General features: G+C 71.9%; 52 protein-coding genes and 1 pseudogene. 13 read left to right on the forward strand and 40 right to left on the reverse strand.

Features of this window, described 5'->3' with window-relative positions:
• The 17 genes and pseudogenes from WG212_RS19510 to WG212_RS19590 form a co-directional block, all read right to left on the reverse strand.
• A pseudogene (locus WG212_RS19510) lies at window positions 1-270 on the reverse strand (hypothetical protein); the annotation flags it as partial.
• Window position 271: 1 nt separating this feature from the next.
• Window positions 272-820 (reverse strand): RNA polymerase sigma factor, encoded by a 549-nt coding sequence (locus WG212_RS19515; protein WP_337188789.1) that lies wholly within the window; start codon window positions 818-820, stop codon window positions 272-274.
• Window positions 821-846: 26 nt separating this feature from the next.
• Window positions 847-1272, reverse strand: a complete 426-nt coding sequence (locus WG212_RS19520; RefSeq protein WP_337188790.1) for a hypothetical protein — start codon at window positions 1270-1272, stop codon at window positions 847-849.
• A gap of 64 nt (window positions 1273-1336) precedes the next feature.
• Window positions 1337-4261, reverse strand: coding sequence for a bifunctional [glutamine synthetase] adenylyltransferase/[glutamine synthetase]-adenylyl-L-tyrosine phosphorylase (locus WG212_RS19525; RefSeq protein ID WP_337188854.1), 2925 nt, complete (start codon window positions 4259-4261; stop codon window positions 1337-1339).
• 63 nt (window positions 4262-4324) lie between these two features.
• Window positions 4325-5731, reverse strand: coding sequence for a HAMP domain-containing sensor histidine kinase (locus WG212_RS19530; RefSeq protein ID WP_337188791.1), 1407 nt, complete (start codon window positions 5729-5731; stop codon window positions 4325-4327).
• Window positions 5732-5913: 182 nt separating this feature from the next.
• Window positions 5914-6585 carry a response regulator transcription factor gene (locus tag WG212_RS19535; protein ID WP_337188792.1) on the reverse strand — a complete coding sequence of 224 codons (672 nt, stop codon included), beginning with the start codon at window positions 6583-6585 and terminating at the stop codon, window positions 5914-5916.
• Between the two features lie 28 nt (window positions 6586-6613).
• Window positions 6614-8179 (reverse strand): Do family serine endopeptidase, encoded by a 1566-nt coding sequence (locus WG212_RS19540; RefSeq protein ID WP_337188793.1) that lies wholly within the window; start codon window positions 8177-8179, stop codon window positions 6614-6616.
• A gap of 141 nt (window positions 8180-8320) precedes the next feature.
• Window positions 8321-8788 carry a cytochrome c-type biogenesis protein gene (locus WG212_RS19545; protein WP_337188794.1) on the reverse strand — a complete coding sequence of 156 codons (468 nt, stop codon included), beginning with the start codon at window positions 8786-8788 and terminating at the stop codon, window positions 8321-8323.
• A complete protein-coding gene (locus tag WG212_RS19550; RefSeq protein ID WP_337188795.1) occupies window positions 8785-10758 on the reverse strand; it encodes a heme lyase CcmF/NrfE family subunit in 1974 nt (657 codons plus the stop codon). The genes WG212_RS19545 and WG212_RS19550 overlap by 4 nt, the downstream gene beginning before the upstream one ends.
• Entirely contained in the window at window positions 10755-11285 is a 531-nt protein-coding gene (gene ccmE, locus WG212_RS19555; RefSeq protein ID WP_337188796.1) for a cytochrome c maturation protein CcmE, read from the reverse strand. Before ccmE ends, WG212_RS19550 begins: the two co-directional genes overlap by 4 nt.
• Entirely contained in the window at window positions 11282-12400 is a 1119-nt protein-coding gene (gene ccmI / locus WG212_RS19560) for a c-type cytochrome biogenesis protein CcmI (RefSeq protein WP_337188797.1), read from the reverse strand. Before ccmI ends, ccmE begins: the two co-directional genes overlap by 4 nt.
• Before the next feature lie 232 nt (window positions 12401-12632).
• On the reverse strand, window positions 12633-14027 hold the full coding sequence (locus WG212_RS19565; RefSeq protein ID WP_337188798.1) for a hypothetical protein: 1395 nt from the start codon (window positions 14025-14027) through the stop codon (window positions 12633-12635).
• A gap of 79 nt (window positions 14028-14106) precedes the next feature.
• A complete protein-coding gene (locus WG212_RS19570) occupies window positions 14107-15504 on the reverse strand; it encodes a sensor histidine kinase (protein ID WP_337188799.1) in 1398 nt (465 codons plus the stop codon).
• Window positions 15501-16193, reverse strand: a complete 693-nt coding sequence (locus WG212_RS19575) for a response regulator transcription factor (protein WP_337188800.1) — start codon at window positions 16191-16193, stop codon at window positions 15501-15503. Before WG212_RS19575 ends, WG212_RS19570 begins: the two co-directional genes overlap by 4 nt.
• A gap of 29 nt (window positions 16194-16222) precedes the next feature.
• Entirely contained in the window at window positions 16223-16543 is a 321-nt protein-coding gene (locus tag WG212_RS19580; protein WP_337188801.1) for a PepSY domain-containing protein, read from the reverse strand.
• A 363-nt stretch (window positions 16544-16906) separates the two neighbouring features.
• Window positions 16907-17860: a DnaJ C-terminal domain-containing protein gene (locus WG212_RS19585; protein WP_337188802.1), complete on the reverse strand. Its 954-nt coding sequence runs from the start codon at window positions 17858-17860 to the stop codon at window positions 16907-16909.
• A gap of 95 nt (window positions 17861-17955) precedes the next feature.
• Window positions 17956-18420 (reverse strand): YcgN family cysteine cluster protein, encoded by a 465-nt coding sequence (locus tag WG212_RS19590; protein WP_337188803.1) that lies wholly within the window; start codon window positions 18418-18420, stop codon window positions 17956-17958.
• Between the two features lie 261 nt (window positions 18421-18681).
• Here WG212_RS19590 and WG212_RS19595 point away from each other — a divergent pair, with 261 nt between their 5' ends.
• The 4 genes from WG212_RS19595 to WG212_RS19610 all read left to right on the forward strand — a co-directional run bounded on the left by WG212_RS19595 (window position 18682) and on the right by WG212_RS19610 (window position 23751).
• Entirely contained in the window at window positions 18682-20487 is a 1806-nt protein-coding gene (locus tag WG212_RS19595; RefSeq protein ID WP_337188804.1) for an ABC-F family ATP-binding cassette domain-containing protein, read from the forward strand.
• A gap of 555 nt (window positions 20488-21042) precedes the next feature.
• On the forward strand, window positions 21043-22038 hold the full coding sequence (locus WG212_RS19600) for an ABC transporter substrate-binding protein (RefSeq protein ID WP_337188805.1): 996 nt from the start codon (window positions 21043-21045) through the stop codon (window positions 22036-22038).
• A gap of 223 nt (window positions 22039-22261) precedes the next feature.
• Window positions 22262-22999 (forward strand): ABC transporter ATP-binding protein, encoded by a 738-nt coding sequence (locus WG212_RS19605; RefSeq protein WP_337188806.1) that lies wholly within the window; start codon window positions 22262-22264, stop codon window positions 22997-22999.
• On the forward strand, window positions 22996-23751 hold the full coding sequence (locus tag WG212_RS19610; RefSeq protein ID WP_337188807.1) for an ABC transporter permease: 756 nt from the start codon (window positions 22996-22998) through the stop codon (window positions 23749-23751). Before WG212_RS19605 ends, WG212_RS19610 begins: the two co-directional genes overlap by 4 nt.
• Before the next feature lie 3 nt (window positions 23752-23754).
• Here the strand turns inward: WG212_RS19610 and WG212_RS19615 are convergent, their stop codons facing one another.
• The 9 genes from WG212_RS19615 to WG212_RS19655 all read right to left on the reverse strand — a co-directional run bounded on the left by WG212_RS19615 (window position 23755) and on the right by WG212_RS19655 (window position 35292).
• Window positions 23755-24816, reverse strand: coding sequence for a hypothetical protein (locus WG212_RS19615; protein WP_337188808.1), 1062 nt, complete (start codon window positions 24814-24816; stop codon window positions 23755-23757).
• A gap of 63 nt (window positions 24817-24879) precedes the next feature.
• Window positions 24880-25968 (reverse strand): hypothetical protein, encoded by a 1089-nt coding sequence (locus WG212_RS19620; RefSeq protein WP_337188809.1) that lies wholly within the window; start codon window positions 25966-25968, stop codon window positions 24880-24882.
• Window positions 25969-26018: 50 nt separating this feature from the next.
• The gene (locus WG212_RS19625; protein ID WP_337188810.1) at window positions 26019-27380 is read right to left on the reverse strand and encodes a hypothetical protein; all 1362 of its coding nucleotides are present in this window, start codon (window positions 27378-27380) and stop codon (window positions 26019-26021) included.
• 242 nt (window positions 27381-27622) lie between these two features.
• The gene (locus WG212_RS19630) at window positions 27623-28720 is read right to left on the reverse strand and encodes a 3-deoxy-7-phosphoheptulonate synthase (RefSeq protein ID WP_337188811.1); all 1098 of its coding nucleotides are present in this window, start codon (window positions 28718-28720) and stop codon (window positions 27623-27625) included.
• A gap of 228 nt (window positions 28721-28948) precedes the next feature.
• A complete protein-coding gene (locus WG212_RS19635) occupies window positions 28949-29668 on the reverse strand; it encodes a pseudouridine synthase (RefSeq protein WP_337188855.1) in 720 nt (239 codons plus the stop codon).
• A gap of 14 nt (window positions 29669-29682) precedes the next feature.
• On the reverse strand, window positions 29683-30624 hold the full coding sequence (locus WG212_RS19640; protein WP_337188812.1) for a class I SAM-dependent methyltransferase: 942 nt from the start codon (window positions 30622-30624) through the stop codon (window positions 29683-29685).
• Window positions 30625-30783: 159 nt separating this feature from the next.
• A complete protein-coding gene (locus tag WG212_RS19645) occupies window positions 30784-32388 on the reverse strand; it encodes a peptide chain release factor 3 (RefSeq protein WP_337188813.1) in 1605 nt (534 codons plus the stop codon).
• Window positions 32389-32665: 277 nt separating this feature from the next.
• Window positions 32666-33559 (reverse strand): Hsp33 family molecular chaperone, encoded by an 894-nt coding sequence (locus WG212_RS19650; RefSeq protein ID WP_337188814.1) that lies wholly within the window; start codon window positions 33557-33559, stop codon window positions 32666-32668.
• Window positions 33560-33630: 71 nt separating this feature from the next.
• A complete protein-coding gene (locus tag WG212_RS19655) occupies window positions 33631-35292 on the reverse strand; it encodes a serine hydrolase domain-containing protein (RefSeq protein WP_337188815.1) in 1662 nt (553 codons plus the stop codon).
• Window positions 35293-35430: 138 nt separating this feature from the next.
• Here WG212_RS19655 and WG212_RS19660 point away from each other — a divergent pair, with 138 nt between their 5' ends.
• From WG212_RS19660 to WG212_RS19670, 3 genes are all read left to right on the forward strand, one after another.
• Complete coding sequence (locus tag WG212_RS19660) at window positions 35431-36360, forward strand: hypothetical protein (RefSeq protein WP_337188816.1); 930 nt, start codon at window positions 35431-35433, stop codon at window positions 36358-36360.
• Between the two features lie 72 nt (window positions 36361-36432).
• A complete protein-coding gene (locus tag WG212_RS19665; protein WP_337188817.1) occupies window positions 36433-36849 on the forward strand; it encodes a YciI family protein in 417 nt (138 codons plus the stop codon).
• Between the two features lie 57 nt (window positions 36850-36906).
• Complete coding sequence (locus WG212_RS19670) at window positions 36907-37143, forward strand: GNAT family N-acetyltransferase (protein ID WP_337188818.1); 237 nt, start codon at window positions 36907-36909, stop codon at window positions 37141-37143.
• 37 nt (window positions 37144-37180) lie between these two features.
• On the opposite strand, the gene WG212_RS19675 is transcribed toward WG212_RS19670, so the two are convergent.
• A complete protein-coding gene (locus WG212_RS19675) occupies window positions 37181-37630 on the reverse strand; it encodes a MarR family transcriptional regulator (protein ID WP_337188819.1) in 450 nt (149 codons plus the stop codon).
• 112 nt (window positions 37631-37742) lie between these two features.
• Between WG212_RS19675 and WG212_RS19680 the strand changes: the two genes are divergently transcribed.
• Window positions 37743-38180 carry an organic hydroperoxide resistance protein gene (locus WG212_RS19680; RefSeq protein WP_337188820.1) on the forward strand — a complete coding sequence of 146 codons (438 nt, stop codon included), beginning with the start codon at window positions 37743-37745 and terminating at the stop codon, window positions 38178-38180.
• Between the two features lie 275 nt (window positions 38181-38455).
• Here WG212_RS19680 and WG212_RS19685 read toward each other — a convergent pair whose 3' ends face one another.
• From WG212_RS19685 to WG212_RS19695, 3 genes are all read right to left on the reverse strand, one after another.
• Window positions 38456-39349 (reverse strand): phytanoyl-CoA dioxygenase family protein, encoded by an 894-nt coding sequence (locus tag WG212_RS19685; protein ID WP_337188821.1) that lies wholly within the window; start codon window positions 39347-39349, stop codon window positions 38456-38458.
• Between the two features lie 123 nt (window positions 39350-39472).
• Window positions 39473-40474, reverse strand: coding sequence for a pyridoxamine 5'-phosphate oxidase family protein (locus tag WG212_RS19690; RefSeq protein WP_337188822.1), 1002 nt, complete (start codon window positions 40472-40474; stop codon window positions 39473-39475).
• Between the two features lie 37 nt (window positions 40475-40511).
• Window positions 40512-41189, reverse strand: coding sequence for a glutathione S-transferase family protein (locus WG212_RS19695; RefSeq protein ID WP_337188823.1), 678 nt, complete (start codon window positions 41187-41189; stop codon window positions 40512-40514).
• Between the two features lie 254 nt (window positions 41190-41443).
• Here WG212_RS19695 and WG212_RS19700 point away from each other — a divergent pair, with 254 nt between their 5' ends.
• Window positions 41444-42121 carry a nitroreductase gene (locus WG212_RS19700; protein WP_337188824.1) on the forward strand — a complete coding sequence of 226 codons (678 nt, stop codon included), beginning with the start codon at window positions 41444-41446 and terminating at the stop codon, window positions 42119-42121.
• 152 nt (window positions 42122-42273) lie between these two features.
• On the opposite strand, the gene metH is transcribed toward WG212_RS19700, so the two are convergent.
• From metH to WG212_RS19725, 5 genes are all read right to left on the reverse strand, one after another.
• Complete coding sequence (gene metH / locus WG212_RS19705) at window positions 42274-44928, reverse strand: methionine synthase (RefSeq protein WP_337188825.1); 2655 nt, start codon at window positions 44926-44928, stop codon at window positions 42274-42276.
• Between the two features lie 103 nt (window positions 44929-45031).
• Window positions 45032-46093, reverse strand: coding sequence for a homocysteine S-methyltransferase family protein (locus WG212_RS19710; RefSeq protein ID WP_337188826.1), 1062 nt, complete (start codon window positions 46091-46093; stop codon window positions 45032-45034).
• Entirely contained in the window at window positions 46090-46392 is a 303-nt protein-coding gene (locus WG212_RS19715; RefSeq protein WP_293383649.1) for an antibiotic biosynthesis monooxygenase, read from the reverse strand. Before WG212_RS19715 ends, WG212_RS19710 begins: the two co-directional genes overlap by 4 nt.
• Window positions 46389-47339 carry a methylenetetrahydrofolate reductase [NAD(P)H] gene (gene metF / locus WG212_RS19720; RefSeq protein ID WP_337188827.1) on the reverse strand — a complete coding sequence of 317 codons (951 nt, stop codon included), beginning with the start codon at window positions 47337-47339 and terminating at the stop codon, window positions 46389-46391. Before metF ends, WG212_RS19715 begins: the two co-directional genes overlap by 4 nt.
• Window positions 47336-48307, reverse strand: coding sequence for a metalloregulator ArsR/SmtB family transcription factor (locus WG212_RS19725; protein ID WP_337188856.1), 972 nt, complete (start codon window positions 48305-48307; stop codon window positions 47336-47338). The genes metF and WG212_RS19725 overlap by 4 nt, the downstream gene beginning before the upstream one ends.
• Before the next feature lie 90 nt (window positions 48308-48397).
• Between WG212_RS19725 and WG212_RS19730 the strand changes: the two genes are divergently transcribed.
• Window positions 48398-48922 carry a hypothetical protein gene (locus WG212_RS19730; RefSeq protein WP_337188828.1) on the forward strand — a complete coding sequence of 175 codons (525 nt, stop codon included), beginning with the start codon at window positions 48398-48400 and terminating at the stop codon, window positions 48920-48922.
• Window positions 48923-48925: 3 nt separating this feature from the next.
• On the opposite strand, the gene ettA is transcribed toward WG212_RS19730, so the two are convergent.
• Together ettA and WG212_RS19740 are read right to left on the reverse strand one after the other, a co-directional pair.
• Window positions 48926-50590, reverse strand: coding sequence for an energy-dependent translational throttle protein EttA (gene ettA / locus WG212_RS19735; protein ID WP_337188829.1), 1665 nt, complete (start codon window positions 50588-50590; stop codon window positions 48926-48928).
• A 218-nt stretch (window positions 50591-50808) separates the two neighbouring features.
• Window positions 50809-51165: a hypothetical protein gene (locus WG212_RS19740; RefSeq protein WP_337188830.1), complete on the reverse strand. Its 357-nt coding sequence runs from the start codon at window positions 51163-51165 to the stop codon at window positions 50809-50811.
• A gap of 107 nt (window positions 51166-51272) precedes the next feature.
• On the opposite strand from WG212_RS19740, the gene WG212_RS19745 reads away from it, so the two are divergent.
• Window positions 51273-51866, forward strand: coding sequence for a TetR/AcrR family transcriptional regulator (locus WG212_RS19745; RefSeq protein WP_337188831.1), 594 nt, complete (start codon window positions 51273-51275; stop codon window positions 51864-51866).
• Between the two features lie 59 nt (window positions 51867-51925).
• Window positions 51926-52108 carry a CsbD family protein gene (locus tag WG212_RS19750; protein WP_293383624.1) on the forward strand — a complete coding sequence of 61 codons (183 nt, stop codon included), beginning with the start codon at window positions 51926-51928 and terminating at the stop codon, window positions 52106-52108.
• 30 nt (window positions 52109-52138) lie between these two features.
• On the opposite strand, the gene WG212_RS19755 is transcribed toward WG212_RS19750, so the two are convergent.
• Complete coding sequence (locus tag WG212_RS19755) at window positions 52139-53455, reverse strand: MFS transporter (protein ID WP_337188832.1); 1317 nt, start codon at window positions 53453-53455, stop codon at window positions 52139-52141.
• Window positions 53456-53752: 297 nt separating this feature from the next.
• Here WG212_RS19755 and WG212_RS19760 point away from each other — a divergent pair, with 297 nt between their 5' ends.
• Entirely contained in the window at window positions 53753-54322 is a 570-nt protein-coding gene (locus tag WG212_RS19760; protein ID WP_337188833.1) for a DUF882 domain-containing protein, read from the forward strand.
• A 40-nt stretch (window positions 54323-54362) separates the two neighbouring features.
• On the opposite strand, the gene WG212_RS19765 is transcribed toward WG212_RS19760, so the two are convergent.
• Window positions 54363-54653: a hypothetical protein gene (locus WG212_RS19765; protein WP_337188834.1), complete on the reverse strand. Its 291-nt coding sequence runs from the start codon at window positions 54651-54653 to the stop codon at window positions 54363-54365.
• Window positions 54654-54703: 50 nt separating this feature from the next.
• Entirely contained in the window at window positions 54704-56206 is a 1503-nt protein-coding gene (locus tag WG212_RS19770) for a L,D-transpeptidase family protein (protein ID WP_337188835.1), read from the reverse strand.
• Window positions 56207-56353: the final 147 nt, after the last annotated feature.

A 56353-nucleotide genomic window follows, 5' to 3' on the forward strand; every position in this document is an offset into this window, starting at 1 on the left:
CCCCGCGCCGGCCGGCCGGGCCCCGCGCCGCCAGAGCCTGGGCCGCCGCGGCGCCGCGGCGCGGATGCGGCCCACCAGCGCCGCGGACGCGCGCGGCGCCGGCGCCGCATCCAGCCATGCGTCCAGGACGGACGCCTGGGCGAGGACGGCCGCCGCCCGCGCCGGCTCGACGGCCATGAACGCAGCCGCAGCGTCGCGCTCGGGCAGGGGCCAGCGCGCAACGTCCCCGCCGTAGGCGTCGGCCAGCTCCGCGAACCGCTCAGGCGTCATCTCATCCCTCCCTCAGATCGGCCAGCGCCGCGCGCAACGCGCGACGCCCCCGCGACAGCAGGCTCTCGAGCGCCTCGACGCTGACGCCCATCACGGCCGCGGCCTCGAGGTTCCCCAGTTCCTGATAGTGGCAGAGCACCAGCGCCTCGCGCTGGCGGTCGGGCAACGCCTGCAGCGCCGCATCCACCCGCCGCCCCACGTCCTGCGCCTCCAGCCCCCGCTCCGGGCCCGGCCCCTCGTCGGCCCGCTCGGGCGGCTCGGCCACCGCCAGCTCGCGGCGGCGGCGCAGGCGATCGTAGCAGAGGTTCAGCGCCACCCGGTGCAGCCAGGTGTCGAACCGCGCCGCTCCGGGGCGCCACCGCGGCGCCTGCTTCCAGATGCGGACGAAAGCCTCCTGGGCGACATCCTCGGCCTCGGCCGCGTCGGCCAGCATCCGGCCGGCCAGCGAGAGCAGGCGCGGGAGCTTTCGCCCCACGAGCGCGCGCGCGGCCGCGGCGTCGCCGCGCGCCACCCGCGCCAGGAGCTCCTCGTCGGACTCCCCCAAACCCACCCTCGCCTTCAGCTCCGGGTCGGGCGCTATTTCGGGGCCGGACCACGCATCCTCTGCTGCATCATGCGCAGCTCGTCCTTCGAGAGCCAGCCGTCCTTGTTGGCGTCGGCCGCCTGGAAGCGGCGTTCGGCCCCGGCGTTCATCTCGGCCCGGGTGACGGCGCCGTCCTTGTCGGCGTCCAGCCGCATCAGCATCTGGCCGCCGCCGCGGCCGCCCGGACGCCCCTTGGCGACGGCGTCGATCTCGGCCTGGGTGATCCGGCCGTCCTTGTCGGCGTCCAGCCGCGCGAACAGGCGATCGGTGCGCTGCGCCTGGGCGGCCTTGAATTCGGCCAGCGTCACCTTGCCGTCCCGGTCGGCGTCGGGGTCGGGCCCGCGGCCGGGCTGGGCGGCGACCGAAGTGGCCAGGAGGGCGACAGGGGCGACGACGGCGGCGATGAGAAAGCGGTTCATGAGTCCTCGATGACTTGGGCAGCCCACCCGAAGACTTCCACGCGCGACGGCGGACATTCCGTCGCTAGCTCTTCACCACTTCCGAATAGGCGGTCCGGGCGGCGGCCTGGACCTCGGCGAGCCGCGCCTCCAGCGCCTTCAGCGTCTTGACCCCGCCGGCCCGCGCCAGCAGGGACTGGAACGCCTTCGGCTCCTTGTCCGGGGCGGGATCGTCGCCGAGCGCCACCTTCAGGAGCTGCGTCAGGTCCTGCTGGAGCCGCCAGGCGTCGCAGAGGGCCGAGAGCTGGCCGGCGCTCGCCAGGCCCGCCTCGCCCAGGGCGGTCAGCGCCTCGGCGGTGTTGGTCCGCAAGGGGCCGCCCTCGTCGGCCTGGGCCAGTTGCAGGAACTGGGCGGCGAACTCGATGTCGACCAGGCCGCCGGGCTTGAGCTTCAGGTCCCACGGCCCCTTCGGCGGGCGCTCCTGCTCCAGCAGCTTGCGCATGTCGCGCACGTCCCTGGCCGTCTTCCGGCGGTCGCGCGGACGGCGAAGGGCGGCCTCGATGGCCGCCTGGGCGTCGGCGGCGAAGTCGGGGGTGGTGGCCCAGACCACCCGCGCCCGCGTCAGGGCCAGCAGCTCCCAGGTCTCGGCTTCGCCCTGGTAGTAGTGTTCGAAGGCGGCGAAGCTCACCGCCACCGGCCCCTTGGTGCCCGAGGGCCGGAGCTGCATGTCCACCTCGTAGAGCTGCCCTTCCGCGGTCGGGCTGGACAGCGCCGCGATCAGCCGCTGGGTGAAGCGGCCGTAGAAGGTGGAGGCGTCCCAGCCCTTGGTCGCCGACATCGCGACCGGGTCCGCCGCGCGATAGAGGGTCATCAGGTCCAGGTCCGAGCCGGCGCTCATCTCGCGCGAGCCGCACTTGCCCAGGGCGACCACCGCCACCTCGCCCGGGAAGTCGCCGCCCATGCGCGCGGCCTCGGCCAGGGCCGCCGGCGCCAGGGCCTCGATGCAGAGGTCGGCAAGGTCGGCGAAGGCCCGGCCGGCGGTCTCGGCGGTCGCCGTCCCGCTCATCACCTGCACGCCCACGCGAAAGCTCTGCTCGCGGTGCAGACGCCGAACCACGTCCATCGCCGCCTCGAAACCGTCGGCCCGCGCGACCGCGGCCGCCATGCTCGCGCGCTCGTCGGCGATCTCGATGGGCGCGAAGAAGTGCGGGTCCAGCATGGCGTCGATGGCCGCCGGCCGCCGCGCCAGGGTCGAGGCCAGCCGCGGCGCGAAGGCCAGCACCTGCACCACCAGCTCGAACAGCTTCGGCTGCGCCAGGAACAGCGACTGGAGCTGCACGCCGGTCGAAAGACCGCCGAAGAAGTCGCAGAAGCGGTTGAAGGCCACGTCCGGGGCGCCGGTGGCGTTCGCCGCCTCCAGCAGCCGCGGCGCCAGGCGCGTGAACAGCTCGCGCCCCCGCTCGGTGCGCGTGGCCGCCACATGGCCGTGGTGCCAGGACCGGATGGTCTGCGACACCCGCGGCGGGCTGGAGAAGCCCATCCGCGCCAGGGTGGCCAAGGTTTCAGGATCGTCGTCCACCCCGGTGAAGACCAGGCTGCCGAACCTGGAGGACAGCGACTCCTCGTCGGGAAACAGCTCGCCGTAGCGGGCGTTCACGGCCTTCAGCGTACGGGTGATCTCGGCGTCGAAGCTCCTGAGCGGCGCCTCGCCCGACAGCGCCGCCACCCGGCGCCGATCGGCGTCGGACTCGGGCAGCTTGTGCGTCTGCTCGTCCTCCAGCATCTGGATGCGGTGCTCCACCGCGCGCAGGCGGCGGTAGGCCTCGGTGAGTTCGGCCGCGGCGGCGTCGGCGACATGGCCCGCCGCGCGCAGGGCCTCCAGCGCGTCCAGTGTGCGCGAGCTGCGCAGCTCGGGATGACGGCCGCCCAGGATGAGCTGCTGGGTCTGGACATAGAACTCGATCTCGCGGATCCCGCCGCGCCCCAGCTTCAGGTCGACGCCCTTGGCAGAGACGCGCTCGTCCACCTTGTGGGCGTGGATCTGCCGCTTGATCGAATGGATGTCGGCGATGGCGGCGAAGTCCAGGTTCTTGCGCCAGATGTAGGGGACCAGTTCGCCCAGGAAGTCGGCCGCCGCGATCCGGTCGCCCGCGCAGGCGCGCGCCTTGATGAAGGCCGCGCGCTCCCAGTTCTGGCCGACGGTCTCGTAGTACTCCAGCGCCGCGGGCACGGGCATCGCGGGCGGCGTGGACGACGGGTCGGGCCGCAGGCGCAGGTCCATGCGGAAGACATAGCCGTCGGCGGTGCGCGCCTGCATCAGATCCGAGACCCGCTGGGTCAGGCGCACGGCGAAGGCCAGGGGCTCGACCCCTTCGGCCAGGGCGGGCTCCAGCAGGTCGGGATCGAAGAAGACCGAGACGTCGATGTCGCTGGAATAGTTCAGCTCGAACGCGCCCTGCTTGCCCATCGCGATGCAGAACCAGCCGGGAACGGGGCCACAATCGCCCTCGCCGAGGGCCCTAAGGCGACCGGCCTCGACCTCGCCCCGCGCCGCACAGGTCAGCGAGGCGGCCACCGCCGCGTCGGCGAACCGGGTCAGCGCGCCGGTGACGGCGTCCAGGTCCCAGGCGCCGCCCAGGTCGGCCAGGGCGGTGAGCAGGTGCAGCTCCTGCTTGAGCCGCCGCAGCGGCGCCTGAGCAGCCTCGGGCGCCAGGTCGGCCACCGCATGGGTCCGGGCGAGGATCGTCTCGAGCCGCGCCTCGGGCGCGTCGGCCAGCAGTTCGGCCAGACGCTGAGGATCCCGCCGGGCCAGGCCGGCGAGATAGGGCGAGGCGCCGAACACCGGCGCCAGGGACGGCCAGGCCGCCTCCAGATCGGCGTTCCAGACGGCGGCGGCCACGATCTCGCGCGCCCGCTCGGCCGCCTTGGCGTCGAGGACGGGACCGCAGGGCGAAAGCCGGTCGACGAGACGGCGCGGTTCTGAAGCCTGGGGACTCATGGCGCCCATCATCCGAAGCTCGGGGGGCGCGCGCAATGAACCTCTACCGGCGGCTCCTCGGGGGCGCGAACGGAGTCAGGCGCGCGGGAGGATGAAGGCCACCCGGAGGCCCGGCCCCATCTCGCCCACCTTCCCCGGCCCTTCCGACAGCTCCAGCCGCCCACCGTGCGCCTCGGCGACCGCGGCCACCAGCGACAGGCCCAGGCCCGCGCCCGGCTGGCTGCGGCTGTTCTCCAGGCGGACGAACCGCTGGATGACCCGCTCGCGGTCCTCGTCCGGCACGCCCGGCCCGGTGTCGGTGACCGAATACTCCACCTCGCCCGACGAGCGGCGGCGCACGCGCAGCATGATCGCGCCGCCGGCCGGCGTGTACTTGATGGCGTTGTCCAGGAGATTCGAGAGCGCCTGGGCCAGGAACTCGCGGTTGCCGCGGACGCCCAGCTCCTTGGTGAGTTCGGCCTGGAACTCGATGTCCTTCTCCTCGCAGAGCGGCTCGTAGAGTTCAGAGATGTCCGCCGCCAGGTCGGCCGGATCGAACAGCACCGGGTCGGGCGCGGTCCCGGCGGCCTGGAGCCGCGCGATGGACAGGACCGCGCCGAAGGTCTTCAACACGCCGTCGGTGTCTTCCAGCGCCTGGCCCAGCGCCTGCTCCGGGTCGCCCTTGCCGGCCTCGACGTCGAGATAGGCGGTCTCCAGCCGCGCCCGCAGCCGGGTCAGGGGCGAGCGCAGGTCATGGGCGATGGCGTCGCCCGCATGCTTGTGGCCGGCCATCGACCGTTCCAGGCGATCCAGCATGTCGTTCACGCCCTGGGCCAGTTCGTCGAACTCGTCGCGGGCGCCGCGGACGTGGGCGCGGACTCCCTGCTCGCCGTTGCGCACGCGCTCCACCACGTCGATCAGGCCCACCATGGTGCGCGAGACGTTCCGGCTGACCAGGACGCCCCCGGCCAGGCCCAGCAGGACCACCAGGGCCGCCGACGCCCAGAGCGCCCGCACCACCCGCGCCACATAGGCCTCGTCGTCGCCCGCGTCGGCGCCGACGAACAGCGTCTCGCCGCCGCTCAGGCGCTGCTGGAGCCCGCGCGCGGGATGGCGCACCGTCCGGCCCTCGGCGTCCACGTCGGTGACCTGGAACGTCGCCCAGGCCGGGGCGCCGGCGAAGTCCTCCACCGGGCTCTCCTCGATCGAGCCCGAAATGCGCCGGCCGTCCGGCGTCAGCAGCAGGTAGAGGAAGGGCTTCTCGCTGGAGGCGCGCTCGATCAGCGACTGGTTCACTGCATCCACGCCGGCGCGGTCGTAGACGTCCACCAGCGAGCGCATCTCGCGGCGGATCTCCTGGTCGGTCCGGCGCGTCGCCTCGCCGGCGGTAGCGATGTAGATATAGGCCAGGAAGGCCGAAGCGGCGCTGGCGAACAGCGCCAGGAACAGCAGCGTCAGCCGGAACGGCGTCGTCCGGAAAATGCGCGGGAGCTTTACGGCCATCTAGCCACCCCCGCGGCGCGACAGCGCCGCAGGATTCGAACCCCGGAAAACACAGAAGGGCGTCGTGTGAGCCCCGCGGCCGGGCTTCGATACTTTTCTGTGACTTCTGTGTTTTCGGTGGTTCAAGTCTTCAGCGCCTTCGGCGCGTTCCGCCTCATCGCTGGAGGAAGGGCGTTTCGGCCCTAGGCGTCCAGCCGGTAGCCCGCGCCGCGGACGGTCTGCAGCATGGGCCGGTCGAAACCCTTGTCGATCTTCGAGCGCAGGCGGCTGACATGGACGTCGATGACGTTGGTCTGCGGGTCGAAGTGGTAGTGCCAGACCTTCTCCAGCAGCATGGTCCGCGTCACCGACTGGCCCGCGTGCCGCATCATGAACTCCAGGAGCTGGAACTCGCGCGGCTGGAGGTCGATCTCCTTGCCCTGGCGGTGAACGGTGCGGGCGATGAGGTCCATCTCCAGCTCCCCCACCTTCAAGAGGGTCTGAACCGAGCCGGTCTCGCGGCGGCGCGCCAGGGCCTCGATCCGGGCGATCAGCTCGGCGAAGGCGTAGGGCTTGACGAGGTAGTCGTCGGCGCCGGCCTGGAGGCCGTCCACCCGGTCGCCCACCTCGCCCAGCGCCGACAGGAACAGCACCGGCGTCCGGTCGCCCTCTCGGCGCAGGCTCTCGACAAGCTGCACGCCGTTCATCTTCGGCATCATCCGATCGACGATCATCACGTCGAACTCGGCCCCGCGGGCGGTGGTCAGTCCGGCCTCGCCGTCGGGCGCGCGGACGCAGTCGTGGCCGGCCTCGGTGAGGCCCCGCGCCATCGCTTCGGCCGCTTCGAGGTCGTCTTCGACGATCAGGATCCGCATCTGATTCCCGCCCTGCTGAAGGACGAGACTAGCCCGAAATCCGGATGGGCAGGAAGTTGGTGCGGCCGCTGCGGAACACGCCCACAACGACGCTCGACCGCCCGGCCTTCTTCGCCTCCTCGACCACGGCCGACAGCTCGGCCGGCGTCGCCACCGGACGCCCGTTGGCCAGGGTGATAACGTCGCCGCGCCGCAGGCCCTTGCCGGCGGCATCCGAGTTCTGGTCCACGTTCTGCACCAGCGCGCCGCGGACGTCGGCCGGAAGGTTCAGCCGGTTGCGCGAGGCCTCGTCCAGCGGACCCAGGGACATGCCCAGGACCGGCGCCACCGCCGGCGCGGCCTGCTGACCAGGCCCCGGACGCCCGGGCGCGCCGCCCAGGTTGTCGTTGGAGGCCAGCTCGCGCTCGGACGGGCGTACGCCCGTGCGCACCTCGATGACGCGGCGCTTGCCCTCGCGGATGACGTCCAGGCGCAGGACGTCGCCGGCCCGCACGCGCGCCACCTGGCGCGTCAGGTCGGACGAGCTCTTCACCGCCTGGCCATTCACGCCCACGACCACGTCGCCCACCTGGACGCCCGCCCGCGACGAGGGACCGCCCGCGGTGACGTCGGCGACGATGGCGCCGCGCTGGTCGCCCAGGCCCTGGGCCTCGGCCATCTCGCGGTTGAAGTTCTGGATGGTGGCGCCGATGTAGCCGCGCTCGATCTTGCCGCCCTTCATGAGTTGGCGCGTCACCGAGTCGGCCACCTCGGAGGGGATGGCGAAGCCGATGCCCACCGAGCCGCCCGAGGGCGAGAAGATCGCCGTGTTCACCCCGATCACCCGGCCGTAGACGTCGAACGTCGGGCCGCCCGAGTTGCCCCGGTTGATGGGCGCGTCGATCTGGATGTAGTCGACGAAGGTCTCGCCGATGTCGCGGCCGTAGGCCGACACGATCCCCGCCGTCGCGGTGCCGCCCAGGCCGAAGGGGTTGCCCACGGTGATCACCCAGTCGCCCACGCGGGGCTTGGCGGCGTTCTCGAAGTTCACATAGGGGAACGGCCCCTTGCCGCCCTTGACCTTGAGCACGGCGAGGTCGGTCGCCTCGTCCCGGCCCACCACCTCGGCGTCCAGCTCGGTCTCGTCCTTGAGGACGACCTTGATGCTCTCGGCGTTCTCGATCACGTGGTTGTTGGTGACGACGAAGCCGTCGGCCGAGATGAAGAAGCCCGAGCCGGCCGACTGCTGGCTGGGCAGGCGCGGCTGGCCCCGCTCGGGCGTGGCGCCTTCCTCGTCGCCGCCCGGCGCCTGGGGCGCCCGCGGGATCAGGAACGGCAGGCCGGGGATCTGGCGCAGGGCGCTGGTGTCGGGCCGGCTGGTGACGTTGATCGAGACGACCGCCGGCGAGACGCGGTCGAAGATGTCGGCGAACGACATGGGCGCGCCCGGCGGCGGGGCGAAGATCGGCGCGGTCGAGGCCTTGATGAGGCCGCCCTGCATCGTCTGCTCGGCCTGGGCGGCCGGCAGGCGCAGGCCCGCGCCCGCCACAGCCGCGGCCATCACGCCGGCGCCGGCGACCGCGCCCAGGAGGTAACCCGTCTTCTTCGTCGTCATAAGGCCCATGCTTTCCCTGCGCGCGGATGCTTGCGGCGCGCTCGCACAACCTAGGTCGGATGCAGCGAAGTGCAACGTCCCTCAAGTTACGTTTCTGACAGCCTCAGCGCGCGTTCGGGTCGAATGTAGGGCGGGAAGGTGTCAGCGGTCGTCACCTTGCATCAGACGGTCGAGGCGCTCGGCCTCCTCGGCGTCGAGTTCGGGCTCGGGCGCCCGCGCCCGCAGGCGCTTCAGGAGCAGGGCCGCGCCGGCCAGGACCACCAGGAACGGCCCGATCCATAGGACGAGGTTGCCGGCCGAGAAGCTGGGCGCCAGCAGCACGAACTCGCCGTAGCGGTCGGTCAGGAAGCGCTTGATCTCGCCCTCGCTGCGCCCGGCCTTCACCTGCTCGCGCACGATCATGCGCAGGTCGCGGGCCAGTTCGGCGTCGCTGTCGTCGATCGACTCGTTCTGGCAGACGAGGCAGCGCACCTCGCGGAAGATCTCCCGCGCGCGGGCCTCCTGCGCCGGATCGGGCAGGCGCTCGGCCGGGTCGGACGCCGCGCCGAGGCAGAGCGCGGCCGCCAGAGCCGCGACCAGCGCGGCGCGGGGAGATGTCCAGGGCGTCACGTCGCCGGCTCCCGCCGCCGCCCGACGCCCAGGCGCAGGCGGCGGTCGGACAGCGACACCAGCCCGCCCGTGGCCATCAGGGCCGGGCCGAGGAAGATCAGGCTGGCCCAGGGGTTCCAGTAGGCGCGCACGAGGAAGGTGGGCGACGCCGGATCGCCCCGGCGTTCGCCCAGCACGACGTAGACGTGGCTGAGGCCCTGATAGCAGAGGCCCACCTCGGTCGTGGTCTGGCCGCCGGCGGTGTAGAGGCGCCGCTCGGGCGCCACCCGGCAGATCTCGCGGCCGGCGCGGGTGACGGTGAGCGCGCCCCGGTCGGCGTCGTAGTTCGGCCCCGCCACCGGACGCACGTCGTCCAGCCGGACCTCGTATCCGCCCGCGTTCACCGATCCGCCCAGCGGCAGGGCCTCGGCCGCCTCGGACTTCCAGGTGGTCTCGAACACCGCGCCCAGCACGAAGACTCCCAGGCCGAGGTGCGCCAACGTCATGCCCCAGGCCCCGCGCGGCAGGCCCGTGAACCGCCGCCAGGACTCGGCGGCCGGGGCCCGGAAGGCGCGCGTGCGCTCCAGGATCTCGGCCACGGCGCCGGCGATGAGCCAGGCGCCCATCGCCACGCCCAGCGCGCCCAGCAGATGCCGCGGGCTGACGAGCGCCAGGGTGAGCGCGCCCGCGGCGGCGGCGATCAGCAGCGCCGCCCACAGCCGCTGGACCACGCCACGCGCGTCGCCGCGCTTCCAGGCCAGCAGCGGCCCGGCCGGCAGCAGGATCATCAGCCCCGTCATCAGCGGCGCGAAGGTCAGGTTGAAGTAGGGCGGCCCCACCGAGATGGCCTCGCCGGTCATCGCCTCGCGGATCAGCGGGTAGAGCGTGCCCAGCAGCACCGTGGCCGTCGCCGCCGCCAGCAGGATGTTGTTCAGCACCAGCGCGCTCTCGCGGCTGATGGGGGCGAACAGGCCACCGCGGGGCAGACCGGGCGCGCGCCACGCGAAGAGCGAGAACCCCAGCCCGGCGGTGACGCCCAGGATGATGAGCAGGAGGACGCCGCGCGTGGGGTCGACCGCGAAGGCGTGGACCGAGGTCAGCACGCCCGAGCGCACCAGGAACGCGCCCAGCATCGAGAAGCTGAAGCCCGCGAGCGCGAGGAACACCGTCCAGCCGGCGAGCGCGCCGCGCTTCTCGGTGACGATGGCCGAGTGCAGCAGCGCGGTGGCGATCAGCCACGGCATGAAGCTGGCGTTCTCCACGGGGTCCCAGAACCACCAGCCGCCCCAGCCCAGCTCGTAGTAGGCCCAGAACGAACCCAGGGCGATGCCGACGGTCAGCATGCTCCAGGCCGCCAGCGTCCAGGGCCGCACCCATCGCGACCAGGCCGCGTCCACGCGCCCTTCGACCAGCGCCGCCACGGCCAGGGAGAAGACCACCGAGAGCCCGACGTAGCCGGCGTAGAGGAAGGGCGGATGGACCGCCAGCGCCGGGTCCTGCAGCAGCGGGTTCAGCGACCGGCCCTCGGCCGGCGGCTCGGCCAGGCGCGCCAGCGGGTTCGAGGCGAAGACGGTGTAGGCCAGGAACACCACCCCCAGCGCGCCCTGCGTCGCCACCGTCACCGCGCGCAGGCCGCGGGGCAGGTCGCGGCCCAGGCCCGCCACGGCCGCGCCGAAGCCGGTCAGCGCCAGGCACCACAGCAGCATCGAGCCCTCGTGGCTGCCCCAGGTCCCGGCCACCCGGTAGAGCAGCGGCTTGGCCGAGTGGGAGTTGGCGGCCACGTTCTGGACCGAGAAGTCCGACACCACGAAGGCGTACATCAGGGCCATGAAGGCCACGGCGTTGGCGCCGAACGCCGCCAGGGCCGCCCCCTCGCCCGCGCCGGCCAGGGCAGGCGAACGGCGAAGGCGGCCCGCCGCCGACAGGCCGACCTGGACGACCGACAGCGCCAGCGCCAGGACGAGCGCGAAGGCGCCGGCTTCCGCGATCATACGCCGCCGCCCGCCTTCGCCGCGCCGCCGCCATAGGTGGACTGGCCCGCAGGCGGCCGGCCCGTGGTCTGGCCCGCCTCGGGCCGCCACTCGCCCTGTTCCTTCAGGGCGTCGGCCACCTCCTTGGGCATGTAGGTCTCGTCGTGCTTGGCCAGGACGCGCTTGGCCTCGAAGATCCCGTCGGCGCGGTACGACCCCTCGGCGACGATCCCCTGCCCCTCGCGGAACAGGTCGGGCAGGTCGCCCTGGAACACCACCTTGTCGGCGGCCAGCTTGTCCTCGACGGTGAACTCGACGCGGCCGTCGGGGTGCTTGATCACCGACCCCATCGCCACCAGGCCCCCAAGCTGGATCGCCCGGCCCGGCTCCGGCTTGGCCTCGGCCGCCTGGGAGGGGGTGTAGAACAGCGAGATCGAGCCCCGCATGCCCCAGAGCGTGAGGCCGACGGCCACGGCCACCACCGGGGCGATCACCGAGAGCAGCAGCAGGCGCGTGCGCGCCTTGCGGGACTTGGGCAGGAAACTCATCGCATGGGCTCCACTCTGGCGGCCTGGTCCAGTTGGCTCACGATATCGGCGCGGCCGGCGTAGCGCGCGCGGGCCGCAGCATAGGCCCGGTCGCGGTTCGCGGTCTCGCCCAGGACGGCATAGGCCCGGACCAGCCGGACCCAGCCCTCCGGATCGTCGGGATCCGACTTCAACCGCGCCGCCAGCCCGTCGACCATGCCGCGGATCATTGACATTTCCCGCGGATCGCCTGCCGGGGCCGACGCCCGGCCCTGGATGCGGGCGATCGACTCCTCCACGGCGCCGCGCCGCGGGTCGTCGCCGTCCATGTCGGCCAGAAGCGCGCGAAGGGCCGTCACCGCCTCGTCCGGCCGCCCCGCGTCGGCGGCGGCCTGGGCCAGGAAGAAGCGGGCGCCGGGGTTTCCGGGCTCAAGCGCCAGGAGACGACGGAACGAGGCCTCGGCGTTGGCGTCCACCTTGCCGCCCGCGGCCACGATCTCGGCCTCGCCCAGCATCTGCCAGACCTCGGGCCGCCGGGGCGCCAGCTCGGCGGCGCGGCGCAGCGCGCGGACGGCCGCCAGCGGATTCTGCGCGGCGCCCTCGACCATCCCCAGCAGGCGGAAGCCCTCGGCGTCGTCCGGCCGCTCTCCCGTCACCTGCCGCAGCACCGCCGCCGCCTCGGGCGGCGTCAGACGCATCAGGTCGCCCTCGCGCCAGGCCTTCAGGCGCGCGGCGTAGGGCTGGTCCGCCATGCCGGGCGCACCCAAGGCCAGATAGAGACCCAGCGCCAGAGCCGGCGCGGCGACGACGCCGGCCAGCACCCCCAGCCGGTGGTTCCGGGCCGCCCCGTCCTCGGACGCCCAGGCTTCGGCCGGCGCGTCGGCGGCGGCCAGCAGGCGGCGGGCGGCCTCGGCATGCGCGCCCTTGCGCTCGCCCTCCCCGATCAGGCCGCGCTCCGCCAGCTCGTCGATCTCGGCCAGCTGCCGGCGATAGAGGACGCTCGCGGTGTCGTCGTCGGTTATGGCGCCGCCGATCCGGGGGCCGGCCGTCGAGGTCGCGGCGCGCGCCGCGCGCATCAGGATCAGGCCCGCCGCAGCCGCGGCGAGGACGCCGGCCACAGCCCAGAAAAGGAACATGGCGGGGCTTTAGCCGAAAGGCCGCCGCCGCGCGAGGGCGCGGATCGTCGCCCCGGCTCCTCCAGCTACGACAGGCGCTGAGATCCGTCGCGGGCAAGCACCGGAAAATACGGAGGAATGCCGACGTCGAAGTTGCAGGGCGACGCCTCGCCGCGTTTTTCCGTGGGTACCAAGCCCGGGTGCGACCGCCCCGGGCCCGGCGCGCCGCGGAGACGACAGCCTCGCGGGGACCTCAGGCTTCGCAGGCCTGCGGCAGGTCGGGATTCAGCGCCGCATGCGCCCGGCGGCGAACCAGTTCGCCCGTCTTCTCGCCCCGGATCAGGCCGCTGAACTGCGCGGCGATCTCGAGGAACGCGGCCGCCTGGTCCGTGTCGTCGACGTCCTGCGTGCGGACGCGGTCGAGGACGGCGTCCACATAGCGGTCGAGGAACTCGCCCAGCGCCTCGACCGCCTTGTTGCGCGCGGCGGAGAAGCCCCCGTAGTTCGAGCTCAGATTCAGCCCGTCGACGAAGGTCAGCAGCGTGAGCGCGCGCTCGACCGCGTCCGCCTGCGGCGGCTCGGACAGCTGGGGCGCCTGAAGCCTTGCCTTCTGGCCGCGCGGCGTGTGGAGGGGCAGCGCCTCGCGCGCGCAGTGCTCGGCCTCGCGCATCCGGGCCTCGACCACGCCGGCCAGGACGGCCCGCTGCTTCGCCATCCGCTTGCCCCAGCCGTGGTCGCGGGGCATCTCGACGGTGGTCTCGATCTCCAGGATCTGATGCACGGTCAGGTCCACGACGCGGGCGGCCGTTTCGGCGGCGGCCCGGCCCTGGCCGGACTTCAGCGTCGCGATCGTCGCCAGAGCCGAATCGATCTCGTCCAGCAGGCCCTCGCAGAAGCCCGCCAGTTCGGAATCCCGCAGATAGCGTTCGGTCGGCTTGTCCATGACCGCCGAGATCAGCCGCATCACCATCCAGCGCTGGGCGAGCTGGGCGGCCAGCATGTGGAAGAAGAGCGGCCCGGCGTCGTCGGCCACCGCCACGGCGTCCCGATAGGCGATCCGCGCGCCGGCCGAGGTCTCCTTGCCGGCATGGGTGATCCACTCGGGCAGGCGGGGCAGCGCACGGCGCACCACCGGCGTGATGTCGAGACAGCGCGCGAACAGGTCGGCGCCGCCCGCCCGCGCCGCGTCGCAGACATCGGACGCGGCGGCATAGTCGGGGTTCCGGCGCGCCCGGAGGCCGGCGGCCGCGGCCCGCGCCAGGCGATCCTGGGCGTCGGTGACGTGATGGCACGAGAGTTCGAGCACCTCGGCCGCCTGGAGCCGCTCGATCAGATCGGGCTCCGACGCCTTGAGGCCCCGCCAGGTCGCCGCGAGCGCGCGCGCCGGAAAGGTCAGGGCGCGATCGTCCGGCGGCGGACCGCACATGGCGATCATGGGCTGGAGAATGGCGTTGCGCAGGGTCCGGTCGGCGACCTCGGCCTCCACCAACCGCCGTACGCCGCCCAGAGCGTTCGCGGAAGCGTCATCGGGAGCGCCACCCGGCGTGGCGCCCGAAAGCGCCTGGCTGAGGCTGCCCACCACATGGTCGGACGCCTGCCCGACCAGCGTGCGGACGATCTCGATCTGGCGCTCGGAAAGCGCGGTCATGCAGCCCCTTCGCGCCAAGGAACGTCGTTCGGCCAGCACCTTGGCCTGCGCGAGTTAAGGCTTTACGAAGCCTGGGTTTTCAGTCGCCCGCACGCGGCAGGTCGACGGTGACCGACAGGCCGCCCAAGGTCGAGCCGCCCAGGATCAGCGTCCCCCGGTAGGCGCGCGCCAGTTCATCGATGATCGAGAGCCCGAGACCCGAACCGGGCGCGCTCTCGTCCAGCCGCGCGCCACGGCGGACCACCTCCTCGCGCTGCTGCGGGGTCAGGCCCGGACCGTCGTCCTCCACCGTCAGGCGCAGGCGCTCGGCGCCGTCGGCGGCGGCGCGGACGCGCACGCGACCCGCGCACCACTTGCCTGCGTTCTCCATCGCGTTGCCGGCGATCTCCATGAAATCCTGCCGCTCGCCCTGGAACCACAGGTCGTCCGGGGCGTCCCAGTCGATGTCGACGCCCTTGTCGCGGAAGATGCGCTCCAGCGTGCGCGACAGTTCGTCCAGCACCTCGGCTACCGACGTGCGCTCGCCCGGCCCCTGGCTACGCGCGGCGGCGCGGGCCCGGCGCAGGTGATGATCCACCTGCTGGCGCATGACCTCGGCCTGGCGGGTGACCACTTCGGCCAGGGGCCCCGGCCGCTGGCTGGCTTCGGTCAGCATCACCGAGATCGGCGTCTTCAGCGCGTGCGCCAGATTGCCGACGTGGGTGCGCTGGCGTTCGACGGTCTCCTGGTTGTGGGCCACGAGGGCATTCAGTTCGTCGGTCAGCGGCTCCAGCTCGGTGGGATAGTCGGCCTGCAGCCGCTCGCTCTTGCCCCGGCGCACGTCCGCCACCTCGCGCCGCAGGCGGAACAGCGGCTGGAGACCCACGCGCACCTGGACGATCACCGCCAGGATCAGGCCCACGCTGAGCAGGCCGAACGCCACCGCTGTGGCCGTGACGAAGTTGCGCACCTCGCGGTCGATCGGGCGGCGGTCCTCGGCCGCCATGAAGATCACGGGGCCGTCGCGGCCGTAGAAGGTGGTCCAGCGGGCCATGACACGGACGGTCTCGCCCGGCTGCGGTCCCGCCGCGTCGAAGGCGATGGGCCTGGAGGGGTCGGCGCGCAGGCGCTGGGCCAGATCCGGGGGTTTGGCCAGTTCGGAATCCCACAGCGAGCGCGAGCGCAGGTCCTCGATCGCCTGGACACGGCCGTCCGGTCCCGGCTCGGCGATCTCCCAGTAGCGTCCGGAATAGGGGCGCAGCGCCCGCAGGTCGGTGAGCGCCGGGGCCACCACCTCGCCGTTCTCGATGGTCGAGCCGGCCAGCAGGTTGTCGATCAGGTCCGACAGGCCGGCGTCGAAGCGCCGCAGGGCCGCCTGCTGGAACAGCAGCGCCAGCACCACCGCCGAGATCACCAGCGCCGCGAAGGTCCAGCCCAGCGCCAGCAGCACCAGCCGCCGGACCAGGGAAGGTTTCGCGAAGCGGCCGACCGTCGTCACGCCTTCGCGGCTTCGGCGTCGACCTCGTCGGCCGGGCAGATCAGGCGATAGCCCAGGCCGCGCACCGTCTCGATCCGCTCGGGTCCGATCTTCTTGCGCACCCGGCCGATGAACACCTCGATGGTGTTCGAGTCGCGATCGAAGTCCTGGTCGTACAGGTGCTCGACCAGCTCGGTGCGGCTGATGACCCGGCCCTGGTGCATCATCAGGTAGTGCAACAGGCGGTATTCCAGCGAGGTGAGCCGCAGCGGCTCGCCGTTCACGCTCGCCCGCGCCGCCCGCGGGTCGAGGCGGAGACCGCCGCACGCCAGGTTGGGCGTCGCATGGCCGGCCGAGCGGCGCAGCAGCGCCCGCAGGCGCGCCAGCAGCTCCTCGGTATGGAATGGTTTGGTCAGGTAGTCGTCGGCGCCGGCGTCGAAGCCGGCCACCTTCTCGCTCCAGGCGCCGCGGGCGGTCAGGATCAGGACCGGCGTGGTCATGTTCTCGCGCCGCCAGCGCTCCAGCACCGACACCCCGTCCACCTTGGGCAGGCCCAGGTCCAGGATGATGGCGTCGTAGGGCTCGGTCTCGCCCAGGAACTGGGCCTCCTCGCCGTCGGGGGCATGGTCGACCGCATAGCCGGCGTCGGCCAGCGCCAGCTTGAGCTGGCGCGACAGGTCCGGATCGTCTTCAACAAGCAGGATGCGCAAGGCAGCGTCCCTTCCAATGGTCTAAGAGGCTAGCCCCCCTGGCGGCCCAGGATCTGACCGCTCTCGGCGTCCACAACGAACACCACCACCCTTCCGTTCTCCAGTTGCCACTGGACGTAGTAGGCGGGCCGGCCGCCGGCCTCTCCGGTCGTGGTGTTGAGGTGCCGGCCCGGATGGCGCGCCGCGATCGTCTGAAGCACGCGCGAGAGCGGAACCTGGCCCGCGCCCCGACGGCCCTGGTACGAGTCCTGGCCGAAGCCGAGGACCGGACGGCCGTACGCCTGGGCGTCCGCGAGGGACGGTCCCGCCACGACGGCGGCCAGGACGGCAAGGGCGAAGAGGCGTTTCATGGCGTCTTGACTAAGGGCGGCGGACTGAACCCCGGCTGAACAGGGATATTAGGTCGCGGTCGCCAAGCCTAGCCGTTTGACGCGGCGCATCGGGCCGGCCGCCTCTGGATCAAACCACGAAAAACACGAACCGACACGAAAAGGGGCAGGTCCTGAGAGGCCGCGAAGCGGCGCCTCTCGAATTTCAGGGAACCGCAGAAGGCACGGAACGACATGGAAGGCGAAGCTCCGCTTCTGTGTCCTTCCGTGTCTTCCGTGGCCTGCCATGACGGAGCCTCCGCCGGGCGCGGAGGCTCGGAGAAGGCCCGCCCTTCCGCGTCCGCTCGTGTCCTTCGCGGTTCTCCATCTTGCGCCTTCGGCGCGTCAGCGGCGCCTGGGCGTGTAGGGCCGCTTCGTCTTCTGCTGCTCGGCAAAGGCTTCCAGCTCGGGATCGGCGCCCTCGGGAAGGGTGACCACGAGCCGGGCGAAGAGATCGCCGCGGTGGCCCTTGGCGTCGACCAGGCCCCGGCCCTTCAGCCGCAGCCGGGCGCCCGAGTTGGAGCCCTTGGGCACGGTGACGTTCACCGGGCCGTCCGGCGTCGGCGCCTCGACCTTTCCGCCCAGCACCGCGTCGTAGAAGGTGATCGGCAGGTCCATCACCAGGGCGTCGCCCTCCCGCCGGAAGGTGGGGTGCGGCTTGAGCGCGATCTCGATGAAGGCGTCGCCGGGGCCCGAGCGGCCGGGCTGGCCCTGGCCCTTCAGCCGCAGGGTCTGGCCGTCCTGGGCGCCCTTGGGGATGGTCACGTCGATGGTGCGGCCGTCCGAGAAGGCGATCCGCTGCTTGCCGCCCCGGATGGCGTCGGTCAGGTCGATCTCGATCCGGGCGCGGACGTCCGCGCCGCGCTGGGAAAAGCCGCCGAAGCCGCCGCCCATGCCGCCGGGGCGGCCCTGCCGCCCGCCGCCGAACATCTCGCCCAGTATGTCGCCCAGGTCCGCGCCGTCGAAGGTCTCGGTGCGGAAGCCGCCGCGCGGTCCGCCCTGACCGCCGAAGCCGCCCCCCGGACCGCCCCCGGGACCGCCTCCGCCCCAGCCGGCGAAGCCGGGCGCGGTCTCGCGGCCGTCGGCGTCGATCTCGCCGCGATCGAACTTCTTGCGCTTCTCGGCGTCGCCCACGATGTCGAACGCGGCGCTCACCTTCTTGAACCGCTCCTCGGCGGCCTTGTCGTCGGGGTTGGTGTCCGGGTGGTTCGCCTTGGCGAGCTTGCGGAACGCCTTGCGGATTTCGTCGGCAGACGCGGTGCGGCCAACGCCCAGCTCCTGATAGGGGTCGCGCGCCAAGCTCGTCAGTCTCCTCGAATGCCCTTGCTCACGGTGTGAGTACTAGATTGGGCCGGGGGTTCCAGCCCGCAAGACACACTGTGACAAAATAGCCACTATTCATCGCCCCGCTCCACGACGAGGTCCCAGGCGGCGAAATCCAGGGCGTCCTCGGGATCGGCCAGCGCCGTTTCGCTGATGGTCTGTCCGCGCACCGAGACGCCCGCGCGGTGGACGCTCTCGGGATCGCCCGAGATCAGCGGGTGCCAGTCGGCGAGGTCGCGCCCCTCGTGCAGGCGGCGGTAGGCGCAGCTCCTCGGCATCCACTCCAGCGCCTCGATGTTGTGCGGGGTGAGCTTGATGCAGTCTGGAACGTGACGATGGCGGTCGGCGTAGTCGGAACACCGGCAGAGCGCCGCGTCGAACAGCTTGCAGTGGACGCGGGTCGGGATCACCTCGTCGGTCTCCTCGTCCTCGAAGCGCACCAGACAGCAGAGGCCGCAGCCGTCGCAGAGGCTCTCCCACTCCGCCACGGTCATCTGCGCCAGGGATTTGCGCCGCCAGAAGGGTTCGCCGGGCATCGCGGGGGTTTAGGCCCGCAGGCGTCGCGACAGAAGCGCGAACTGACGATCCACTTCAAGAACGTCATGGCCCGGCTTGTCCGGGCCACCCATCGGGCTGTGAACGGCGGCGTTGACCCGTAGCGTAGCCGCCGCGCCCGGATTCCATCCTCACAGTCCAATGGGTCGCCCGGACAAGCCGGGCGATGACGATCAAGGAGGAAGGAGGATGGGGATAGGGGGTGGTTTCCGCGCCCCGGCCCCGCTATCTCCCGGGCCCTCATGCGCCCACCTGTCCTGGCCCTGAAAGACGTCCGTCTCGCCGACGGCCCGCTCATGCTGTTCGACGGCGTCGACCTGGCGCTGGAGCCGCGGACGCGCGCCTGCCTGGTCGGCCGCAACGGCGCCGGCAAGTCCACCCTGCTGCGCATCCTGGCCGGCGAGATCCAGGCCGACGACGGCGAGCGCACGGTCACGCCCGGCGTGCGCATCGCCTATGTGCCGCAGGAGCCGCCGGTCACGGGCGCCACGGTGCTGGACTACGCGACGTCGGGCGGCGCCGAGCCGCACCGGGCCGAGGCCACGCTGAGCGACTTCGGCCTGGACCCCGCGACGTCCACACATGGCCTGTCCGGCGGCGAGGCCCGGCGCGCGGCGCTGGCCAAGGCCTTCGCCGAGGACCCCGACGTCCTGCTGCTGGACGAGCCCACCAACCACCTCGACATCCTGGCCATCGAGACGCTGGAGGCCGAGATCGCGGCGTTGCGCGCCGCCGCCCTGATCGTCAGCCACGACCGGGCGTTCCTGGAGCGCGTGACCCAGCGCTGCTTCTGGCTGGAGTACCGGCAGGTGCGCCGGCTGGACGAGGGCTTCGCCGCCTTCGACGGCTGGGTCGAGAAGATCGAGGCCCAGGAAGCCGAGGAGGCCCGCCGCCTGGCCCGCGCCATCGAGCGCGAGCAGCACTGGATGGCCCGCGGCGTGACCGCCCGCCGCGCCCGCAACGAGGGCCGCCGGCGCCGGCTGATCTCCATGCGCCAGGACATGTCCGACCGCATGAAGGAGATGCGGGGCGAGCTGAACATGGGGCTGGCCAGTTCGGGCGTGTCGGGCCAGCGCGTGGTCGAGGCCAAGGGGATCTCCAAGGCGTTCGGCGAGCGGACGATCCTGAAGGCCTTCTCCACCCGCATCCTGCGCGGCGACCGCGTCGCCATCGTGGGCCCCAACGGCGCGGGCAAGACCACGCTGATCAAGCTGCTGCTGGGCGAGCTGGCGCCCGACGCCGGCGAGGTGAAGCTGGGGACGAACCTGACGGTCAACTACATCGACCAGTCCCGCACCGCCCTGGCCCCCGACATGACGCTGAAGGACGTGCTGACGCCCGAGGGCGGCGACCAGGTGATGGTGCGCGGCGCGCCCAAGCACGTGAACGCCTACGCCAAGGACTTCCTGTTCCGCGACAGCCAGCTCCGCCAGCCGGTCCGCAGCCTGTCGGGCGGCGAGCGCAATCGCCTGCTGCTGGCCCGCGCGCTCGCCCGGCCGGCCAACGTCATGGTGCTGGACGAGCCGACGAACGACCTCGACATGGACACGCTGGACCTGCTCGAGGACCTGCTGGCCGACTACGACGGCACCCTGATCCTGGTCAGCCACGACCGCGACTTCATCGACCGGCTGGCCACCTCCACCATCGGCCTGGACGGGACGGGCCGCGCGGTCGAGACGCCCGGCGGCTGGCAGGACTTCGTCTCGCAGAATCCCGGCTTCTTCCGCGCCGCGCCGTCGGCCCAGGCCCAGGCCGTGCGGACGGCGGCGGCGCCCGCACGCCCCGCCGCGCCGAAGCCGCCCGCCAAGCTCTCGTACAAGGATCAGCGCCGCCTGGCCGAGCTGGAGGCCCTGATCGCCGACATGCCGGCCAAGGTGTCCGCCCTGGAGGCCGCCCTGGCCGACCCCGGCCTCTACGCGCGCGACCCGGCCGGTTTCGACCGCTACAGCCGCGCCCTGGACGCCGCCCAGGTCCAGCTCGCCGCCGCCGAGGAGGAATGGCTGGAGCTGGAAGCCCGACGCGAGACGCTGGAGGCCGGGCGGTGAGCCCCGGCCAGGTTTCCTGTGGATAACCGAGCCCATTGAACACCAACGATAACATCGGTCGCATACCGGGTTATCTACCGTTTGGTCACAGCTTTTCGACCGCCGGCCCGCGTCGGGCCTTCCGGCCTCGCTTGCGTCACAAAAGGTTCGGGCGCACCGTCCCCTTGCCGACAGGAACTGCGGCGCAGCGGACGGAAAAGCCGGCGACGGCGGACCCCGAAGCCAGCGGGCGGAGCGGCAGGTCGAAGGCCAGGAACCGGGGTGACCCGGAACCCGAACTTGAGGTCTGACGTCGGCGGTCAGGGAAAACCACGGGGCGACCCGCAAGGGACGAACCGGAACCGAACTGACAGTTGGCCTGGAAGGCGCAGATCCCCCAACGGATCTGTATGAGAGGGCGACGCACCGGGCGACCGGAGCGCCGCCCTCTTGCTATTGGACCACCCTCCGAAATTCGTATGGCCCCGATCGCCCCTGCCTCCGCCGGCGCGACATCGCGTTGCGCCGGGCGCGGGGTTCGCCCTACCTTCCGGGCGCCACGTCCGAGGGGATTCCATGAAAGCGTTGCGTTACCTGGCCCTGGCCGCCGTCGCCCTGCTGGCCGCGTGCTCGCCGGGCCAGAAGGCGGAAGAGGCGCCGAAGGCCGACGCTCCGGTCGTGATCCGCTTCGCCACCGACTGGCGCGCCCAGGCCGAACATGGCGGCTTCTACCAGGCCCTGGCCTCGGGCGAGTACGCGAAGCGCGGGCTGGACGTGCGCATGGTCCAGGGCGGACCGGGCGTGAACGTGCCCCAGCTCCTCGCCTCGGGCGCCGTCGACCTGGGGATGGGCTCCAACAGCTTCATCGTCATGAACCTCGCCCAGCAGGACGTGCCCGTGAAGGCGGTCGCGGCGTTCATGCAGAAGGACCCGCAGGTGCTGATCGCCCATCCCGACGCCGGCGTGAACTCGATCGCCGACCTGAAGGGCCGCCCGATCCTGCTGGCCGACGCCTCGGTGACCGCGTTCTGGACCTGGCTCAAGGCCAAGTACGGCTTCACCGACAGCCAGGTGCGGAAGTACACCTTCAACGCCGCGCCCTTCCTGGCCGACAAGCGCGCCGTCCAGCAGGGCTATGTCACCAGCGAACCCTACACCATCGAGAAGGAGGCGGGGCTCAAGCCCAGGGTCTTCCTGCTGGCCGACGAAGGCTATCCCGGCTACGCCACGATGGTCCTGGCGACGGACTCGCTGATCGCGAAGAACCCGGCGGCCGTGCGCGCCTTCGTCGAGGCCAGCGCCCAGGGCTGGCGCGACTACCTGGACAGCGACCCGGCCGCGGCCGACGCCCTGATCCGCAAGGACAATCCCGAGATGACGCCCGACGTCCTGACCCAGGCGCGCGAGAAGCTGAAGTCCTACCGGATCGTGGAGGGCGAGGAGGGGCTTCCCCTGGGCGCCATGACCGACGCCCGCTGGAAGGCCTTCTTCGATGTGGCTTCGTCGCAGGGGGTCTATCCGAAGACGCTCGATCCCAAGCGGGCGTACACGCTGGAGTTCGTGGGGAAGTGAGCGGCGGCGGCGCTTGCCTCCCCCATTGCGGCAGCAATGGCGGGAGGGGGATCGCGCCCAGCAGAGGGCGTGGTGGATGGGGCAAGCCCTGTCTGCTGAGTTCACGACAGCCAGGCCGATCCGCCGCGCCTGAGGTTCGCCCCCTCCACCAGCCGCTCTACGGCCGGTTCACGCCGGCCTCGGCGGCCGGTCCCCCTCCCGCCGCTTCGCGGGGGAGGTAAGGATGACCGTGGCCTCGCTGCTCGACGTCGAGGTCGACTACGATCGCGGGCGCGCGCTGGGTCCGCTGACGCTGTCGATCGGCGCGGGCGAGATCGTGGCGCTGGTCGGGCCCTCGGGTTGCGGCAAGTCGACGGCGCTGCGGCTGCTGGCCGGGCTGGAAGACCCGACCCGCGGCGAGGCCCGGCGCGCCGCCGGCCGCGGTGAGACGGCCGTGGTCTTCCAGGCGCCGACGCTGGCGCCCTGGCGCTCGGCCCGCGCCAACGTCGCCCTGCCGCTGGAACGGGCCGGAACCCCGCCCGCCGAGGCCCGCGCGCGCGCCGACGCCGCCCTCGCCCGCGTGGGCCTGGCAGGCGCCGAGGCCGCCCGGCCGGCCCAGCTCTCGGGCGGCATGGCGATGCGCGTCTCGCTGGCCCGCGCCCTGGTCACGTCGCCCCGCCTGCTGCTGCTGGACGAGCCGTTCGCGGCCCTGGACGAGATCACCCGCCGCCGCCTCGCCGACGACGTGCTGGCGCTCTGGGCCACGTCCAGGCCCGCCATCGCCTTCGTGACCCACAACGTGGAGGAGGCCGTCTACATGGCCTCCCGCGTGGTCGTGCTGTCGCGCGGCCCCGGCCGGATCGCGGCCGAGTTCGCTGTCGACGGCCCTTTGCCCCGACCCGAGGGCTTCCGCGCCGCCGAGGGCTTCCGCGCCACGGCCGAGGCCGTCTCGGCGGCCCTCGCCGAGGGGATCGACGCGTGAGCCGGATCGCGCCCCTGCTGCTGGTCGCGCTCCTGCTGGCGGCCTGGGAGATCGCCTGCCGGGCCTTGCAGGTTCCGGGCTACTTCCTGCCCGCGCCGTCCGCGGTCGCCGTGGCCCTGGCCGAGAACCTGCCCACGCTGGCCGCCGCCGCCGGCCGCACGCTCTCGACCGCCGTCCTGGCCCTGGTGATCGCCAGCGGGGTCGCGGTGGGCCTGGCCGTCGTCACCGCGTTGAGCCCCCTCCTCGACAAGGCGATCCGGCCGCTGGCCTCGGTGGTCCAGGTGACGCCCGTGGTCGCCATCGCGCCGCTGCTGCTGATCTGGGCGGGGCTGGACCATCCGGGGCGCGCGCTCGTCACCCTGGCGGTCCTGGTGGCCTTCTTCCCCATCTTCTCCGGGGCGGTCGCGGGCCTGCGCTCGGCCGACCCCGACCTCGAGCGCCTGTTCCGCCTCTATGGCGCGAGCCGGTGGCAGACCGTGCGCCGGCTGCGCCTGCCGGCCTCGGTCCCGTTCCTGCTGGAGGGGCACAAGGTGGGCGCGGGCCTGGCCCTGATCGGCGCCGTCGTGGCCGAGTTCGCCGCCGGCTCGGGCAAGGTCCAGGGCCTGGCGTGGCAGATGCTGGACGCCGGCAACAAGCTCCAGACCGACCGTATGATCGCCGCCCTGGTGGTCCTGGGCGTCATGGGCGTGGCCCTGCACGCCGCCCTGGAGGCGCTGGAGCGCGCCGGCCTCAGGTGGTGGCGGGGCCGCTGAGGCTCAGGGCGCGGCCGGCGGCGGCGCGGCCTCCTGGGGCGCCGGGCCTTCCTGGACCGCCAGGGCCTCCAGATCGAAGCGCAGGGGGATGCGCACCGCGCCTCCGACGGTCGGCAGGCCTTCATCGGTCCAGACCGCCAGCCGGAACTGCGGCGTGAGCGACATCGCCGCCGCGCCGTAGCCCAGGCCCTCCGGCGCCTCGCTCTCGACCGAACATCCGTCGACCCGGCCTTCCGACACCACTCGGCACGTCATCATCACGCGCGCCCGGAACACCTTGGCGGCCCGGGCCGCGGGCGGGATCACGGCCGCTAGGTCTTCGATGCTGGGGACCGCCCGCCAGCTCGGACGCCCGACGGCCGGAGCCTGCTCCAGGAGTTCGGGCGCGAAGGTGACGCTGACGTGCGCGCGGGCTCCGGCCACCGCGTTCCCCTTGCTGTCGCGGGTGGGGGTCCGGAAGTGCGGCACGAGGGACCGGGCGGCCGACAGCAGGCCGAGACCGGAGGGCGTCTCGCGGACCTTGTCGCAGGCGATCAGCCCCCCATCGGCCTTGATCCGGCAGGCGAGGACGGCCGTGCCGCCCTGTCCGGCCTCCCGCGCCTTCTTCGGATAGGCCTGGACGACCTGGGCCACGGTGGGCGCCGCCGACCACGGCAGGTGCGTGTAGACCCTGTCGCCCCGATCGGGCGGCGGCCCGAACGGCCCCACCATGCCGGACATGTCCCAGTTGATGGGGATTCTCACCATCGATTCGACCGGCTTTCCGTCGCGCAGGGCCGGCCGCATCAGGAACTGCGGGGAAAGGGCGACGGCCGCCGCGCCGAACCCGAAGCCCTGGGGCTCCTCCGACTCGGCCCTGCAATCCCGCAGCACGCCCTGGACCGTGACGGCGCACGCGATGATCGCCCGGCCGCTACGCCCCTTCTGATAGGCGGCGACCGGGAACACCGCCCATAAGGTTTCGGCGGTCGGCTTCCTGAGCCAGTCCGCTTCCCGGTCCTGCCCGGCCGCGGGCCCCGCGAGCGTCAGGATGGCGGCGCATACGCCGAGTTGTCGCATCTTCATCCCGCTCTCCCCCGCGAGCCAAGTCGTTGCCATGAGCGTACGGACATCCCCGAACGGCGACCTTCAAGGCGCCGGAGCGCCTTCCGCCGCAGCCGGCGTGGAGGCCGAGCGCATGTAGTCGTCGAGGTCGAACCGGATCGGGACGCGGACCGCACCGCCGATGATGGGCAGGCCCTCATCGGTCCATATGGCCAGCCTGAAGCGCCTGGAGAGCGCGAGCGCGGCGTCCCCGTAGCCCAGCGCGGCCGGCTCCTCGGACTGGACCCCGCAGGTTTCGAGGTCGCCGGACGCGCCCACCTGGCAGTTGATCACCGCCCGGGCCTTGAAGACCTTCCGGGCCTTCGCGGCCTCCGGCACGACGGCGGACATGTCCTCGATGTTGGGAAGGCTCACCCACTCGGGTCGGCCGATCACGGGGTCCGGCGCATCGATCGAGGCGGCGGCGAAAGTGACGTTGAGATGGGCGTAGCCCCCGACGACGGAGCGGCCGCCGTCCGTCTGGACCGGTGTCTCGAAGAGCGGCGCGAGCCGGCGCGCCGCGACGCCGAAGCCATAGCGCTCTGGAGCCTCCCGCACGATCTCGCACGCGGAAAGGCGCCCGTCCCGCCCGATCCGGCAGCCCAGCGTCGCCGACCCGCCCACCTTGTCCGCCTGCGCCTTGGCAGGATAGGCGGCGCGCACGTCGGCGAAGGTCGGGGCCTTCGTCCAGCGGAGCTGGCGATAGACCACCCTGCCCGGCAGATCGGACGCCGTCGTCGGGCGGATATGGGATCCCGTCGCGCGATCCGGCTTCGGGAAGTTGATCGGGATACGCACCTGCGATTCCACCGGAACGCCGTCCTTCACGGCGGGACGCAGGACGAACTGCCGCGAAAGGATGAGGGCCGCCGAGCCGAAGCCGCCACCCGCCGGCGTCTCGGACTCGACCCGGCAGTCCCGGAGCGTTCCGTGGAGCGTGGCTATGCAGGCCAGGAGGGCGTTGCCGCCGTATCCCTGCTGCAACGCCTTCGAGGGCCATACGGCCAGGAGGTCGTCCGAGGTCGGGCGCCTCACCCAGTCGGCCGCGCGATCCTGGGCTTCCGCCGCCGCGGCAATCGCAGCCGTCGCCATGACGGCCGCCGACAGGATCATCGACAGTTGTCGTATCTTCATCTCGCTCCCCCCACGCGAGCTAAGCAGTTTCGGCAGGGGTGCGGAAGCCTCTAGGCGGCGGGCTCGGACAGCCGCTCGACCGCGTCGTAGGCCAGGACGCTCAGCGAACGCAGGCCGTGCTCGGCGAACACGTCCAGGGCGGCGTCGAGGGACATCAGGGCGGCGGCGCGTTCGCCACGCTCGCGGCCCGTCATGGTGATGCGCGCCTCGTAGAGCCGGGCGAGGTGCAGTTGCGACAACGCCCAGCCTACGGGGTCGCGGCCGGGCGAAAGGTTGGCTAGTTCGATCTTCATGGCCGCCTCGGCCGCGTCCAGCACCGCGAGGTCGCCAGTGATCTCGGCGGCGCGGGCGAGGCAGACGGCGCGGGCGCCGGCGGCATGGCCGCGCAGCGGCAGGGCGGGCGTCTCCTTGAGCACGAGGCCCGCGCGGTCGTAGCAGCTCACGGCGTGCTCGAAGGCGCGCGCGTCGCTGGACGCCTCGCCCAGCGCCTGGAGCGCCTGGGCCAGGGCCACCTGGGCGCGGGCCCAGTCGAGGGGGCTATGCTCGCGGGTCAGGTGGTCCAGCGCCAGGGCCAGCGCGCTGGCGCCGGCGGCCAGGCCGTCGACGTCGCCCGACATCTCGCCGCGCAGGGCCAGCGCTTGGCCATGCACGATCTTCGCCCGGACCCAGGTGAGGGGTTCGTAGGCGGAATCCAGCCGCTCGGCGGCGTCCGAGGCTTCCCGCGCAGCGGCGTCCAGAAGCTCGACGTCCTTGAGCCGGCCGCCCCAGCCGCACAGCAGGTCGGCGCGGATCAGCCGCGCATCGGCCGCCAGGCCACGGGCGACCGTCACCCGCTTGGCGATGGCGTCCAGGGCCTGGATCGGCGCGGCGAAGCGGGCCGCGAAGGCCGACGCTTCGCCGGAATCGGCGGTGTCGAGGATGCGGCGGCCCTCGATGGCCAGTTGCCCCACGTCGGCCAGCGGCGCGGCCAGGCCGCCCCGCGCCTCGCCGCGGGCGTCGCGGAAGGCCACCTCGGCGGCGGCGTTGAGGCCCGGATCGCCGAAGACCTCGGCGCCCAGCAGGGCGCAGAACGCCTGTTCGCAGCGCGCGCGGGCCCAGCCGTCCTTGCGGTGGGCGGCCTCGAACCCGGCGGCGGCGGTCTCGGCCGCGGCGGCGGCCTTGCGCAGGGCCACGGGATCGCCCGTGCGGCGGGCTACCTCGCGCCAGACGATCGCGGCCTCGAGCCGGCGGCGGGCCTTGTCCTTCGCGCCGATCCGGCCGGCGGCCACGTCGGCGGCCTTGGCCTCCTGAGCGAGAAGCTGGCTGTCGAGAAGTTCGAGAAGCGAGGTGTCGCCGCGCGTCAGGCCATCGGAATGCGCCTTGAGGCGCTCGGGGGCGAAGAAACGCCGCAGCTCCCGACCCAGTTCGAACATCGACCCGCTCCGGCCCCACGGCGTCCCACCTTGGAACGCTCCTCACAGGCATTGTGGAACGTGAGCAAACCCGGAGCCGGAGACCTTAACAAGCCCTTAATTCCACCATCATGGTTAACAACCACAGGAATATCACACACCAAAACAAGGATTTGATCTTCGAGCTTATTAACTTTTGCGGATCCGGAAGCCGGCTGAACCGGCGCGATGCGCCGATCCGCCGTCCTGCCGGAGGCCGTGCTTCAGGCCGTGGCGCGGTCCCGCGCGGGCGCCGGCGTCCCGATCGCGCGGCGGCGGGCGCGGACACCCGCGGCCAGGGCGTCCAGCACCTCGACCGAGGTCGCCCAGTCGATGCAGGCGTCGGTGACGGACTGGCCGTAGGTCAAGGCGCGCCCGGCCACGAGGTCCTGCCGCCCCGCCACCAGATGGCTCTCGACCATGACGCCCATGATGCGGTCCTCGCCCGCCCCGAACTGGGCGCAGAGGTCGGCCGCCACCCTCGGCTGGTTGTCGGGGTCCTTGCCCGAGTTGGCGTGGCTCGCGTCCACCATCACGCGCTGGGGAAGGCCGGCGCGGGCCAGTTCGGCCGCCGCCGCCGCGATGCTGGCGGCGTCGTAGTTCGGCCGCCGTCCCCCGCGCAGCACCACATGGGCGTCGGTGTTGCCGGTCGTCGCGGCGACCGCCGCGCGCCCTTCGCGGGTCACGGCCAGGAAGTGATGCGGCTGGGCGGCGGCGAGCACGGCGTCGACGGCGATCTTCACGTCGCCGTTCGTCCCGTTCTTGAAGCCCACGGCGCAGGAGAGCCCCGACGCCATCTCGCGATGGATCTGGCTCTCGGTGGTCCGCGCCCCGATGGCGGCCCAGGCGACGAGATCGGCGATGTACTGCGGCGTCGTCACATCCAGGAACTCGCAGGCCGCCGGCAGGCCCAGCGCGTTGATGTCGATCAGCAGGCGGCGGGCCAGCCTCAGCCCCTCGTCGATCCGGAAGCTGCCGTCGAGACCGGGGTCGTTGATGAGGCCCTTCCACCCCACGGTGGTGCGGGGCTTCTCGAAGTAGACCCGCATCAGGATCTCGAGATCGTCGCGGTGGCGCTCGCGCTGGACGGCGAGACGGCGGGCGTAGTCCATGGCGGCGGCCGGATCGTGGATCGAGCAAGGACCGATCACCACGACGAGCCGGTCGTCGTCGCCCGTCAGGATGCGATGGATGGCGGTCCGCGACCCGCCCACGAGGTCCGAGATCGTCGAGGTCGTCGGCGCCTCGCCGATCATCAGGGACGGGGGACTGAGCGGTGTGAGGCGCTGGATGCGGGTGTCGGTGGTGGGTCGGGAATGCACGCGGGTCTCCTGAGTGTCGGAGGACGGCGGCCATGAAAAAAGCCGCCAGTCCTGGCGGCTTGGGAAGGGGGTTGGTCTGAGCGTATTCAGGCCAAACGATCCTCCGCCGGCGCCAGGAGCGTCGGTTCGCCAAAATACCAAAAGTAGGTGAAGGCGACGGAGGTCATGGCCCACGTTCTAGCCATCGCGGCGGCCGCTGTCACCCCGTCGCAGCTCCCGGGCCCGGCCTCAGGCGAACAGCACGGCCTGCCCGGAAGACGGCAGGACGCGCCACGCGCCGGGCTCCAGGTCGTCCGGCAGGCCCAGGCCGCCGATCCGGTCACGGTGCAGGGCGACGACATGGTTGCCCACCGCGGCGAACATCCGACGCACCTGGTGATAGCGGCCCTCGGTGATGGTCAGGTGCGCGCGGCGCGCGTCCAGCGGCTCCAGGACGGCCGGCGCCAGGGGCGCCGTCTCGCCGTCCAGCATCAGGGTTCCCGAGGCGAAGGCGGCGGCCTCGTGGCCCTCGAGCGGCCGGTCCAGCGTCGCCAGGTAGCGCTTCGGCACGTGGCTGCGCGGCGAGATCACCCGGTGCAGGAACGGGCCGTCGTCGGTGATCAGCAGGAGCCCCGTGGTGTCCTTGTCCAGCCGCCCGATGGTGGAGAGGCCCGGCGTCCGGGCGCGCCAGCGCGCGGGCAGCAGTTCGTAGACGCTGCGGCCGGCCTCGCGGTGCGAGCACACCACGTCCAGCGGCTTGTGCATCATCAGCGTCAGCGGCGCCGGGGGATCGACCGGGCGCCCGGCCACCGTCATCCGCTGCGGCAGGTCGGCGGCGACGGGCACGCGGGCCCCGGCGTCCTTCAGCGTCGCGCCGTCCAGAACCACCTGGCCCCGGGCCACCAGCGCCTGGACCTCGCGCCGCGAGCCGTAACCCAGGTTGGCCAGCAGGCGATCCAGCCGGGCCATCGGCGCCTTGGCGTTCACCTGCGCGCCTCGAGGATCTTGTAGCCGCCGGCGTCGGCCTTGACCTCCACGAGGGCGAACGCCTCCCGCAGCGCCGCCTCGTAGGGCAGATGGCGGTTGGCCACGAGCCAGCAGGCGCCGCCCTTGCGCAGCATCCGCGCGGCGGCGCGGACGAACGCCACGCCCAGGTCCCGATCCTCGTGTCCGCCGTCGTGGAAGGGCGGGTTCATCACCACGACGTCGAGGCCGGCCAGGTCGTCTCCCAGGTCCGCGCCCACGTCCGCGCCCAGGCGGCGAACGTCCGCCTGGAGCACGGTCACGCGCGGATCGTCGAGGTTGCGCCGGGCGCAGGCGACGGCGCGGCGATCGAGGTCCACGCAGGCCAGCGCGGTCACGGCGGGCGAAGCCAGGACGCGGGCCGCCAGCACGCCCACGCCGCAGCCCAGGTCAGCGCCCCGGCCCGCGAGGGACGGCAGGGCGTCCAGCAGCCGGGCGCTGCCCGGATCGATCCGGTCCCAACTGAAGACGCCCGGCTGCGACCACATCCCTGAAGGCGGCGCCAGCGCCGGGACGCGGCGCGGCGCCCCGGCGGCGATGGCTTCGGCGAGGCTGACAGGCGCCTCTGGACGCGCCACGTGGCAGAAGCGGTGGTGGCGGCGGGCGTCCTCGGACACCTCGCAACCGAAGCCTTCGAGGGCCTTCCTCAGGCGCGAACCGCCCTTGTCCTTGGGCGCGAAAGCCGTGAGCGGGGCGCCGGGCTTCAGCGTGCGCAACGCCTGGGCCAAGACATGGTCGCGTTCCAGCGTCCCGCCCGGCGCCAGGATCAGCGCCCGCTCGGCATGGCCGTCCGGCAGGTCGGCCATATCCCGTGCGCCCGGAACGAGCGGCGAGACCTGCACCGCGTCCCTCGGAACCTCGACGAGGCCGGCGGCCGGCAGGCCGTAGAGGAGGGTGGTCATGCGCTCACGCTCCCCCACATCCGCTCATCCCGGCGAAGGCCGGGACCCGGATCCCGGAGCGGTGGGGTCGATCGGAACTGCTCTCGGGCGAAGGAACCCACATCCAAGCCATTCCATCTGGGTCCCGGCCTTCGCCGGGATGAGCGGAGTTGAGAGCGGTCAGGCCCGCTCCTTCGAGCGTTCGAGGCGCACCTTGGGAAAGCGCTCCGAGACGTAGCCGACCTCCCACGCCGACTTGGCCAGGAACACGGGCTGTTCGTCGATGTCGGTGGCCATGGCGCCGCGGTGCTTCCCCTCGAAATCCTCGACGTCGGCGCGGTCGCCGCCGAGCCAGCGGGCCTCGGCGTAGGGGCTGGCCTCGAAGATCACGTCGAGCTGGTACTCCTCGCGCAGCCGGTCGGCCATCACCTCGAACTGGAGCTGGCCCACCGCGCCCACGATGAAGTCGGCCCCGATGTTCGGCCGGAAGAGCTGGGTCACCCCCTCCTCCGCCAGGCTCTCCAGGGCGCGCTTGAGGTGCTTGGCCTTCAGCGGGTCCTTCACGCGCACGCGCTGGAGGATCTCGGGGGCGAAGTTGGGCAGACCGGCGAAGCGCAGGGCCCCGCTCTCCGACAGGCTGTCGCCCACCCGCAGGACGCCGTGGTTGGGGATGCCGATGACGTCGCCGGCATAGGCGTCCTCGGCCAGCTCGCGGTCCGAGGCGAAGAACATCATCGGCGCGTTGACGCTGAGCTGCTTGCCCGTGTTCTGGACCTTGAGCTTCATGCCGCGGCTGAACCGGCCGGAGCACAGCTTGAAGAAGGCGATCCGGTCGCGATGGTTGGGGTCCATGTTCGCCTGGACCTTGAAGACGAAGCCGGTCACCTCACGGTCGCCCGGCGCCACATGCGTCTCCTCGGCGCCCCGGCGGGCCGGCACGGCCTTGGGCGGCGGGGCGTAGGCGCCGAGCCCTTCCAGAAGCTGGTCGACGCCGAAGTGGCGCAGAGCCGAGCCGAAGAACACCGGCGTCATGTGGCCTTCCAGGAACGCCTGGGGATCGAAGGCCTTGAGGCCGCCCAGGGCCAGCTCGGCGTTCTCGGACAGCTCCTCCTGCTCGTCGGGGTCGAGGTAGCTGACCACCGCATTGCCACGGAAGGCGATGGGATCGGGATGGCCCTCGTCCTCGTCCTTTCCGCCGCGCTTGGAGGCGAAGGGCAGGAAGCGGTCGCGGCGCAGGTCCAGCATGCCGCGGAAGCGGTTCCCCGAACCGGCGGGCCAGTAGAGCGGCGAGGGGTCCAGCGCCAGCTTCGAGGCCACCTCGTCCAGCAGTTCGAACGGGTCCTGGGCCTCGCGGTCCATCTTGTTGATGAAGGTGATGATCGGGATGTCGCGCATCCGGCAGACCTCGAACAGCTTCAGCGTCTGCGGCTCGATGCCCTTGGCGGCGTCCAGCACCATGACGGCGGCGTCGGCGGCGGTCAGCGTGCGGTAGGTGTCCTCCGAGAAGTCCTCGTGGCCCGGCGTGTCCAGCAGGTTGAACATCAGCCCGTCGTGGTCGAACGTCATCACCGAGGCCGAGACGCTGATGCCGCGCTCGCGCTCGATCTTCATCCAGTCGGACCGGGTGCGGCGGTTCTCGCCGCGCGCACGCACGGCGCCGGCCGCGCGGATGGCCCCGCCGGCCAGCAGCAGGTTCTCGGTCAGGGTCGTCTTGCCGGCGTCGGGGTGGGAGATGATCGCGAAGGTGCGCCGGCGCGCGGCCTCGGCGGCGGGAGAGGTGCTCATGGCGGGCGCGCCTATCACGCGCGCGGCGCCGGCGGAAGGCGCGCCGCTTCCGTCGGCGCCGCGCGGTCGCGCTTCGCACAGGCGCGGATGAGGCCGCGGACGGGGCCGCGTCGCGAAGATCCACAGGCGACCGCCCCTGCCCTTTGCGCAGGCGGATCGCCTGCGAACGGCGGAGGTGTAGCAGCCTCAGGATTTTGAACCGCGGAGGACGCGGAGGCCCGCGGAGGAGGCAGATAGTCGAGGGGCGCGCGGGCGAAGCCGGGCGGGACGGTGGGGCTCAGGCCGAGGCCAGGGCCTCGGGCGCCAGGGCGTAGACGCGGCTGCAGTACTCGCAGGTGACGCGGATCTTGCCGTCATCCTCCACCATGTCGGCCCGTTCGGCCGCGTCGAACGACTTCAGCACCGTGACGATCCGCTCCTCGCTGCACCGGCAGAAGGCCCGCAGCGGCTTCGAGCCGAAAACACGTACGCCGTCCTCGTGGAACAGGCGGAACAGCAACCGGTCCGACGACAGTTCGGTGTCGAGCAACTCGTCCTCGCCGATGGTCTCAAAGAAGGCCTGGGTCCGGTTCCAGGCCTCGGCGGTGTCGCCACGGGCGGCGTCGCCGGCGATGTGCTGGATCATGAACCCGCCGGCGCGCCAGGCGCCGGGGTCCGAGCCCACGGCCAGACGGACCCGGGTGGGCGTCTGTTCCGACTGGGCGAAGTATTGCTCGGCGCACAGGGCTAGCGTCTCGCCCTCGATGTTGGTGACGCCCTGGTAGCGGTCCATGTCGGGGCCCTGATCCACGGTCATCATGAACACGCCCTCGCCCAGCAGGCTGCGGGCCCCGGGTCGCTGGAAACCGCCCGAGGCGGCGGCCACCTCCTCGGGATCGAACCGGCAGTAGCCGCGCAGGCCGCCCGAGGTGTCGTAGTCGGCGACGACGTAGCGCACGGCGCCGGCGCCCCGGGCCTCGACGATCAGCCGCCCCTCGAACTTGAGGTTGGACCCCACGAGCGCGGCCAGGGCGCAGGCCTCGCCCAGGAGGTTGGCCACCGGATCGGGGTAGTCGTGGCCGCGCAGGATCTCGTCGATGGCGGCGCCCAGGCGCACCACCCGGCCGCGCACGGGCTCGCCGTCGATCTGGAACGCGCCGACGAGGTCGTCGGGAATGGGAGTGTCAGGCATGGGCGCCAATATAGGCGCTGCGGACGCGGTTGCGAGCGTCCCTCGGCAGGATGCGTCGGGACGCGCGGAGGTCAGGGCGGCTCGATGCGGCGGAAGTCGAGGGCGTGGACGCGGCCCGAGGTGAAGCGCAGTCCCGTGACGCGCCGGTCGGGCCCGCGCAGGACCCGGACGAGGCCGCCGTCCACGCGGAAGGCGTCGCGGTGGAGCGGAACGGCCGCATCCGCCGCCGAGGGACGGTCGGCCGGGGCGATGACCAGGCGGCCGCCGCTCACACCGACGTTCAGCACCGCGCCGGCCTCGGACGAGGCGTAGGCCCCGGCGAGGGCCTGGAGATCTTCGGGCGTAGGCCGCGCGGGCTCGATCCGGCGATAGTCCACCGTCCCGCCATCCGGGGCGCTCAGCACGAGGCCTTGGCCGCCGAAGCGATAGAGCACCCCCTCCGCAGTATACTCACCGCCCGCCGGAGCCGGTCGCAGGGCGCGGGCCACCGGGCCGCCGCCGGCCACCTCCAGCCCGCCCGCACGGGCCGCGATCACCAGGACTCCGCCGGACCGCTCGTCCACATAGACGCCCGGCAGGCGCTGGAGGTCCGCCGCCGGCGCGGGAGCCGCAGCGTCCGGCCGGCGGCCGGAGGGCGCCACCGCCTCCACGACCCGGCGCCCCAGGACCGCCGGATTGGCGTCGCCGCGGTTGCAGAGCAGCGCCACCGACAGCCGTTCGGCCGGCAGCCGGGCCAGCCAGGCGCGATAGCCGGCCGTGGCCCCGCCGTGCGAAACCTCGGCCCGGCCGTCCGCCGACAGGTTCATCAGGCCGCGCGCATAGGCGATCTTCCGCCCGCCCGTCAGCGTCGGCGACTGTTGCATCCGGGCATAGACGGTGGGGCCGAGGCGGCCGGTCGCCAGGGCGTCGTTCCAGGTCAGGAGATCGCCCACGGTCGTCAGCAGCCCGCCGTGGCCGTAGGTGTTCTCGAACGGCATGTCCTGGCCGAAGACGTCGCCATTCCCGCCGCCGGGCACGAGGCGATAGGCGATCGCGCGACCCGGAACCACGCGGCGGAAGTTGTCGCGCCAGGAGGTGCGGGTCATGCCGAGGGGTTCGAAGATCCTCAGCCGGGTGTAGTCGGCCAGGGTGTAGCCGCTCAGCCGCTGCACGATCAGGGCGGCGAGATTGTAGCCCGTGTTGGTGTAGGAATAGGCCTCGCCCGGCGTGAAGTTGAGCGCCCGCTGGCGGGCCGCAATCTGAAGCACTTCGGCGTGGGTGTAGACGCGGCTGGTCCGCGGCCAGCCGGCCAGCGCCATCAGCTCGCCCCAGTCGCGCAGGCCGCTGGTGTGGCTCAACAGCATGTCGACGGTGATCGGGCGGCCGTAGTCGGGCATCTCGGGCAGATGCCTGCGGATGTCGTCGGCGAGCGACAGCTTGCCGTCTTCGACCAGCAGCAGGATGGCGGCGGCGGTGAACTGCTTGGAGACCGAGCCCGCCTCGAAGATCGTATCCGGCGTGATCGGCGCGCCGCGCTCCAGGTCGGCCGCGCCATAGGCCCGGAAGACGGGCGACCCGTCGCCGCGCCTCACCCCCACCGCACAGCCGGGGGCCGTCGCCGTGTAGGCCGCGAAGACCGGGTCGATGACCTCGGGCCGGACCTGAATCCGTTCCTGGGCCTGATTCCGTTCCTGGGCCTTCGCCTGAGCCGGGACGGCCATCGCCGCCGCCGCCGCCGCCAAGAAGATCGCCATCCGCCGCATCGCGTCGCTCCCGCCCCCGTCCGAGTCTATGAGGGCGCCCGGCGCGTGGATAGGTGGGGGCGCGCTTCGCCGGTCGACAATCTCCGGAGAGGGCGACTAGTCTTCCACAACCGGGGGGAGACGGGCCAGATGGCGAAGAAGAGATCGGCCGGCGCGGTGCGCGCCGGCGTGTTTGCGGTCGTGGGGCTGGCCGGTGCGGCGGCCATCGGAGCGTGGATCCTGAACGACGCCCGGCAAACGGGGAAGGACGCCGAGGCCGCCGAGGCCGCCCGGCCGGAACTGCCCACGGGCCGGCTCCAGGTGCTGAACGAGAGCTTCGGCGGCTGGACCTACCTGGCGATCGACGAGGTCCGCCGCGACGGCGACCGGATCACCGCGCCCGTCCTCACCGTCGCGCGCACCACCACCGGCGTCGAGGGCGGCGCCTTCCGCGTCGCCAGGCCCACGGTGGACTGCGCCGCCGGGCGCGTGTTCGACGGCCCGACGGGCGTGTTCGACGCGAACGGCAAGCCGGTCTCGGCCGTCGCCGGCTACGCACCGAAGCACGGGCGCGTCGCCGAACCGGCGGACTATCAGGTCCCCGCGCTGTGCCAGGGCCGCAAAGGCCGGATCGTCGCCGACCTCAAGGTCGCCCAGCGGGAAGCCCAGGAGGCGCCCGAAACGCTGGCTGCGGCGGGTCCGGGCGACGCCGATCCCCACGCCGCCGCCTGGCTTTGCGCCGCCGCCGCGCGCGGCGCCTGGCGGCCGCAGGCGCCGGAGGACTGCGCGCGCGCCATCCGCCTCGCTCCGGCCGACCACGCCCTCCGCATCGACCGCGGCTACATGTTCGTGAAGATCGGCCGCAACGCCGACGCCCGCGCCGACTTCGCAAAGGTCCTGGCCGACGAGCCGGAGAATGCGCCGGCCCTCTACGGGATCAGCCTGCTGGCGGCCCTGCGCGGCGACGAGGCCGCCAGCCGGCGGGACCGCGGCGCCGCCCTCGACCTGGACGAGGACGTCCCCAACTGGGTCGCGCGGACGTACAAGATCCAGATGAGCCAGGCGTACCGGGTGCGCTGATCGCGCCGGTTGTCGGGCCGGCGCGCCATCGGCCGTCCTCTGGCCTTGGACGCGACTGTCGGAGGGACCCGCATGCTCTACGCCATCCTGGCCTATCACGAGGAAGAGGTCGTCCGGGCCTGGACCGAGGACGAGGACCACGCCCTGATGGACGACCTCATGTCGGTCCACGACCGGATGGTGGACGAGGGTCGCCTGGGTCCGGCCGCGCGCCTGGGCGCCACCGCCCGCGCCGTCACCCTGCGGGGACCGGGGCGCGGCGTCGTCACCGACGGTCCCTTCGCCGAGACCAAGGAGGCGCTGCTGGGGTTCTACGTCCTGGAGGCGTCGACGCTGGAGGAGGCCGTCGAGGCCGCCCGCGGCCTGCGCGTCGCCAACCCCACGTCCGTCTACGAGATCCGGCCCGTCGTGCTGTATGTGCCGGGCGCCGCCTTCCCGCTCACGGACAACGGCCTGGGCGACGTGCGCCCCCAAGACTCCCCGCGATGATGCGTGACACCCGGCCCGCGATCTGGACCTATGGGCCGGGGCGCCGCCGGGGGAATCATGACGCCGACACCCGTCGAGACGCTCATGCAGATGAGCGTCTACGTCATGGCCACGCCGCCCGCCCATCAGCGCCGGGGCGTCGGCCGCGCGGTGCTGGAGACGGCCATGGCGCACTACCAGTCCGCGGGGGTCACCCACTTCACGCTGGGGGCGACCGAGACGGGCTATCCGCTGTACGAACGCACGGGGTTCCGGACCGTCCAGAAACCGCACGTGTTCGTCATCGGCGCATAGACGCAGTTCCCGGGTCACTAGGGCGGGCGCCCAGGCCTCACCCGCCCGCCCGGCCGAGCACATCCCTGAGCAGGTCCAGCCCCTCGCGGATCCGGGCGTACTCCTCAGGGGTCATGCTGGACGCGGCCGTCAGGCCGGCCGGCACCGCGCAGGCGGGTTCGCGCAGCGCGCGGCCGGCCTCGGTGAGGCCGATCCGGACCTGCCGCTCGTCCTGCGCGTCCCGCGTCCGAACGATGAGCCCCATCGCCTCGAGACGCTTGAGCAGGGGCGTCAGCGTGCTGGATTCCAGTCCCAGCCGCGCGCCCAGGGCGCCCACGGTCACGCCGTCGGCCTCCCACAGGGCCACCATCGCCAGATACTGCGGATAGGTCAGGCCCAGGCGATCCAGAAGCGGCCGGTAGGCGCGGTTGAAGGCGTGGCCGGCCGTGTAGACGCCGAAGCAGAGGAAGTCGTCCAGCTTCAGGGGGACGGAGAAAGGTTCGGTCATGTCCCGCATATAAATCGCACGCGATCCAATCGCCAGCGCTTGACATCCGAAGCTTCATGCCCAATTAGATCGTACACGATTTAATCGTTCGATATCAGCCAAGGAGCCTTCCATGTCGACCACGAGCCCCGTGAACGTCCTCTACCGCACCGCCGCCCGCGCCACCGGAGGCCGCGACGGCCGCACCGGAACCCTGGACGGCAGCCTCGACCTGGCCCTCTCCACGCCTCGCGAGCTGGGCGGCGGGGGCGGCGCCGGGAACAATCCCGAACAGCTCTTCGCCGCCGGCTACGCCGCCTGCTTCATCGGCGCGATGAAGGCCGTCGCCGGCCCGGCGGGCCTCAAGGTCCCGGCCGATGTCGCCGTCACCGCCGACGTGGGCATCGGCCCGCGCGCCGCCGGCGGCTTCGGCCTCGACATCGCGCTCAAGGTGGAACTGCCCGGCCTCGACCGCGCCGACGCCGAGGCGCTGGTGGAGAAGGCCCACCAGGTCTGCCCCTACTCGAACGCCACCCGCGGCAACGTCGACGTGCGCCTGACGGTGGTGTGAGACGCCCTTACCTCCCCCGTCGCGGCAGCGAAGGCGGGAGGGGGACCGCGCCCCAATCCACCCCCTCTGGGGGTGGCTTGCGAAGCAAGGGGGGCGCCGGGTCGCAGAGCGACCCGGTGGGAGGGCGTGGTGGAGGGGCAAGCCCTATCTGCTGAGTTCAGGGCAGCCGCGGTCGATCCGCCGCGCCGGCGGCTTGCCCCCTCCACCAGCCGCTCTACAGCCGGCTCGCGCCGGCTTCGGCGGCCGGTCCCCCTCCCGCCGCTTCGCGGGGGAGGTTAATGCGCGCGCGCCCGCGCCACGACGTCGGCGTAGAGGTCCTCGCCGCCCAGGCTTCCCGTCGCCTCGCCGCCCTTCAGCGCCCATTCCGGCGGCACGGCCTCAGGCCCCTCGCCCGGCCCCACCGGCGGGGTGAAGTAGCCGAGCGCGTAGTTCCCCATCGCGTAGCCCAGCAGCGCCTGCAACTCCGGGTCCAGCGTCCGGGCGATCTCGGGCGGGCACGACAGATACTGGTTCTCCTCCTGCCGCAGCCAGCCCAGGCAGTAGGTGATGTTCAGGCCCCAGCGGTCGCCGTCGCTGTCGTTGGCGCCGCCCGCGTGGAAGACGCTGCCCGTGTAGACCAGCACCGAGCCGGCCTTCATCGTCGCCCGGCCGATCTCGTGCGGCTCGGCCTTGCGGCCGTCGGGCCAGCCGGTCGAGCCCGGGACCACCTGCGTCGCGCCGTTCGCCTCGGTGAAGTCGGTCAGCGCCCAGATGGTGTTGAGCTGCGGCTCCACGTGGCTCAGATGCCGGCCCCAGGCCCAGCGGTCGCGGTGGATCGGCTGGCCGCCCTGTCCCGGCAGGATGCGGATGAGCTGGGTCAGGTGGAGCTGCCAGCGGTGGCAATTCGGTCCCAGCACCGCGTCGCACAGCGCCCGGACCCGCCCGTCCATCACCAGCCGCCGGGTCAGCGGCGAGCGCGCCACCAGCGCCCCGGTCCGCGTGGTCCGCGCGCCGCTGAAGGCGTCGCGCCCCACCTCGGTCGCCTCGACATAGGGACGAAGCTCGGCGACCAGCGCGGCCAGTTCGTCCGCCGGAAGGGCGTCGTCGAGGATCAGCGCCCCGTCGCGTTCCAGGACCGCGGTGATCTCGGCCGCCGGCGCGTCGGCGGGCAGGTGGGCCAGTTCGGGCATGGGCGTTCCTCCGGGCCATTCGGCCTCTGGCCCGCATCCTGCCCCCGAAGCCGCCGGGGAGTCACGCCCAACCCATTGGCCCAACCCATCGGCCGGCCCCCATCGGCCGGCCCGGGTCGCGCCTCAGTACAGGTCGCTCTTGTAGTTGGCCTTCAGGCCGCTCGCGATCAGGCCGCGGTTGGCGCTGAGCCGCACCAGGGTGGCGGTGACGCCGCGGGCGCGATTCAGCTTCACGTGGGCCATCAGCACCTCGGCGGGATCGACCGCCGACGCCTCCATCGGCGCCGGCCAGAGCCCCGCCAGGGCGCGCGCCTCGCCGAGTCGCGGCCGCACGCCGTCGATCACCGTGGCCATCAGGGGCGACTTGCCCTCCACGACGAACGCCGACCGCAGCGCCTCGTCGCGCGTCAGCCCGGCCCGGCCCTCGAACGTCGCCACGGTGGTCGAGCCGGGCGCAATCGCCAGGGCGGCCACCCGCGGGTCGGCCAGGATGTTGCGGTAGCCGAAGGCCAGCCGGTTGCCCGGCCGCTCGGCCAGGGTCGCCCGCTCGCCCTCCAGCCGCACCAGCAGCCCCGCCGGGTCGCCCTTGGGGCTGATGTCGATGCGCCCGTCGGCGTCCTGCGTCGCCAGGGCCAGGAAGCGGGCGCCGTTCACGAACGCCGCCGGATCGCCGTCCTCGCCACCCGCCGGCCCGGCGCCCCCTCGCCAGAAGTCCGACCGGATCAGCGCCTTGGCGCAGTGCACGAAGCACTCCTCGACCGCGATCTCCACCGCCTCGTCGTCGGCCCGCGCCACCCGCCCGTTGGCCCGCAGCGTCTCGCCGATCCCCGGGACGAGGAACAGCACGCCGGCGCCGCGGCCCTCGGCCACGTCCGCCACCCCCTCGAGCGCTGCCCGGGGCAGGCGCAGCGCGCCACCCTCCGTCACCCCGGCGAACCCACGGGCGCCGCTGGCCAGCCCTACGCGCGGCCCGCCGGCCGTCGCGACGCCGACGAACGCCAGCGGCGACTCGGCGATCCACCGGCGCGCCTGGGCGTCCAGGTGATCGATGATCTTCATCTTCACGGGCAGGCCGGCGGCGCCGATACAGGCCTCCAGCGCTTCGACGGTGGTGATCGCGGACATGGCGACAGCTTGCCCTAAATGCGAATGACTCGCAACTTCATGTTTGACTAGATCCCGGCCCCGCCCCTCCGTCCGAGGCGGCCCTGAACACCGCCAGCTGCGCCGCGAAGGCCCGCCCGTAGGCCGGCCGCGCCTCGGCGCGGGCCACATAGGCGGCCAGGTTCGGATACGTCTCCAGCATGCCCGATCCCTCGAGCCGGCGCAGCACGCTCACCATCATCAGGTCGCCCGCGCTGAACGCCCCGTCCAGCCAGTCGGCCGCCGCCAGCCTCGCCGACAGCGCGTCCAGCCGCTGACGGATGCGCCCGTCCAGCAGCGGCAGGCGGGCCTTGTACCAGGGCGCGTCGCGCTCGGCGTATCCGGCCTGCTCGCGCTCCACGATGGGCGGCTCCACCGTGTTCAGCGCGGCGAACATCCAGGCGACCGCCCGCGCGCGTCCCCCGGCGTCGGCCGGCAGCAGGCCCGCACGCCGCCCGGCGACGTGCAGCACGATCGCGCCCGTCTCGAACAGGACCAGGCCGCCCTCCTCGTAGGTCGGGACCTGCCCGAAGGGCTGCAATGCCAGGTGCGCGGCCTCCTTCATCTCGCCGAAGGACAGCAGCCGCACGTCGTAGGGCTGGCCCACCTCTTCGAGCGCCCAGCGCACGCGCATGTCCCGCGCCTGCCCCCGCCCCCGGTCGGGTGAGGCCTCGAACGCCGTGATCACGGGCCTCACCGGCCGGCTCCCGCCGTCGAAGCCGCCCCGTGCGGAACGACGGGCGGAGCGCCGGGCGGCGCGACGGTCGCGTGAACGATGATCCTGCACATGGGCGCCTCCAGGCTCTTCCTATGCCGAGGACGAACGGCCGGAGGAATCTACGACACCAAACCGATCGTCCAACTCCAGGCGTTGGATTCCCGCCCGGAAACTGACAGTTCTGTATCGGACGAAACGCGCCAGCAGACGAAGCGCCAGCATCAGGGACAAGCATGCAGTTCGACGATGTCATCCTCGGTCGCAGAAGCATCCGCGGCTATAAGCCCGATCCCGTCCCGCGGGCGCTGATCGAGGAGATCATCGGCCTGGCGATGCGCGCGCCGTCCTCGATGAACACCCAGCCGTGGAACTTCTACGTCATCGCCGGCGAGCCGCTGGACCGCATCCGCGCCGGCAACACCGAACGCAACCTGGCGGGCGTTCCGCATTCGCGCGAGTTCCGGACCGGCCAGCCTTTCGCGAACCAGCACCGCGACCGGCAGGTCGGCGTCGCCAAGCAGCTGTTCGCGGCGATGGACATCGCACGCGACGACAAGGCGAAGCGCCAGGACTGGGTGCTGCGGGGCTTCCGCCAGTTCGACGCGCCGGTCTGCATCATCGTGACGTACGACCGTGTGCTGGACGGCAGCGACGACACGCCCTTCGACTGCGGCGCTGTGACCACCGCGCTCGTCCACGCCGCCTGGTCGCGAGGCCTGGGCGCGGTGATCAACAGCCAGGGCATCATGCAGTCGCCGGTCGTGCGCGAGCACGCCGGGATCGCCGACGACCAGGTGATCATGAAGAGCGTCGCGCTGGGGTGGCCGGACGAAACCTTCCCGGCCAACGCCGTCGTGTCGGAGCGCAAGTCCGTCGCCGAGGCGACGGTGTTCGTCGGATTCGAGGAATAGACACGTTCCTCGCCCCCGTCCCCCTTCCGTGGGCGCGCCCTACATCAGCATAGGGACCACATAGGCCGCGACCAGCAGCGCCAGCAGCACGATCATCAGCCGGCCCATGAGCTTGCGCCGCGCCTCTGCCTTCGGGCCGTCGGGGTCGCCCATCAGGCGGGCTCGTAGTTGAGGATGGGCGCCAGCCAGCGCTCGGCCTTCGCCAGGTCCCAGCCCTTGCGGCGGGCGTAGTCCTCGACCTGGTCGCGCTCGATGCGGCCGACGCCGAAGTAGTGGGCCTCGGGATGGGCGAAATAGAGGCCCGAGACCGCCGCCGGCGGGGTCATGGCGAAACTCTCGGTCAGTTCGATGCCCGCTTCCTGCGTCGCGCTCAGCAGGCTGAACAGGGTGGCCTTCTCGGTGTGGTCGGGCTGGGCCGGATAGCCGGCCGCGGGCCGGATGCCGCGGTACTGCTCGGCGATCAGGGCGTCCACGTCGAACGGCTCGTCCGGCGCATAGCCCCACAGCTCGGTGCGGACCTTGCGGTGCATGGCCTCGGCGAAGGCCTCGGCCAGGCGGTCGGCCAGGGCGGTGAACAGGATCGCGGAATAGTCGTCGCCGGCGTCCTTGAACGCCTTGGCCTGCGCCAGCTCGCCGTGGCCGGCCGTGACGGCGAAGCCGCCGATCCAGTCAGGCTTGGTCCCCACCGGCGCGACGAAATCGGAGAGGGCCACGTTGCGCTGGTCGCCGGTCTTCAGCATCTGCTGGCGCAGGGTGTGCAGGCGCGCCAGCTCGGTCGTGCGCGTCTCGTCGGCGTAGACCACCACGTCGTCGCCGTCGGCGGCGGCGGGCCAGAAGCCCACCACCCCCCGCGCCTCCAGCAGGCCTTCCTGGACGATGCGGTCCAGCATGCGGCGGGCGTCGGCATAGAGGTCGGTGGCGGCCTTGCCGACCACGTCGTCCTCCAGGATCTGGGGGAAGCGACCCACCAGCTCCCAGCTCGCGAAGAAGGGCGTCCAGTCGATGTGGCGGACGAGGTCGGGCAGGTCGTAGGGCTTGAAGGTCCGCGTCCCCAGGAACGACGGCCGGGGCGGGTCGTAGGCGGTCCAGTCCGGCGTGAAGGCGTTGTCGCGCGCTTCCTGGAGGGTGGCGCGGGCGCGGTTCCCCTGGCCTCGGGCGAACTGGGCGCGCACCTTCTCGTAGTCGGCGGCCGTCTCGGCCAGGAACCGGGGTTTCTCGGTGGGCGACAGCAGGTTCGAGACCACGCCCACCGCGCGGCTGGCGTCCAGCACATAGGTGGTCGAGCCGGCCGGATACCGGGGCGAGATCTTCACGGCCGTATGGGTCTTGGAGGTGGTGGCGCCGCCGATCAGCAACGGCTGGGTCATGCCGCGACGCTCCATCTCGGAGGCCACGAACACCATCTCGTCCAGGCTGGGCGTGATGAGGCCCGACAGCCCGACGATGTCGACCCCGTGGGCCACAGCCTCGTCCAGGATGCGGTCGGCCGGCACCATGACGCCCAGGTCGACGACCTCGTAGTTGTTGCACTGGAGGACCACGCCCACGATGTTCTTGCCGATGTCGTGGACGTCGCCCTTGACGGTGGCCATCAGCACCTTGCCCGCGCTCCGGCGCCCCGCGCCCCCGTCCTTCTCGGCCTCCATGAAGGGCATCAGGTAGGCGACCGCCTGCTTCATCACCCGTGCCGACTTCACCACCTGGGGCAGGAACATCTTGCCCGCGCCGAACAGGTCGCCGACCACGTTCATGCCGTCCATCAGCGGGCCTTCGATGACGTGCAGCGGGCGCTCGGCGGCGGCGCGGGCCTCCTCGGTGTCGGCCTCGATGAACTCGGTGATGCCGTGGACCAGGGCGTGGCTGAGGCGCGCGGCCACGGGCTGTTCGCGCCAGGCCAGGTTGACCACCTTGGCCTCGCCCTTCTGGCCCTTGTACTTCGGCGCCAGGTCGACCAGGCGCTCGGTGTTGGAGACGCCGCCCGCCTTCGCCGGCCGGTTCAGGATCACGTCCTCGACCAGCTCGCGCAGCTCGGGCTCGATGTCGTCGTAGACGGGCAGGTCGCCGGCGTTGACGATGCCCATGTCCATGCCCGCCGCGATGGCGTGGTACAGGAACACCGAGTGGATCGCGCGGCGCACCGGCTCGTTGCCGCGGAAGCTGAAGCTGACGTTCGAGACGCCGCCCGAGATGCGGGCGTGGGGGCAGACCTCCTTGATCCGCCGCGTGGCCTGGATGAAGTCGACCGCGTAGTTGTCGTGCTCCTCGATCCCCGTCGCCACGGCGAAGATGTTGGGGTCGAAGATGATGTCCTCGGGCGGGAAGCCCACCTGCTCCACCAGGATGTCGTAGGCCCGCTTGCAGATCTCGACCTTGCGGTCGGCGGTGTCGGCCTGGCCCACCTCGTCGAAGGCCATGACGACGACCGCCGCGCCATAGCGCAGGCACGCCCTGGCCTGCTCCAGGAACTTGGCCTCGCCCTCCTTCAGGCTGATCGAGTTCACGATCGCCTTGCCCTGGACGCACTTCAGCCCCGCCTCGATCACCTCCCACTTGGAGCTGTCGATCATCACCGGCACGCGGGCGATGTCGGGCTCGGCCGCCACGAGGTTCAGGAACGTCCGCATGGCCGCGACGGAATCGAGCAGGCCCTCGTCCATGTTGACGTCGATGACCTGGGCCCCGGCCTCGACCTGCTGGCGCGCCACCGACAGCGCCTCGGGATAGTTCCCCTCCGCGACCAGCTTGCGGAATTTCGCCGAGCCGGTGACGTTGGTCCGCTCGCCGACATTGATGAAGGTGGGGCGCATTTCCGTGAAAACCTGTCATCCCGGCCCTCGAAGCGGCGGAGCCGCCTAGGCCGAGTCGGGACCCATACTGCGTTTCTGTTCCTGTCCGCGACCTTGCGGCGCGCTAGACCAGCTCGAACGGCTCCAGGCCGGCCAGCCGCATCGCCTTGGGCCGGTCCGGGATCTGGCGCGGCCTCAGCCCACGCACCGCCTCGGCGACGTGGCGGATGTGGTCCGGCGTCGTGCCGCAGCAGCCGCCCAGGATGTTGACCAGGCCGTGCTCGGCCCATTCGTGGAGCTGGTGGCCCGTCTCGTGCGGCTCCTCGTCGTACTCGCCCATCGCGTTGGGCAGGCCGGCGTTGGGATAGGCCGAAACCAGGGTGTCGGCCACCCGCGCCAGCTCGGCGATGTGGGGCCGCATCAGGTCGGCGCCGAGCGCGCAGTTCAGGCCGATGGCGAACGGCCGGGCGTGGCGCACCGAGTTCCAGAACGCCTCCACCGTCTGGCCCGACAGTGTCCGGCCCGAGCGGTCGGTGATGGTGCCCGAGATCCAGATCGGCAGCGGCTCGTAGCCCTCGTCCTGGAGGTCGAGGATCGCCTTGATCGCGGCCTTGCAGTTGAGCGTGTCGGTGATGGTCTCGATGAGGAACATGTCGACGCCGCCCTCGTGCAGCGCGCGGACCTGTTCGACATAGGCGTCGTAGACCTGATCGAAGGTCACCTTGCGGGCGCCGGGATCGTTCACGTCCGAGCTCATGGACAGCATCACCGGCAGCGGTCCGATCGAGCCGGCGACGAAGCGCGGCTTTGCCGGCTCCTTCGCCGTCCAGCGGTCAGCCACCTCGCGGGCGATGCGGGCGCCCTCCAGGTTGATGTCACGGACCGCCGCCTCCATGCCGTACTCGCCCTGGCCGATGGAGGTGGCCGAGAAGGTGTTGGTCTCGGAGATGTCGGCGCCGGCGGCGACGTACTGGTCGTGCAGGTCGGCGATGATGTCGGGCCGGGTGACGCAGAGCAGATCGTTGTTGCCCTTGAGCTGGCCCGGCGCGCCGGCGAAGCGGTCGCCGCGGTAGTCGGCCTCGTCCAGCCCCCGCTTCTGGATCATCACGCCCCACGATCCGTCGAGGATCAGCACGCGTTCCTTCGCCGCGGCCTTGAGCGCCGCGATGCGGTCCTGACGGGTCATCGGGCAAGCTCCTGCAGGTCGAACTGGCGGCCCTGGAAGCCGCGGTAGTCACCGTCCACGATCTCGGCGAAGGCGGCGGCGAGCAGCGTGCGCGCGAAGGCGCGGTTCCCGGCCTCGGCCGCCGCAGCGCTCTCCCAGAGCATGGTGTCGGTCCACGCCCCATCGCCCTCGAACAACTCGTAGCGGAGGAATCCAGGCTGGGCGTGCATCCACGCCTCGGTTTCGCGGCTGAGGGTGATGAAGCGGTCCCGATGCCCCGGAGCACGGAGCCTGGACGTGACGATCACGACGGCGGTCATGCCGCGGCCTCCTTGGCTTCGGCCGGGGGCGCCTCGCGCACGCCCAGCACGCGGCAGATGGCGTAGACGAGATCGGCGCGGTTCAGCGTGTAGAAGTGGAAGTCCGAGAAGCCCTCCTCGGCCAGGCGCGCGCACATCTCGGCGGCCACGGATGCGGCCACCAGCCGGCGTGTCTCAGGGTCGGCGTCCAGGCCCTCGAAATGGTTGGCCAGCCAGGGCGGGATCGCCACCCCGATGCGGCCGGCCATGTTGGAGAGGCCCTCGAAACTGGAGACCGGCATGATCCCGGGCAGGATCGGCACCTCGATCCCCGCCTTGCGGATGCGCTCCACGAAGCGGAGGTAGCCGTCGATGTCGAAGAAGAAGTTGCTGATCGCCCGCGTGGCGCCGGCGTCCACCTTGGCCTTCAGCACCTCGATGTCGTGGTCGACCGACGGGCTTTCGGGGTGGATCTGCGGATAGACGCCGACGCTCACGTCGAACGGCGCCAGGGCCTTGATGCCCGCCGTCAGCTCGGTGGCGTTCTGATAGCCGTCGGATCGGGGCACATAGGCGCCGCCCAGCGACCCCGGAGGATCGCCGCGCAGGGCCACGATGTGGCGGATGCCGGCGTCCCAGTAGTCCTGGATCACCTCGTCCACCTCGGCGCGGCTGGCCTCGACGCAGGTCAGGTGCGCGGCGGGCCTGAGCGTCGTCTCCTTCAGGATGCGCACCACCGTCCGGTGCGTGCGCTCGCGCGTGGAGCCGCCGGCGCCGTAGGTCACGGACACGAATTCGGGGTTCAGGGGCTCCAGGCGGCGGATCGCCTCCCACAGGCCGGCCTCGCTCTTCGGCCCCTTTGGCGGCGAGAACTCGAACGAGACGCGGGGGCGTGATCCGGCGCCGGCGCCCGCACGCGCGACGGGACCCAGGGCGCTTCCTCTGGGGGCGGTTTCGGCAGGGTTCATGCGGCGCTCCTGAGGACGGCGGGCGCGCCGTGCGCCGCCCAGATCTTGACGGTGAGGCCGTCGGCCCGGACCGGCGGCAGGGACTGGTCCTCGACCGACGGCAGGCCGGCGTCGGCCAGCCAGCGGCCCATCTCCTCGTCCGAGAAGCCCAGGCGGCGGTGCTGGTGCGCCTCACGGAGGAACTCAAGCTTGTGCGGGGCGAAATCGACGATGATCAGCCGGCCGCCGGGCGCCACGATGCGGGCGGCCTCGCGCACCGCGGCGGCCGGATCGCCCAGGTAGTGCAGCACCTGGTGGACCACGACGAGGTCGGCCGCGCCCTCGGGCAGGCGGGTGTCGAAGATGTCGCCGTGGCGCAACTCCACGTTCGTCAGGCCGGCCTCGACGGCGTTGCGCCGGGCGATGTTCAGCATCTGCTGCGACAGGTCGAGACCCAGCGCCTGGTCGGCCTGCGGCCCCAGGAGCGTCAGCATCCGGCCGGTTCCGGCGCCCAGGTCCACCAGCCGGCGCACGCGCGCGGCGCCGGCGGCCTCGAGGATCTTCGCCTCCACGGCGGCGTCGCCCACATAGAGCGCGCGGATCTGGTCCCACTGCGCGGCGTTCTCGGCGAAGTAGGCGGCCGCGGCGGCCGCACGCTCGGCCTGTACGTCGTCCAGCTTTCGGCGATCCCGCGCCAGGACCGGGTCGTCGGGCGCGATGCGGGCCAGCACCTCGGCGGCCACGTCATGCTGGGGACCGGCCCCCGCCAGGCGATAGAAGACCCAGGCCCCGTCGGGGAAGCGTTCGACCAGCCCCGCCTCGGCCAGGAGCTTCAGATGGCGCGAGACCCGCGGCTGGCTCTGGTCGAGCACCCGGCAAAGCTCGAGCACCGCCAGTTCTTCGCGCTCGAGCAGCGCCAGGATGCGCAGGCGCGTCGGCTCGCCGGCCGCCCGGAGCACGTCCACGATCTGTCTGGCCGAGAGCTGCATCATGACATAAAGATATCTTTATATGTGTTGCCGTCAAGTGAACGGCGACGTCCGGCCGCCGTGGGCCATAGATTGACCCGGAGGGCCGCCATGCGTCGGATCGTGATCATCGGAAACTCCGGCGGCGGCAAGTCCACGCTGGCGCGGCGCCTGGGCGCGGCCCTGGGCCTGCCGGTCGTCCACCTCGACGCCCTGTTCTGGAAGCCAGGCTGGATCGAAAGCGGGGACGACGAGTTCCGCGCCCGCGTCGCCGAGGCGCTGGCCGGAGACGCCTGGATCTGCGACGGCAACTTCGGCGGGACCTGGGATCTCAGGATGCCGCGGGCCGACACCATCGTCTGGTTGGACCTGTCGCCGCGCCTGTGCCTGGTCCGCGCGATCCGGCGGGTGTTCCAGTACCGGCGCGACCTGCGGCCCGACATGGCCGAAGGCTGCCAGGAGAAATTCGACCCGAAGTTCTACGCCTACATCCTGACCTTCGACCGCAAGGTCCGGCCCCGGCTGGAGGCGGCGCTCGCCGAACACGGCGCCCACGCCCGGCTGGCTCGCCTGCGCAACGACCGCGAGATCGACGCCTTCGTCGCCGAGGCGGCCTCGGGGCCGCGCGGCGGATAGCGCCTACCGGGTGAACTTCTGGAACTTGATCCGGTGCGGAATGAGGCTGTCGGCGCCCAGGCGGCGCTTCTTGTCCTCTTCATAGGCCTCGAAGTTGCCCTCGAACCATTCCACATGGCTGTCGCCCTCGAAGGCCAGGATGTGGGTCGCCAGGCGGTCCAGGAAGAAGCGGTCGTGGCTGATGACCACGGCGCAGCCCGGGAAGTCCTCGAGCGCCGATTCCAGGGCCCCCAGGGTTTCCACGTCCAGGTCGTTGGTCGGCTCGTCGAGCATCAGGACGTTGCCGCCCGACGCCAGGGTCTTGGCCAGGTGGACGCGGTTGCGCTCTCCCCCCGAGAGGAGGCCCACCTTCTTCTGCTGGTCGCCGCCCTTGAAGTTGAACGAGCCGACATAGGCCCGGCTGGGGATCTCGCGGGTCCCCACCTTCATCACGTCCAGGCCGCCCGAGATCTCCTCCCAGACGTTCTTGTTCGGGTCGAGGTTGTCGCGGCTCTGATCGACATAGGCCAGCTTCACCGTCTCGCCCAGGCGCACGACGCCCTGGTCGGGCGCCTCCTGACCCGTGATGATCTTGAACAGCGTGGTCTTGCCGGCGCCGTTCGGTCCGATGACCCCCACGATGCCGCCCGGGGGCAGCTTGAACGTCAGATCCTTGAACAGCAGCTTGTCGCCGTATTCCTTCTCCAGCCCGTCGGCCTCGATCACCACCTGGCCCAGGCGGGGTCCCGGGGGGATCTGGATCTGGGCGAAGGTCTGCTTCTGGCGGTCGGCCTCGTTCTGCAGGTCCTCGAAGGCGGCCAGACGGGCCTTGGACTTCGAACGCCGCGCCGAGGGTGATGAACGAACCCAGGCCAGCTCGCGTTCGATCGCCCGCTTCTTGCCCGCCTCCTCGCGCTCTTCCTGCGCCAGGCGCTTGGTCTTCTGCTCCAGCCACGACGAGTAGTTGCCCTCGTAGGGCAGGCCCTTGCCGCGGTCGAGCTCCAGCGTCCACTTGGTGACCTGGTCCAGGAAGTAGCGGTCGTGGGTGACCAGGATCACGCAGCCCGGGAAGGCCTCCAGGTGGTGCTGGAGCCAGGCCACGCTCTCGGCGTCGAGGTGGTTGGTGGGCTCGTCCAGCAGCAGCATGTCGGGCTTCGACAGCAGCAGGCGCGCCAGCGCCACCCGGCGCCGCTCGCCGCCCGACAGCTTGTCCACCGGCCAGTCGTTGGGCGGGCAGCGCAGGGCGTCCATCGCCATCTCGATACGGCTGTCGATGTCCCAGAGGTCGCCAGCGTCCAGCTTCTCCTGGAGGGCGGTCATCTCCTCCATCAGCTCGTCGCTGTATTCCTCGCCCATCTTGTTGGCGACCTCGTTGTACTTGTCGAAGATCTGCTTCTCTTCGCACCACGAGATGACGTTGCCCCAGACGTCGAGGCTCTCGTCGAGCTTGGGCTCCTGTTCGAGGTAGCCGCGCTTGACGCCGTCGGCGGCGAAGGCCTCGCCGGTGAAATCCTTGTCGATCCCCGACATGATCTTCAGCAGGGTCGACTTGCCCGAGCCGTTCACGCCCACCACGCCGATCTTCGCGTCGGAGTAGAAGCTCAGCCAGATGTTCTCGAAGAGCTTCTTCGGGCTGCCGGGATAGGCCTTGGTCAGGCCCTGCATCTGGAAAATGTACTGCTGCGCCATGGGGCGTCCGCGCTCGCTCACAGTCTGTGGGGGAATTCGAGGCGGGAGATAGCCGCGCGAGCGCCCGGGCGCAACGGAAGCGGGCCAAAGAACCCGCGGGAGAGGCGGGCCGCCCCTCCCGCGGAGGAACCCCATCGGCCGGGAACGACTGCGGCCGGAGGGGAGGAAACCCCGGGCGGCGGAGCGCGGCCCAGCGCGCCGTCGCCGCGCCTGAAGCGCTAGTTCCGCGCGGTCTGCACCTGGATCGCGGCCTTGTTGCAGGCGCGGAGCTGGCCCGCGGTGAGTTCGCGGCCGCCCGAGCGGTAGCTGGCGACCGGACCGATGACGGCCACGACCTTCTTGCACTCGCGCACCACGCCATCGAGGTTGGCGCGCCGCACCGCCGCGCCCTGGCATTGGTCGCCCTCGCAACGCCAGTCGACGCCGGAGATGGTCTGGGCCACCGGCGCCGCGGCGGGCGTCGCCAAGCGGGCCTCGCCCACGTAACCCGCCGCCTGGGCCTGGGCCTGGGTGGCGCCGAACCCGGCGCAGAGAGCCAGGGCGGCCAGCGCCCCCACACACCTGAAGTTTTGCATTCCCGTGATCCCTTCGATAGAAAAGAGCACGACCGGTCGCTTGAGCGACAAAAGAGCACGATCGGTCACTTTGTCAAGGCGTCGTTTCGGCGAGGAGGTTCCGCACGTTGCGCAAGGGCGAGGCCACCCGGGCCCGGATCATCCAGGAAGCCGCCCATCTGGCGGCCCTGCGGGGCCTGACCGGCGTCAGCCTGAACGACGTGGCGGAGGCGGTGGGCCTGTCCAAGAGCGGCCTCTTCAAGCACTTCGAGTCCAAGGAGGACATGCACCTGGCCGTCGTGGAGATGGTGGGCGGCATGTTCCGCGACCGTGTCTGGACGCCGGCCGCGAGCCTGCCGCCCGGCCGGCCGCGCCTGGAGAAGGTGTTCGAGTGCTGGCTGCACTGGTGCGAGGAGGACTGGCCCCGCAGCGGATGCCCCATCATGGCGCTGAGCGTCGAGCTGGACGATCAGCCGGGCCCGTTGCGCGACCTGCTGCAGAAGCAGCTCCGGGCCTTCCGCAGGACCCTCATCGACGAGTTCATCGCGCTCCGGACGCCTCCGCTCTCCGAGGCCGAGGCCCAGGCGGCCTACTTCCAGCTCAAGAGCTTCGTGCTCGGCCACGCCGACGCCCGGCGGATGATGGGCGACACCGACGCCCGCCGTTCCGCCGTGGCCGCGTTCGAGGGCCTCATCGACCGCACCGCCCGCACCGCAGCCTGACGGAACCGCAAGGCCCGCTCCGCGTACTCCTTCCGCAACGCAGCGAAAGGAAGCGCGACATGCACAAGGATGAAGCCAAGGGCGCGGCCAAGGACGCCGTCGGCGCCGTCAAGCAGGCGGTCGGCAAGGCCACCGGCGACGAGCGGCTGCAGGCGGAAGGCGCGGCCGAGCGCGTCGAAGGCAAGGTCCAGAAGGGCGTCGGCGCCCTCAAGGAAGCGGCCCGGGACGTGCTCAAGAAGTAAGCCGCCGACGCCTTCGGAAGGGGCCCGCGGTCAGGACTCGGCGTCGATTTCGGCGAAGGTCTTGCCGCGGGTCTCCCGCGCCACCAGCGCGGCGATCCCGGTGATCAGCGACGCGGTCGCCACATAGATCGCGATGGGCGTCCCCGACATCGTCGCCGCCAGCAGCGCAGCCGCGATCAGGGGCGCCAGCGAGCCGGCGAAGATCGACGTGACCTGGTAGGCCAGAGAGGCGCCGGAATAGCGCATCCGGGTCGGGAACATCTCGGCCAGGAACGCCGCCTGGGGCCCATACATCGCCGCGTGGAAGACGAGCGCCCCCACGCACGCCAGGACGATGAGTCGAGGATCGGCGGTGTCGAGCAGGGCAAAGAAGGCGAAGGCCCACAACATCATCCCGAACGCCCCCGCCGCATAGACGGGCCGGCGGCCGACCCTGTCCGACAGCCAGCCGAAGAACGGGATCGACACCACATGGACGGCCGAGGCGATGAGGATGGCGTTCAACGCCGTCCCGCGCGACAGGCCCAGCTTCTGGGTGACGTAGGTGATCGTGAAGACACTGACGATGTAGTAGCTGATGTTCTCGGCGAACTTCAGGCCGCCGCCCACCACGATGGCCCAGGGGCGCTTCCGGATCGCCTCCACCACCGGGGCCCTGGGCAGGGCCGCCTGCTCGGCCGCCAGGGCCTTGAACGTGGGGCTCTCGTCCACGGCGCTGCGGATCCAGTACCCGACCCCGATCAGCACCACCGAGATGAGGAACGGGACGCGCCAGCCCCAGGCCAGGAAGTCGGCCTCGGACTGGGTCACCGCCATCAAGGTCAGCACCGCCGAGGCCAGCAGGCTGCCGGCCGCCACGCCCGCCTGCGGCCAGCTCGTCCAGAAGCCACGGCGGGCGGCGTCGCCGTGCTCGGCCACGATCAGGACCGCCCCGCCCCACTCCCCGCCCACGGCGAAGCCCTGGATGAGACGCAGCGCCACCAGCATCGCCGGCGCCCACAGGCCCACCTGGTCGTACGTGGGCAGGCAGCCGATCAGCACCGTGGCGCCGCCCATCAACAGCAGGCTCAGCATCAGAAGGCGCTTGCGGCCGATCCGGTCGCCGTAGTGGCCGAAGACGATCCCGCCGAGCGGCCGGGCGAAGAAGCCCAGCGCATAGGTGGCGAAGGCCAGCATGGTGCCGACCAGGGGATCGGACTCGGGAAAGAACAGGCGGTTGAAGACCAGCGCGGCCGCGGTCCCGTAGAGGAAGAAGTCGTACCACTCGATGGTGGTGCCGATGATGCTGGCGCCCACCACCTTGCGGATGGTGGCGGGTGACGAGACGGCGTCGGAAGGCGTGGCCACGGGCGGGGCGTTCAAGGGCGGCGGCCCGCCGCTGGCGCACAGGAGGCTGGCGCCGAGGAGAATCCGGCGTCCGTCGCCGCGAGCGGAATACGCATCGAGAAGGCCTCCCGCGCCGACGTCTTCCGCGCCGGCCGCGAACGGACCATCCGACATGCCATGGCCATGCTCAAGCCGAAAGCGGGCAGCGTCCCGTGGTCGCAGACAGGCGCCCGCGGGGTTGACCTCGACCTCCCGCCCGCCATTCTCCCCTCACACGCGAACCGCACACCACAGCGAGCCGCAGGCCAGGAGGCGTACGTGAACCTGACCGACCGACCCCGCAGCGCCGCCCGCCGCGACCTCCTGGTCCTGGGCGCCGCCGCCGGTGCTTCCCTCTTCGCCGCGCCGGCCTGGTGCCGGAGCCTCGATATCTGGGAGCCGCGGCGCGCCGTCCTGCACAACCTGCATACGGGCGACGCGTTCAACGACGTCTACTACGCCAACGGCAGCTACCTGCCCGACGCCCTGGCGGCGGCGAACCGGGTGATGCGCGACTGGCGGACCGGCGACGAACACTTCATCGACCCCGGCCTCTTCGACGCGCTGCACGCGATCCAGTCGAAACTGGAGACGCCCAGGCCGTTCCAGATCATCTCGGGGTATCGCTCCCCGCGGACCAACGCGATGCTGGCCGGCCGCTCCAAGGGGGTCGCCACCAACAGCCAGCACACGCTGGGCAAGGCCATCGACGTTCGGCTCCAGGGCGTGGAGCTGTCACGGCTGCGCGACGCCGCCCTGGCCGTGGGCGCCGGGGGCGTGGGCTTCTACCCTGTTTCCGACTTCGTCCACGTGGACACCGGCCGCGTCCGCCAGTGGCGGGGATCGTAGGCCCGCCTCTTTCCGGATCCGCGTCCCTGCGGACGTCCCGTCAGTTCGGCGCCACGTCCGGCTCGGGTTCGATCGTGGTCATGCCGGTGGCGGCCGCATCGTCCAGGATCTGCTGCTCCTCAGGCGTCGGCGAAGGCGCCGGAGGCGGGGGTTCGGGCGACGGCGCGGGTTCGGCTGCGACGGCGGGGGCGGCGCTCTCCTCTGCGGCCGGCGCGGCCTCTTCGGAGACCGGCGGCTCGGCCGGCCGATCGAAGCCCAGCATCCGGCTCGCCGCCAGGGCGGCCAGCACCGCCGCGCAGGCGGCCGCGATCCAAAGCACCTTCCTCAACATCGCCCCCTTCCCTTCTCGGGCTCCCGTTCGTTCTCAAGCCCCGTTCGTTCTCAGGCCTTCGCGCCCGACGCCAGCACGCCGACCCGCTGCAACAGTTCACGGTCCCAGCCGTAGGGGTCCGAGCGGAACTGCATCTGCCCGTCCGCCCCGCCGAACGCCGTCCAGTAGAAGATGTAGACCGGAACCTGGACGTCCATACGCGCCCGCACCGTCTTGTCCCCCTGGAGCTGCTTCCCGATCCCCTCGGACGTCCAGGTGGAGTTGCCCTCGAGCAGCGCCTCGGCCAGCGCCCGCGGCTTCTCGATCCGCACGCAGCCGTGGCTGGCCTGGCGCGCATAGAGGTCGAAGCCGCCCTTCGAGGGGGTGTCGTGCAGATAGACGGCGAACGGGTTGTCGAAGTCGAACTTGAACCGGCCGAGCGCGCTCTGGTCGCCCGACGCCTGCTGGAGCCGCGGCTGGCCGCCCTCCACCGGGATCACGCGATAGCCGTTGCGGGCGAAGTAGCCGGGACTGGCGCGTTCCTTGGGCCACAGCTCGCGCGCCGCGATCCCGGAGGGCACGTTCCACGGGGGATTGATCACCACGCTGTGGATCATCGACGTGAGCATCGGCGTCTCGTCGCCCTTCTTGCCCGAGACCGCCTTCATCGACATCACCGGCCTGTCGTCGCGGAACAGGGTGACGATGGCCGCGCCCGAGTTCACCTGCACGCGCGTGGCCGGCATGGTGGCCGGCATCCAACGCCAGCGCTCCATGTTGGCGATGATCTGCAGCACCCGCTGGCCGACCGGCTGGTTCAGGTGGAAGAGCGTGCCCGGTCCCACCACGCCGTCGGGCTTCAGGCCGTAGCGGCGCTGGGCGCGGATCACCGCCTCCTCCAGCGGCTTGTCGAAGGTCGCAGGCCCCGTGGCGGCGACCAGCGGGTCCTCCACGGCCAGGCGGGCGCGCAGCACCGCCACGCGGGGGTCGTTCGAGCCCAGCTCCAGTTTCGACCCTTCGGGCACCGGCTTCCAGCCGCCCTGGGCCGCGATCTCACGGTAGCGGGCCAGGCCGCGCTTCAGCGCGACATAGCCGGAATAGCGGGGCGGCAGGGCGTCGAGCCACGCCTGCAGCCGGTTCTCCGCCAGGGCCTGGGCCAGTTCGGGCGCCGGATCATAGGCCGCCGGGCGTATCTGCCAGAGCGCGGGAAACCGGCCCGGCTCCAGCCGTCCGATCCTGACGTCGCGCGCATACCGCAGGAGGCCGTCCGACAGCGCCAGGTTCTGTCCGGCGCCGAGGTCCGCGCCCTCGGCGACGCCGTCAGGCAGATAGGCCTTGGGCTGGAGGCCGTGGGCGTCGGCCGCGCGCAGCACCCGGATCGCCACCTCGGCCTGCGCGGCGGTCAGGGCCGGAATCTCGACCGGCGGGGCGGGCGGCGGCGGAAGATCCAGCACGGGCGGCGCGGCCTGTGGCGCGGGGGCCTGGACCATCGGGGCCTGGACAGCGGGCTGGCCCGTCGCCGGCGCCGCCAAGGCCAGCGGCGCGGCCGCAACCAGGGCCAGGCGGCGCCCCATGCGACCGCCCCCGAAACCTCGACCCCTCATGCGCAAAACCAGAACCCTCTCTCCAACACACCCTCGGAGCTACGTAGGCTCCGCTCGGTCGGATGAACGCATAACTGGCCCCAAGGCGCCGGCGTGTCGACGGCGGCCCCCCATCTG

It is taken from the genome of Phenylobacterium sp. (genome assembly GCF_037189685.1).
In the GTDB taxonomy this organism is placed as follows: domain Bacteria; phylum Pseudomonadota; class Alphaproteobacteria; order Caulobacterales; family Caulobacteraceae; genus Phenylobacterium.

What these genes read in the sequence shown, in the direction of transcription:
- WG212_RS19635 (WP_337188855.1), bottom strand. Translation starts at nt 29,668, where the DNA reads ATGGCCCGGCTGGATCGCCTGCTGGCCAACCTGGGTTACGGCTCGCGG.
- WG212_RS19520 (WP_337188790.1), bottom strand. Translation starts at nt 1,272, where the DNA reads ATGAACCGCTTTCTCATCGCCGCCGTCGTCGCCCCTGTCGCCCTCCTG.
- WG212_RS19625 (WP_337188810.1), bottom strand. Translation starts at nt 27,380, where the DNA reads ATGTTCGAACTGGGTCGGGAGCTGCGGCGTTTCTTCGCCCCCGAGCGC.
- WG212_RS19770 (WP_337188835.1), bottom strand. Translation starts at nt 56,206, where the DNA reads ATGGGGCGCCGCCTGGCCCTGGTTGCGGCCGCGCCGCTGGCCTTGGCG.
- WG212_RS19675 (WP_337188819.1), bottom strand. Translation starts at nt 37,630, where the DNA reads ATGACCGAACCTTTCTCCGTCCCCCTGAAGCTGGACGACTTCCTCTGC.
- WG212_RS19565 (WP_337188798.1), bottom strand. Translation starts at nt 14,027, where the DNA reads ATGACCGCGCTTTCCGAGCGCCAGATCGAGATCGTCCGCACGCTGGTC.
- WG212_RS19685 (WP_337188821.1), bottom strand. Translation starts at nt 39,349, where the DNA reads ATGCCCGAACTGGCCCACCTGCCCGCCGACGCGCCGGCGGCCGAGATC.
- WG212_RS19710 (WP_337188826.1), bottom strand. Translation starts at nt 46,093, where the DNA reads ATGACCCGTCAGGACCGCATCGCGGCGCTCAAGGCCGCGGCGAAGGAA.
- WG212_RS19580 (WP_337188801.1), bottom strand. Translation starts at nt 16,543, where the DNA reads ATGAAACGCCTCTTCGCCCTTGCCGTCCTGGCCGCCGTCGTGGCGGGA.
- WG212_RS19535 (WP_337188792.1), bottom strand. Translation starts at nt 6,585, where the DNA reads ATGCGGATCCTGATCGTCGAAGACGACCTCGAAGCGGCCGAAGCGATG.
- WG212_RS19595 (WP_337188804.1), top strand. Translation starts at nt 18,682, where the DNA reads ATGCGCCCACCTGTCCTGGCCCTGAAAGACGTCCGTCTCGCCGACGGC.
- WG212_RS19765 (WP_337188834.1), bottom strand. Translation starts at nt 54,653, where the DNA reads ATGTTGAGGAAGGTGCTTTGGATCGCGGCCGCCTGCGCGGCGGTGCTG.
- WG212_RS19660 (WP_337188816.1), top strand. Translation starts at nt 35,431, where the DNA reads ATGGCGAAGAAGAGATCGGCCGGCGCGGTGCGCGCCGGCGTGTTTGCG.
- WG212_RS19640 (WP_337188812.1), bottom strand. Translation starts at nt 30,624, where the DNA reads ATGACCACCCTCCTCTACGGCCTGCCGGCCGCCGGCCTCGTCGAGGTT.
- WG212_RS19645 (WP_337188813.1), bottom strand. Translation starts at nt 32,388, where the DNA reads ATGAGCACCTCTCCCGCCGCCGAGGCCGCGCGCCGGCGCACCTTCGCG.
- metH (WP_337188825.1), bottom strand. Translation starts at nt 44,928, where the DNA reads ATGCGCCCCACCTTCATCAATGTCGGCGAGCGGACCAACGTCACCGGC.
- WG212_RS19615 (WP_337188808.1), bottom strand. Translation starts at nt 24,816, where the DNA reads ATGAAGATGCGACAACTCGGCGTATGCGCCGCCATCCTGACGCTCGCG.
- WG212_RS19650 (WP_337188814.1), bottom strand. Translation starts at nt 33,559, where the DNA reads ATGCCTGACACTCCCATTCCCGACGACCTCGTCGGCGCGTTCCAGATC.
- ettA (WP_337188829.1), bottom strand. Translation starts at nt 50,590, where the DNA reads ATGGCGCAGCAGTACATTTTCCAGATGCAGGGCCTGACCAAGGCCTAT.
- WG212_RS19530 (WP_337188791.1), bottom strand. Translation starts at nt 5,731, where the DNA reads ATGGCCGTAAAGCTCCCGCGCATTTTCCGGACGACGCCGTTCCGGCTG.
- WG212_RS19725 (WP_337188856.1), bottom strand. Translation starts at nt 48,307, where the DNA reads ATGCAGCTCTCGGCCAGACAGATCGTGGACGTGCTCCGGGCGGCCGGC.
- WG212_RS19665 (WP_337188817.1), top strand. Translation starts at nt 36,433, where the DNA reads ATGCTCTACGCCATCCTGGCCTATCACGAGGAAGAGGTCGTCCGGGCC.
- ccmE (WP_337188796.1), bottom strand. Translation starts at nt 11,285, where the DNA reads ATGAGTTTCCTGCCCAAGTCCCGCAAGGCGCGCACGCGCCTGCTGCTG.
- WG212_RS19550 (WP_337188795.1), bottom strand. Translation starts at nt 10,758, where the DNA reads ATGATCGCGGAAGCCGGCGCCTTCGCGCTCGTCCTGGCGCTGGCGCTG.
- WG212_RS19690 (WP_337188822.1), bottom strand. Translation starts at nt 40,474, where the DNA reads ATGTCCGCGATCACCACCGTCGAAGCGCTGGAGGCCTGTATCGGCGCC.
- WG212_RS19540 (WP_337188793.1), bottom strand. Translation starts at nt 8,179, where the DNA reads ATGACGACGAAGAAGACGGGTTACCTCCTGGGCGCGGTCGCCGGCGCC.
- WG212_RS19680 (WP_337188820.1), top strand. Translation starts at nt 37,743, where the DNA reads ATGTCGACCACGAGCCCCGTGAACGTCCTCTACCGCACCGCCGCCCGC.
- WG212_RS19670 (WP_337188818.1), top strand. Translation starts at nt 36,907, where the DNA reads ATGACGCCGACACCCGTCGAGACGCTCATGCAGATGAGCGTCTACGTC.
- metF (WP_337188827.1), bottom strand. Translation starts at nt 47,339, where the DNA reads ATGAACCCTGCCGAAACCGCCCCCAGAGGAAGCGCCCTGGGTCCCGTC.
- WG212_RS19590 (WP_337188803.1), bottom strand. Translation starts at nt 18,420, where the DNA reads ATGCCCGGCGAACCCTTCTGGCGGCGCAAATCCCTGGCGCAGATGACC.
- WG212_RS19715 (WP_293383649.1), bottom strand. Translation starts at nt 46,392, where the DNA reads ATGACCGCCGTCGTGATCGTCACGTCCAGGCTCCGTGCTCCGGGGCAT.
- WG212_RS19600 (WP_337188805.1), top strand. Translation starts at nt 21,043, where the DNA reads ATGAAAGCGTTGCGTTACCTGGCCCTGGCCGCCGTCGCCCTGCTGGCC.
- ccmI (WP_337188797.1), bottom strand. Translation starts at nt 12,400, where the DNA reads ATGTTCCTTTTCTGGGCTGTGGCCGGCGTCCTCGCCGCGGCTGCGGCG.
- WG212_RS19605 (WP_337188806.1), top strand. Translation starts at nt 22,262, where the DNA reads ATGACCGTGGCCTCGCTGCTCGACGTCGAGGTCGACTACGATCGCGGG.
- WG212_RS19620 (WP_337188809.1), bottom strand. Translation starts at nt 25,968, where the DNA reads ATGAAGATACGACAACTGTCGATGATCCTGTCGGCGGCCGTCATGGCG.
- WG212_RS19750 (WP_293383624.1), top strand. Translation starts at nt 51,926, where the DNA reads ATGCACAAGGATGAAGCCAAGGGCGCGGCCAAGGACGCCGTCGGCGCC.
- WG212_RS19655 (WP_337188815.1), bottom strand. Translation starts at nt 35,292, where the DNA reads ATGGCGATCTTCTTGGCGGCGGCGGCGGCGGCGATGGCCGTCCCGGCT.
- WG212_RS19740 (WP_337188830.1), bottom strand. Translation starts at nt 51,165, where the DNA reads ATGCAAAACTTCAGGTGTGTGGGGGCGCTGGCCGCCCTGGCTCTCTGC.
- WG212_RS19700 (WP_337188824.1), top strand. Translation starts at nt 41,444, where the DNA reads ATGCAGTTCGACGATGTCATCCTCGGTCGCAGAAGCATCCGCGGCTAT.
- WG212_RS19730 (WP_337188828.1), top strand. Translation starts at nt 48,398, where the DNA reads ATGCGTCGGATCGTGATCATCGGAAACTCCGGCGGCGGCAAGTCCACG.
- WG212_RS19525 (WP_337188854.1), bottom strand. Translation starts at nt 4,261, where the DNA reads ATGATGGGCGCCATGAGTCCCCAGGCTTCAGAACCGCGCCGTCTCGTC.